The following is a 57,671-nucleotide window of genomic DNA, read 5'->3' on the forward strand; positions in this document are numbered from 1 at the left end:
GGCTGGCTTGCGGTAATCGGGCATCATGGTCAAGCAATTCTGCGGGCACTCACGCACACAGGTGCGGCATTGGATGCAATCGAACGGGTCGATCGTCCATGATTCTGCCGCTTTATCGACCTCGATGCAGCCTGTCGGGCAACGCTTCGCACAAATACCACAAAGCGTGCATTCGATGATATCGTTTTCGATATGGCCCTTCAGATCATCCACGGACGGCCGCGTCTCATAGGGATAACGCAGTGTCTCTGGCTTCTTGAACAGGGACTTGAGGGTCATCTTTCCAAGCTTGAAATATCCCATGATCCTACCTTTCCGTGCAGCTGATGCAGGGATCGATAGTGAGTACGATCATATTCACATCGGCCAAATCGCAGCCCTTGAGCGCCATGGTCATACCCGCGATGTTCTGGGTGGTTGGGGTGCGGATGCGCATGCGTTCAAGATTCTTGGTACCGTTACCAGAGCAATAGTAATAAACTTCACCGCGAGGCTGCTCGAGGATGCTGCATGCTTCGCTGCCTGCAGCAGGAGCACCCTTCACGGGAACATAGAAATCACCATCAGGGATCTTATCGATGAGCTCTTCGATGATGCTGATGGACTGGAGCACCTCTTCAGCGCGGACCTGAACACGTCCGTAGCAGTCGCCATCGGTCGAAAGGATCGGTTGGAAATCAGCCAGGTCACCGTAGGCACCCAAGCCCAAGCAACGAACGTCGTTATTCAGATTGCTCGCGCGCGCAAAGGGACCGACCATGCCATACTGGACAGCATCTTCAGGCGAGATATACCCAACGCCCACCAGGCGATTCTTCACTGAAGTGTCCTTCAAGAATGCATTGCAGATCTCTTGATATTCCTTCTTGATGCTGTTGAGCTTATCTTTGATAGCTTGCAGCATGGGGGCATCGATATCCTTGGTAACGCCACCGATGAGCGTATAAGACAAGATGACGCGCCCGCCAGCGACCGCCTCGAAGATGTCGAGGATGCGCTCGCGTAAGCGCCAGCAGTGCATGAACAGGCTCTCGAAGCCGAATGCATCGGCCGCAAGACCCATCCACAACAAGTGCGAATGGATACGTGAAAGCTCATGCATGATGGAGCGGAGATACTGCGCACGAGGCGGGATCTCAACGTCCATCAAGCGCTCAACGGTCTCTGCATAGCCATAGCTGTGACCGAATGCGCAGATGCCGCAAATACGCTCTGCAACATAGATGTACTGATGGATGTCGCGTGTCTCAACCAACTTCTCAAGACCGCGATGGATGAATCCGATCTGAGGAAGAACATCAACGACCGTTTCATCCTCGACCACAAGGTCAAGATGGAGCGGCTCGGGCAGTACAGGATGCTGCGGGCCGAATGGAAGCACTTGCGCTTTACCCATGTTCTACTCCCCTTCCTCTTTCGTCTTGGTATCTTCCGACGCCTCAGTGCTCACCGCTTCAGCGGCTGACTTCGCTTCGGTATCTTCTTTAGCTGCTTCATTCGTATCTTTGGCAGCTGCCTCCTTGGCGGCTTTCGCTTCCTTAGCAGCCTTTGCTGCTTTAGCCTTAGCGATCTTAGCAGCCTTTTCGCGAGCAGCAAGCTGTTCAGGCGAAACGATAGTCATAGGCGCTTCAACACCTTCAGCGAAACGATAGAAAGCACCCTGAAAATCGATGAGATTACCCACGATGTTCACGCCGAACAGATCGTGCGCTTCGTTTTCGTTCACGAACACCGCGATGAACAGCGGAGTGAGCGAAGGGATCTCGGTCTCGCCCTTGATGACGCCTTCGATACGACGATTGATCACTTCGTTACCCTTGATGAAGGTGTAATAGAGCCAAATGGTGTCATCTTCTTTATGGATGGCCATCATCTGAGAAAGCTGATAGCCCTGCTCTTTGTATTTCTTAGCAGTATCGAAGAGCTCTTCGACCTTGATAGGGACAAAGGATTCATTCAGTTCCATGACTTACGCCCCTTTCTTCTCTGCTTTGAGCTTCTTGGATTTCTCTTCCAAGATGCCGATACCTTCGACCACCGCGTCGATGATGGCCTCAGGACGGATAGCGCAACCTGGCGCATAGACATCGACAGGGATGGCCTTATCCACGCCGCCGATGATGTTGTAACAGTCTTTGAAGATACCCGCTGTACAGGCGCAAACACCGCATGCAACGACCACCTTCGGCTCGACCATCTGGTCGTAGATCTCGCGCACAACATCGATATTGCGCTCGTTGATACCACCAGTGACCAAGAAGATATCGGCATGCTTGGGGTTGCCCGTATTCACGATGCCGAAGCGCTCGACATCATAGAGCGGCGTAAGAGCCGCGAGGACTTCGATATCGCACCCATTACAGCTCGAGCCGTCGTAATGGATGATCCAAGGAGATTTAGAAACAGAAGACATGTTCCCTCCTTACAGGAATGCGAGCACGGTGATGTTGATGCCACCCAAGACCAACGTGATGATCCAAGTTGACTTCAGCACCAACTGCCACTTAACACGAGCAAAGTTGTTATCGATCCAGATCTCAAACAAGTAGATGAGGATGAAAGCAACGATAGCAATCGCAATGGAGATGGGATTGCCCCAAATGAAGAACATGACGACCCAGCCCATGTACAGGATGTTCTCACACCAGTGCATCACTTCGATCTGAGCGAGCGTCTTGCCAGACATTTCGGTAGTTACACCTTTTACCAGTTCTTGATGTGCATGATGTGAATATGAGAGATCAAATGGAGATTTCCTCAATTTAATCGTAAGTATGTAGAGCATTCCTAAAAAGATTCCCCACAAGCTGAACAAGATAGGCTGATCGAGGAACGGCAAGACCGACAGGTCGAAGCTGCCCGTAGCCATGAACAGACCCACCGCCAACAAGAGCACCATCGGTTCATAGGCCATGATCTGCAGCGTTTCACGATGAGCGCCAGCTTCGGAAAAGGGTGAACGTGAAGCATACGCTGCCATGACGAACATGAGCTCAGCGAGCGTGATGACGAACACGCACAGTAAGAAGTTGCCGCCCGAGAAGAAGATGCCGCCTGCAATGAAGGTGAACACAAGAGCGCACACCACGTAGGTGCCGATCGTGCCATTGACCGCCACGTTGTCCTTCGCGATGAGCTTGCGCACATCGTAGAGAGGCTGAAGCAAGGGAGGACCTACCCTGCCCTGCATACGTGCGCTGATGATGCGGTCGAGACCAGAAAGAAGGCAGCCGGCCACGGTACCTACGATCGCAAAGATGACCGAAGCACCAAGCGTGATAAGGATCGAAATGAGCGTTTCCACGAATTGCCTCCTTTCCTAGAGCAAGATGGTCAGGCCCGCAGTGGACACAACAGCCCACACGAACGCGATGAGTATGAGGATATAACAGATGATCGTGCCAATGGGCGTGAGCTTCGCCTCTCCGAACCAGTCATCCATGTACCAGTTGCGCACCGTAGCCTCTTGGGGCTGCGAGAGCGAATTCAAGAACACGCGCGATTCGTTGTCGACCGAAACACCCGAAAGATAGACGCTAGCCTTCTTGGCCTTGGTCTTCTTACGAAGCACGCCGAACATCATCACTACCATGAACAGCACGATGATGGTTGACAGATAGAGATTCTCGTCACGGATAGGCTGGATGCTCATGCCTAATACGGACGCAACATACGGTTCGACCAGATAGTTCGAGATGACTGGGATGAGCGCACAGGCGAGCACCGCGAGCACCACCATGACCGCGTCAGCGAACCATTCGCTCTTGTGCACGGTGATCTCGACGTTGTCTGGCTCCCCAGCGATACCCGCAAGCTTACCGAGCCATTTCGCCCAGAACATGAAGGTTGCCGCAGAACCGAATGCTAACATGAGGATGAGCGCGATCTGGCGCGTACCGATGAGAGTGACGAGCGTTGCCCACTTCGCGATGAGCATACCGAATGGTGCGATGAACATGATCATGATGCCGAGCATCATCAAGCGCGCCAAACGAGGCATGCGTTCGAAGAGCGAGTCCATGTCCTCGATGTTACGCGAACCGATATGGTGCTCTGCCGTACCCACGCACAAGAAGAGCAAGCTCTTCGCAATAGCGTGGAAGATGACCAGGAAGATGGCCGCCCAGATAGCCTCTGCAGTGCCAACACCCGCGCATGCAGTGATAAGACCAAGATTAGCGATGGTCGAATACGCCAGAACACGTTTCGCATTGACCTGCGAAATGGCCAAGAACGAACAGAACAGGAACGTAAGGCCACCGACCAAGATGACGAAGATCGAAGGACCAAACGATACGGCATAGATCGGACCGCACTTGATGAGCATGAACACGCCCGCCTTCACCATGGTGGATGAATGCAAGAGCGCACTGGTTGGTGTTGGCGCGACCATAGCGCCGAGCAACCACGTATGGAAGGGCATCTGCGCAGCTTTGGTCATGCCCGCTAAGCTCAAACAGGTGAGCGGGAACACTACGAGCGCAGGCGCCAGTGTTCCGATAACGATGAAGTCGAGGAAGTCGACCGTGTTGAACTGCAGCGCCATATAGAACAGCGCCGCCAAGAACGCGATGCCGCCGACCATATTCATGATGATCTGCCTGAAAGCATTCGCGATAGCTTCTTCTGTTCGGGTGTAGCCGATGAGCAAGAAGGAACAGACCGTGGTGATCTCCCAACCCGCATAGAGCCAGATCATGTTATTGCAGAAGATGATCGCATACATAGCCGCAAGGAAGATGAACATCAACGCGAAGAAGCGCGGGCGACGGTCAGCCTCATGCTTGTGCTCTGCCTGGAAATCTTCCATATACCCGATGGAATAGATGCAGATACCAGAGCCGACCAAGCCGATGATAAGGGTCATGATGAGCGAGAGAGAATCGACATAAAGACCGCGCAGGCAGACGATATCGTGAGCGAAACCGAACTCGAAGACGAGCGTGCCCACCAACTGGATGGCAGCAAGAGCCAGAACCCACTTACGGCGATATTTGACGCTGTAGAAGATGACGACCGCACCAACGATGACGCTGATGGCGATCGAAGCCCAATCGATCACAGCAGAATCGAACATATAGTACGTTCCTGTTGTGCCGATGTTCATTGCAACCATCGCGATGGATGCGCCCATGATAACAAGGCTCGCGACCCACACGATGACATTTCTGACCTTGTCTTGCCTGAAGATGACGAGCAGCCCGGCAATGACAAGTGGAAACAGGATCAGAAACCCTATCATTTCCATGCCAGTTCCTCCTTTAATAGGAGCCGATACTAAAACGCGACCAATATAGTCGCATTTCACTGTATCGCTTTGTGTTCGATGCACTTTGCACGCATCGCTGTGAAGATATTATGCTCGGTAAGTGGGTTTGAGATTTCGCAGTTGAATGAGCCTGTTTCACGACGTGATGAACACGGGTCGATGTTGATAGGCACAGGTGACCTGAATGGGTGCTCCAGCTCGCTCGACCACCGCACGTAACGTTTCGACGGGGATACGGTAGGTATTATTGTTCTCTGAGATATGAAGTGCTACGACCGTCTCGAGCTTATCGGAGATGAGCGACTCAAGGGCAGCGGCGGCTTGCGCGTTGCTCAAATGCCCATGGTCAGAGCCAACACGCTCTTTGAGCATCAAAGGATAAGGCCCATTGCGCAACATCGCTTCATCATGGTTGCTCTCAAGCCCCAAGATACGAACATCGCGCAGTCCTTCGAGCGCTTCCGGGAGCAAAGTGCCCGTATCAGTGATGAAACCGAGCGCGTCGCCCCCGCTTTCGAAGCGAAAACCGAACGAGACCTCGGTATCATGCGAGGTGGGCAGGATCTTCACGCGAAGCGAACCAAGTTCGATGGTTTGACCAGCATCGATGCGGTTCAGATCGCTGATATCGAACGTCTTTTGCATCTCCCGCGCATGTTCATAGGTAAGCTCATGAGCATAGATGGGCGCTTCGATACCTTGCGAGCGCAATCCACGCATGATCACGCCAAGATTCTTCACGTGATCAGAGTGGCTGTGAGAGATGAGGATCGCTTTCAGATTCTTCAGATCGAATCCACCCTGCTCGCTGAAGTCGAACACATCACGCTTGCAGATCCCCGCATCGATGAGCACGCCATCGCCACTGACACGGTCGAACACCACCGCTGCATTGCCCTTGCTCCCACTGCCCAGTACGAGCAACTGCAAGCGGCGATCAATGTCTCCGCGTATGCGCGCAAGATCATTCGAAACGTTGTCCGTCGAAACTGAATGGTCGAGCGTCAAGCGCTGTTGATGAAGGCGCCGAGCCTCGACCTCTTTACGAGAGAGCGAAGATTCTTCAGGATCGAAAGTGCTCATGATCTATTTGTGATAGTAGCGGTGCAGTTCGTATTTAGGTTCGCATGATAGGTTCATACCAAGCTTCTTATAGAACTGCTCGTCGGTCTCGGAGATGATCACCGAGAAGAACGCATCGCAACCACGCAATTGATCGACGCATTCGAGCACCTGCTTAGCAACCTGGTTAGTAGCAGAACTGATGGCTAATGCGATGATGGTCTCATCGGAGTGCAAACGCGGATTGTTCGAATTCAGCACTGATGTCTTCAGCTCGCAAATAGGCTCGATGGCTTCGTCTGAGATGACATCCGCATCCAAGTCGATGCCTGCAAGCGCCTTGAGCGCATTGATGAGCGTGCAAGCTGCAGCGCCAAGGTTGGTAGAGGTCTTGCCAGTCACCACTTCCCCATTGGGCAACGTGATAGCACCGACAGGAGCGCCTGTGGTCTCCTCTTTGAGCAGCACAGCGCTGCGGGCCTTCAGGTCGTTCACGCTCACATCGGCCTGGTTCATGAGCAGTTCGCACTTGTCAACTTGATCTTGGCCCATACCCGTGCTCTTCACATCGTTAGCAGCCTGGAAGTAGCGGCGCACGATCTCTTTGCGTGCGGCCTCTTTGCAAGCTTCATCGTCTACGATGGCGAATCCAGCCATGTTGACGCCCATGTCGGTCGGCGATTGATAGGGGCAGCTTCCTGAGATGCGCTCCATCATAGCCTTGAGCACCGGAAATATCTCCACGTCGCGGTTATAGTTCACCGTGACCTTGTTATAAGCCTCGAGATGGAAGGGATCGATGACGTTCGCATCGTTCAGATCCAGCGTCGCAGCCTCATACGCGATGTTGACCGGGTGCTTGAGCGGCAAGTTCCACACAGGGAAGGTCTCGTACTTCGCATAACCCGCTTTCACACCGCGCTTGTTCTCATGGTAGAGCTGAGAGAGACACGTGGCCATCTTGCCCGAACCAGGACCAGGCGCGGTCACCACTACGAGCGGACGGGTGGTCTCGACATATTCGTTCTTTCCGTAGCCATCGTCGCTAACGATTCGCTCGATGTCGCTCGGGTAACCAGGAATGGGATAATGCAGGTATGACGTGATACCAAGCGAATTCAAGCGATGACGGAACGCATCGGCTGCTGGCTGACCAGAATATTGGGTGATGACGACCGAGCCAACATAGAAGCCCATGCCTTGCAGCACATCCATCAGGCGCAGCACATCTTCATCGTAGGTGATGCCCAGATCGCCGCGGATCTTGTTCTGCTCGATATCATTCGCATTGATCGCGATGATGATCTCGACCTCATCCATGAGGCTCTTGAGCATAGATATCTTCGCATCTGGCTTGAAGCCAGGGAGAACACGAGAAGCATGCAGGTCGTCAAAGAGCTTGCCACCGAATTCCAAATAGAGCTTGCCGCCGAATTGGTCGATGCGATTACGAATATGTTCAGCTTGCATAGAGATGTACTTGTCGTTATCGAACCCAACACGCATGAACATGACTCGCTTTCTCGCTACGATCGATGAGGCGCTCAACTGAATATCTATTTTGATCGCGGTGTTTTCATAGTACTAAACATTATCGAGATAAAGGGTCTTGAACTCCAAAAAAATCACCTTGATAATACTAAGAACACCGTTTTCGGACGCGTTTCGATCTTCCTGTTCATTCCCCGCTCATAGATACGAGGACCCCTTAGCACGATCGAAGACATACAGCCGCGTGAGCAAGATCCATTATGCCAAACTCGCTTTTCGTGGGTTCTTGTTGGTATGCGCGGTCGCATTGCTTATCCTTGACCCCACTTGGTTCACTGGCGATGAACTCCCCTATCATGCTATCGGGATCGGATTCACCCTCCTTGTATGGGTATCCTTCATCCCCGAGATGATCCGCCGCTTCTTCCCGAACAAAGACGAAAGCGCTGGCTGCCAGAAGCAATTCGTCCAGAACTTCAAACCCCGCCCAGCAACCACGCTCTCCCAAGAGATCGCACGTATACTTGGTCGCACCCAGGAGGAGATCAAGAAGAAGGATTTTCGTGATGTGGTGGTGATCGCGCTATTCTGGATTGCCCTCAATGCCATCATCGGCGTGCTCTATTTCACTGGTGTCCTAACCGCCGAGATGCTCATCTGCATCTCGATGTTCTATGCGGTGTCCGATATCATCTGCATCCTCTATTGGTGCCCTTTCCAAACCCTCGTGATGAAGAACACCTGCTGCGCTCAGTGCCGTATCTATAACTGGGATTACGCCATGATGTTCACGCCACTGGTCTTCATCGGGGGTTTCTGGGCCTTGTCGCTGCTCCTCTGTGGATTTGCCATCCTTTTGAAATGGGAATTCGATTATTACCGTTATCCACATCGTTTCGCTGAAGAGACCAACGAGTACCTTTCATGCGATGGTTGCGATGAACGTCTTTGTACGCACAAAGCATCAGTGAAACGTTTACTCGCAGATAAGACTCGCGCACTTGCTAAAGCGCAGGCGGAAGCACGTGCAGCACTTGCCAAGCTCACCGACTTCAACGATGACCACCACTGACCTCAAAGTACACACAAAGCTTGACGCGAGGTTTTGGTTTGTTTACTATAACCAATGCTGCTTCAAGCAATCGGGACGTGGCGCAGTTTGGTAGCGCACTTGACTGGGGGTCAAGGGGTCGCAGGTTCAAATCCTGTCGTCCCGACCAGCTAAACACAAAAAAGGTCGGAACTTTCCGACCTTTTTCATTTAATGAGCGTCTTCACTGCGCTGAGCAGTGAAATTCCTTACGAAAGCCTAGGGCACCCAGCGACCATACTCGTTGACATAGTACCGGCCGCCATCGACCCAGGAATCAACAGCCATCACACCATCAGTGCCTACCCAGTACTTGCCCGATATCCATGCCTGCTTCGCCATAGCACCCGAGCCGCGGAAGTAGTACCACTGTTCACCTACTTCTCGCCAGCCCTTCTGCATAGCGCCAGAGGCCTTCAAGAAGTACATCGTGCCGCCATCATTGAGCCAACCTGTGTGCATCGCGCCACTGCTCTCGAGGAAATACCATTTTCCGCTCGATTTCACCCAGCCTCTTTGCATAGCGCCTGAACGAGAGAAGTAGTACCATGTTCCGCCAAGATCGAGCCAGCCCTTCTGCATGGCGCCTGATGCCTTAGCGTAATAACGAACGCCACCATCGTCGATCCAGCCAGTATGCATAGCACCGTTACTGCGATCCAAGAAATACCAGGTGCCCTTCAGCTTGATCCAGCCCTTCTGCATGGCGCCAGAATTAGCATAGTGATACCACTTACCACTTTCCCAATTCCAGCCCTTCTTCATAGCGCCAGAGCCCGTGAAGTAATACGTAGCCCCATTGATGCTATGCTTGCCCGTTTGCATGACACCTTCGGAATTGAAGTAATACCACTTACCACCAAGCTTCTGCCAGCCAGTTTGCATCTTGCCAGACGAAGCGAAGTGATACCAACGGTTATCGATCTTCTGCCAACCTGTGCGCATCCAACCATCTTCGCCCATCCAATACGTACCCGTAGAGAGAGTGAGCCAACGGATGGCATATTCACCATCGTAGTCATACCACCAGCCCTTGGAACCGTGGACCCATACCCCCTCGACTGGAACGACAGGATCAGGTTCAGAATCAGGATTACTCGGCTGAACAGGATCTGGCTGCTGTGGCTGCACCTTCTGCGGAGTTACTTGACCCGTGTGGCTCTCCGAGGCGGCCAACCAAGCTTCGAGCGAGCTGGTATTTGCGATCTTGTTGTTGAAGCACTCTAATGAAGTGAGCTGGGTATTCCTTGAAATATCGAGTGAGGTGATATCGTTATCTGAGCAGCTTAATGTCTGAAGCTTCGTAAGAGCTGTAACGTTCAATGCAGCGAGCGAATTGGTCGCGCACTCAAGGCTTGTAAGCTGGGTGCAATGAGAAACATCGAGCGAGGTGAGCTTGTTCGCAGTGCAATCCAATCGAACGAGCTTGGTACAAGCAGTGACGTTGAGCGAAGGAATCTCATTGCCGCTACATTCCAGTGTTACCAGTTGGGGGCATCCTGAAACATTGAGCGAAGCAATCTTGTTGTCAGAGCAGATCAACTCGGTAAGAGCACCGCAATGAGAGACATCCAAAGCTGTCAGGTCATTCGTAGAGCAATTGAGCGAAGCGAGCTTCGTGCAAGAAGCAAGATTCAGCGAGGTAAGCCCGCATTCCACGCAATTGAGCTGCTGAATAGAAGAGCAACCCGAAAGATTCAGGGACGGAACGGTCACATTGGTAAGGTTCAGCTGCGCAAGCTGAGAACAGCCCGAAAGATTGAGCGAAGAGAGCGTAAGGCTCTGGCAAGTGAATTCAGTAAGCGACGAGCAGCTAGAAAAATCAAGCGTAGTAATCGAGCCAAGTCCGCCACCAACTCCTGTGCCAAGCGACACACGATCAACGGGTTGTCCACCTAGAGTAGCTGGGACAACAGCCGTGGTTGCAGTGGAGCTGCTTATCCCGTAGATAACTATTCCGTTATTCTCGCCGTATGTATAGGTCACTCCGTTGTCTTCTGCATCTTCAAGTGCAAAAGCCGACTGAACTGGCACGACCAAGACCAGCGCCAAGAACAAGGCAACCGCCCCGATCGCAGCAATAAGCTTAGCAAGATACGAACTACGAAGGCACTGAACAGCCATGAGCGTCTCCTTATCCATGATGAACAGGGAGCAAAGATGCAATTCCCTATATAAGCAGTGTATCACACACCCCGCACACCCCATCACCTACAGCTCGTCAACAAAACCACATGGACTCCTGCGAAAGCAGCAAGGATATATGGGTAGGGTCGTAGATTCATTCTGAACACTTACTAAAAAAGAACTCAGCTTAGCTGGGTTCCGTAAAATGCATGAGGCAGTGCAGCGCATGAGCCCGAAGGGCGAACAGCGAAACGGATGAATCCGAGACCCTACCCATGTAGCCTTACTGCTTGCGGTATGATCTCGCAACCGCTATTACTTCTTACGATAGCGCGAAAGGAACGCCATGATCTTGTTGCTGAAGATCAGCGCAAGAACAGCGAGCACGATAAGCACTGCGAAGATGATCACGCTCGTCCAGATATTACCCTCGATCAAGCCATCAGCAGCATAAGCGGAAAGGATCACACCGGGTGAACGCGCAATAGTAGTGATCAGCACAAAGGGCTTGAGCTTCATATCCGTAAGCGGAACTAGATACGTGAAGGTATCCTTGGGAAGCCCAGGAATCAGGAAGAGGATGAAAACGATTATCCCAAGTCGACCTGTCTTCTCGAAATCCTGGAATTTCTTCAAATGCTTTTCAGGCACCAGGTCCTTCACGAAAGGTGCACCTAACTTGTGCACAAGGGTGTAGACGAATGCGCTCGATATAGCACATCCGAACAAGATTATGAGAGCACCCCAAAATGGCCCATAGAGCATGCCCGCCGCCATCTGAGTGACCTCTCCAGGAATGAAGGCAACGACCACCTGAATGAATTGGAGCGCCAAAAGGATAAGAACGCCAAACGCCCCTTTGTCGCGTATGCGATCGATGACGATATCCACGCCGCCTGGTTCGAATATATCTTTGAACAGCGGATACATGAAGATGACCGCCACAACGCAGATGACGAAGAATCCGATCAGTCCCAAGAACTTGAACAGATCGGACTTCCTGACCGAACGCCCAAAGATACGGACGGAGTCATCCAGGGCTTCTTGACGCGTGCTCTCCGCGCTCTTTCGCTGTTGTGGATCGATCGCCATCGCAGGCCTAAGCTCCCATCGAAACGATCTTGTCGAGGATCATATCAGCAAGTTCGCGCTTGGAGGTAGAAGGTAGATGCTCTTCGCCCGAGGCAGTCACAAGCCAAACCTCATCGTCGTCCTTACCGAAGACCTTTTCGCTTCCCACTTCATTCGCAACGATCATGTCTGCATTCTTCTTCGTAAGCTTCTTGCGGGCATTATCGAGCACGTCATTGGTCTCGGCGGCAAAGCCGACCACCAACTGACCCTGTTTCGCATTACCGAGCGTTGCGAGCACATCTGGATTCTCGACAAGGGCGATATTCTGCAACTCTGCATCATTGATGCCCTTCTTGAGCTTCTTATCAAGCTGCTGGGCAGGACGCACATCTGCCACCGCTGCCGAGAAGATACCCACATCGCACCCTTCGAAGACAGGCTTAGCGGCTTCGAGCATCTCACGCGCCGATTCAACAGAAATGACCTCAACGCCCTGCGGAGCTGCGAGCGCTACCGGTCCCGAAACGAGCGTTACCTGCGCGCCACGACGAGCTGCTGCTTCGGCGATGGCGTAGCCGAACTTGCCCGAAGAACGATTGGTGATGTAGCGCACTGGATCGATCGCTTCGACCGTAGGACCCGCAGTGACCATGATCCGCTTTCCCGCTAGATCACGTCCAAGGCTATCACTACTGGTCTTCGCACCCTCAAGCTTTTGCAACACCGCCGCAACGATATCTTCTGGTTCAGGCAAGCGCCCTTGCCCCACTTCCCCACATGCCAAATAGCCAGCATCTGGTTCGATGAATTCAAGACCAAAGCTCTTCAAACGTGCGATATTGTCCTGAGTGATGGGGTTCTTATACATATGAACATTCATCGCTGGAGCGATCATCACTGGAGCTGTAGTAGCAAGCGCAGTAGTAGTGAGCAGGTCATCAGCGATGCCATGAGCAACCTTCGCCATGACGTTCGCTGTGCAAGGAGCGATCAGGAACAGGTCAGCCTCCTGAGCCAAAGAAATATGATGGATGGGGTCCTGCGGATCATCGAAGAGCCCCAGACCGACAGGTTCATTGGTGAGCGCGCGGAACGTGAGCGGATCGACGAAATGAGTCGCATGATCGGTCATGACAACCTTCACGCGCACGCCCGCTTTCTGCAGTCCTCGAACTATCTCAGCAGCCTTGTAAGCAGCGATGCATCCGCTGATACCAACGAGGACGGTTTTCTGTTGTTCGGAAGTCATATTCTTCTCCTTGTTCCGTTGCATCTTTGTTATTGTATGACAAAGATGCACCGCGTGTGCGATCGGTCAAAACAATCCATCATCACCAGCCGTTATCGGCTTGACGAAGGGTAAAGGAGGCGACATGGAAGAGCAGCATCCCGTAAAGCAAGTAACTCATGCTGTCTCATCGATGGTGTCGCCGCGCTATCTGAATCTGACCTTCGTGAAGCTCTTCTGGATCTTCGTAGTCGGTTGCTTCTTAGGCCTGATCATCGAAGATGTATTCCATCTGATCGTCTACCATGAATGGGAAAGCCGCGCTGGCCTGGTTTGGGGCCCGTTTTCCTCCATCTATGGCGTAGGTGCGGTAGTGCTGACGCTCTTCCTGAATCGGTTCTATTACACGCACAACATCATCATCTTCCTCATAGCGATGCTGCTCGGTTCCACTATGGAATACCTCGCAAGCCTGATGATGGAGAGTTTCTTCCATGCTATCGCCTGGGATTACTCCAATACATTCGGCTCCATCGATGGACGCACCAATTTCCTGTTCGGTGTGATGTGGGGGACGCTCGGTTTGGTGTGGGTACGCATCATCATGCCGTGGATCAAGGCTATCTTCAAACGCATCAACTTCAAGAACATCATCGTTCGAATCGTATCGGCAGCAATGATCGTGTTCATGACGCTCAATATCGTGATGACCATACTAGCCCTTCATCGTGAAGGACAACGCGCGGAGAACATCCCTCCAGCGACCATCATCGACATCTATCTTGATGAATGGTTCCCCGATGAATGGATGCATGAACGCTTCCATAACATGACCGTGTCAAGCGAAGTTGGGGGCAAATCCTAAGGGCGCACTTAAACGCGCGTGAAGGTCTCGATCTCGTTGGTGATGCCGCAGTTCTCTTGGTAATCGATCAGTACTTCCCTACCGCGCTCGGTCAATCCAATGCGTCTATCATCGAGCTTGGCAAGTGCTTCGACCAGGTCGTCAGGCAGCGGTGCCATGAAGCTGAGTTCGTCATCGATGCGCGGATGCTGGAAATCGATGAAATACGAATGCAAGAATTGACGCGTGAGCCCCAAGTTATCGCTCTTACCTGGAGTTCCATAGGTTTGGTCGCCCACCACCCAGTGTTTGATATATTCCATATGAACGCGGATCTGATGGGTTCGCCCCGAATAGAGCTTGCACTCGATCAGCGTAAAGCCATTGTCCTTCTGACCTGCTGAAAAGCGCTCGAGCACATTGAAAGTGGTCACAGAAGAACGCGCCTGTGGTTTGTCGGAAACCTGCATGCGCAAACGATTCTTGTCACTTCGAAAGATCGGCGCATCGATAAGCCCTGTATCGCTTGCGATATTACCATGCACCAAACACAGGTACTTACGATCCACATTGCGGCAACGGATCTCGTCCTGCAAGATGAGTCCCACTTCGTCATTCTTCGCGCAGAGCATAAGTCCGCTAGTATCACCATCCAGACGATGCACGATACCTGGACGATCGTCACCTTGGATATGAGCTAGATTCTCACGGCCATAATGGTGCACGAGCGCATTGGAGAGCGTCCCTGAATCATGTCCGGGCGAAGGATGACAGATAAGGCCTGGTTGTTTGTTGATAACGAGCAGGTCATCATCTTCATAGAACACCTCGAGCGGAATGGGCTCAGGTGCTACATAGATACGATCGTCTTCGATCAGCTCTTCATAGACGATATGATCACCAGCGCTGACCAGCGACTTCTTCGTTGGCTCCTTACCATTCAGAAAGACCTTACCCGCTTCGATCTGCTTCACCGCTTTGCTACGCGTGGGGTAAAGCCCCGCCTCGAACAGGTACGAGTCCAGACGCATGCCCTCATACAGATCGCTGACCGTATTCGATAAACTCCGCGCCATGAACGCTCCTTCCCTTACGCTTCCTCGTTCGTCTTCGCTTGCTTGCTCGCTGAAAGATAGCGCCTACCAAGCGCTATGATCACGCATACGATACCGCAGGTGATCCCCGTATCTGCGATGTTGAATGTGGGGAAATCAATGAACAGCGGCGAGATGAAATCGATCACATACCCGTTCACCATGCGGTCGATCAGGTTGCCTACGCCACCCGCGAACACGAGCGCTAAACCCACCATTTCCAGCATCGAAGCCGCCTTTGACACCATAAGGGCATACGTTACGATCACGATGCACAAGATGAACGTGACTACGATGAGCCCCATGGTCATGCCCGAGAAGGAGCTCCAAGCAGCGCCGAAGTTATGCGCAAGCTTCAACTCGACGATACCGCCCACATCGATAGCAGACGCACCCGCAGGCCGTCCCTCGAACCAGATCTTCGTTACGCGATCGAAAAAGACCCACAGCACCACGATCACGCAAAATGCGATGCGATTTCGTAGTGCTCGACGGGTCTTCGGTTCGTCTTTGTCGTGTGACAACAGCCTACTCCACCGCATCGAGCGCGATGGCGCAACGCTCGCACACATCGGGATGCTTTGGATCGGTACCCAATACGCGGAAATTCCAGCAACGCGGGCACTTATCAAGATCAGAAAGGCTCACATCGATCTTCAGTTCATCACCGCGCGTCAACTTAACCCCGCTGACGATGAGCAATTCCTCGAAGAACGCTGGATCGAAATCAGTGAGCACATCATACATAGCCTGTGGGACCGTAGCAGAGATGAAGGCTTTCTGACTCTTGGTGATCTCCTTCGCTTCACGCTTTTCCTCGAGCGCTTTGGTCACCTCATCACGGAATTCGAGCACGGTCGCAAAGCGCTCAGCGATACGCTGATCCTCGCCTTCAGGAATGAGCGGCAAGAAGTCTCCACGTTCAGGCCAGCCAGCAAGTTGAACGCTGATGGGGCGCTTGTCGGTCTTCAGCCCTTCAGGATAGTCCTGCCAGACCTCTTCGGTCGTGAAGCTCATGATGGGCGTGAGCAAACGCACGAGCACCTCGAGGATGTTCGAGATGACGGTCTGCGCACTTCGGCGACTACGTGCATCGGGCGCATCAGAATAAAGACGATCCTTGAGCGCATCGAGATAGACCGCAGAAAGATCACCCACCACATAATCGTAGATAAGGCGATAGACGTGGTGGAACTTGTAGTTATCATATGCCTCGTTCACTTCTTCGAGCAAACGAGCAAGGCGCACGAGCGCCCACTGATCGAGCGGTTCGAGTTGATCCCACTCGACCACTGCGTCATCGTTGGAAAAATCATTCAGAACGCCGAGCAAGAAACGGAACGTATTGCGGAAACGACGATACGTATCAGACGTGCGCTTCAAGATCTCTTCAGAGATGCTCACATCCTGCGAATAATCCACGCTCGCGACCCACAGACGCAATACATCAGCGCCGTACTTATCCATGACCTCGGCTGGATCGATACCGTTACCGAGCGACTTGGACATCTTGTGGCCATTCTCGTCCACCGTGAAGCCGCAATGCATGACCGACTTGTACGGAGCCTTATCATAGGCACCAATGGAAGTGAGCAGCGAAGACTGGAACCAGCCTCGATGCTGGTCAGAGCCTTCCAGATACATATCAGCTGGGAAGTGCAGGCCTGGGCGCTTCTTGCATACCGAAGTATGCGACACGCCGCTTTCCCACCACACATCCAAGATGTCAGATTCAGGGATGAGCTCGGTGCAGCCACAGACTTCGCAAGCAGTGCCCGCTGGCAAGTATTCAGCCGGGCTTTCAGTGAACCACGCATCAGAACCCTTCTCTTCGAAGAGCTTGATGACCGCATCGAATGTCTCTGCCGTTGCTACCGTGTTTCCGCACTTCGCACACTTGAACACCGGGATCGGCACACCCCAAGAACGCTGACGCGAGATGCACCAGTCGGGGCGATCAGCCACCATCGAACCGATGCGATTCTTCGCCCATTCAGGCACCCACTGAACGTCTTCATCAATGGCCTTCAAGGCGTCTTTGCGCAGGTCGTTCTTATCCATCGACACGAACCATTGATCGGTGGCGCGGAAGATGACCGGCTGATGACAACGCCAGCAATGAGGATAACTATGCGTGATGTCGACATGCGCGACGAGCACGCCCTGTTCTTTGAGCCACTCGATGATCTTCGGATTCGCTTCATCGACATCGAGACCTGCAAAAGGACCAGCTTCATCGGTGAGCACGCCGTTGTCGTCCACCGGCATGAGGATGGGGATACCGAACTCAAGACCCACCAAGTAGTCTTCCTGGCCATGTCCAGGAGCAGTATGGACCGCGCCCGTACCAGAATCGAGCGTGACATGATCGCCGTAGATGATCATGCCCTTGAGGTCCTGACGGATCGGACAGGTATAGGTGATACCGCAAAGATCCTTGCCCTTTACGGTAACAACTTCACCGCTCGCATCGCGCACGAGCTCGTAGCTTTCCCAGCCAGCAGTCTGGGCAACGTCTTCAAGCAGGTCATAAGCCAAGATGGTGGTGAATTCAGGAGTGCGCACCATCACATAGTCAGCTTCGGGAGCCAAACATACTGCAGCATTAGCTGGCAGTGTCCAAGGTGTGGTGGTCCAAATAAGCACATAAGCCGGATCGCTCACCCCTGCCGCTTCGAAAGCGGGAGGTACGGTATCGAGCTTGAAGTTCACGAAGATCGAAGGTGAGACCTCATCGCTATATTCGATCTCTGCTTCAGCGAGCGCCGTGTGGCAATGCTTGCACCAGTGGATGGGCTTGCGGCCGCGATAGACCGAACCATTCAGATACATATCCTTGAAGATCTCGACATTGCCCGCTTCGTAATCGTGAGTGAAAGTGAGATACGGATGATCCCAGTCAGCGTTCACGCCTAAGCGCTTGAAGCCTTCGCGCTGGATGTTCACGTACTTCTCGGCCCATTCACGGCACAAGCGACGCAACGTAGGCTGGTCGATCTTTGCCATCTTCTCGGGTCCGAGCGTTACCTCGACCATATGCTCGATCGGCTGACCATGGCAGTCCCAACCAGGAACATACGGCGTGAAATAGCCACGCTGAGCATGAGATTTCACCACGAAATCCTTCAAGATCTTATTGAAGGCATGACCAAGATGGATAGGACCATTGGCATAAGGGGGGCCATCGTGCAGGACGAACGGACGCCCATCCTTGTTCTTTTCGAGCACCTTATGGTAAATGTCAATGTCGTTCCAAAACTCAAGACGCTTCGGCTCATTCTTAGGAAGATTGCCGCGCATCGGAAAGTCGGTTTCGGGCAGATTCATGGTGTCTTTGTAACTGTTTGTCACGACATGACCTTTCTACAATTTTTCGTACATGATTCTTCGTGAGATAAACCATCTGATTATAACGCGTATCCCTGCACAAAACTACTATAATGGTTCATGTATTAGGCGAGATAACATGGCGAAACGAAGGGTATTGCCACACGGTGGTCTTGCTGCGCATCGTTTTGCGGAACAGAAGGGGTTTCCTATGGCTTTCAAGGTTGTCACCGATTCATGCTGCAATCTTCCCGAAGTTATCATCAATGAACTGGATCTTACGGTCTTCCCGCTCATCTTCATGGTCGATGACCAACAACACCAAAGCTATTTGAAGGGCCAGGTCACCGACCTGCAGCAGTTTTACACGCAGATGCGTGATGGGAAGGTCTTCACTACTTCACTGCCAAATCTCGATGATGCGAAGAAGGAGCTCGAAGCTATTTTCGCTGCAGGAGAAGACGTGCTCTACCTAGGATTCTCGAGCGCGCTTTCAGGTACGTTCCAAGCCATCGAATTGATGGGCAATGAGCTGGTCAAGGAATATCCAGGACGCAACTTCGTCGCTATCGACACCTTAGCCGCATCGCTCGGTGAAGGCTTACTCGTCTACTACGCTGCCAAGATGCAGCAAGATGGCAAGAGCCTTGACCAGACCGCTCAATGGGTGCGCGACAATCTGCTGCACATGTGCCATTGGTTCACGGTGGACGATCTTATGTTCCTCTATCGCGGTGGCCGCGTCTCGCGCACTGCTGCTTTCGCAGGCAGTCTTCTGAACATCAAACCCGTCTTGCATGTGGACGATGAAGGTCGCTTGATCCCGGTCGAGAAGACCCGTGGACGCAAGAAGAGCATCCAGCACCTCTTCGACCATTTGAAGGAGACACATCTCTCTCCCCTCTCTGACCAGGTGCTCGCTATTTCGCATGGCGATTGCTTCGATGACGCGCTTACGCTCAAAGAGATGATCGAAAAAGAATATGGACCGCAAGAGTTCATCATCAATTACGTTGACCCAGTGATCGGCGCCCATTCAGGCCCTGGTACGCTCGCTCTCTTCTTCCTGGGTTCGCATCGATGACCGGTCGCGGGTGCATCCCGCAACTTGCAACGATAACGCAGGCGAGGTTTCGGACTTGCCCATTTCGCTGCTCGCCTTTCGAGCTCACAAGCTGCACAGCCTCATGCATCCATACACGAAAGGGCTCTCGTGGGGTTTCTTTTGTCTTTTAGTTGGTACTCGGAGTAGCTCTACGACTCCGCCCCTAGATCCCTGCTGCTTGCGCAGAAGTTGTTAATAGGGACGCTCGACGATGATGTTACGCAACGTAGAGATGAGCTTTTCGTTCTCTTCATGAGAGCGGATGCACACGAGGAAATAACGATTCGCCTCGATTCCTGGGATGCCTGTAAGGTCACGCAGGGCAAAACCAGCAGTCTGAAGACGAACGACCAGATCAGACGCATCAGTGATGCCAAAATCGCGCGCTGAACGCTCTTCAAGAGCACACATGACGAAATTCGCCTCAGAGGGAAATACGCGAATTCCCGGGATAAGACTGAGCATGCACTGGACCCAAGGGATCTCTTTGTCGATCAATTCGTTGGTACGGTCCTGATAATCGGAAAGATTCGGAAGCTCGCGCGCTACGATCTCATGGAACATGCCGATAGAGGTTCCGTCACAGAATTGGCGAATGAGCTTGATGGTCTCTGGATGACCGATGGCATAGCTCACTGGAATACCAGGCATACCGAGCTCTTCGGAAAGATTGCGGATCACCAGCACATTCTCATGCTTGTAAGCGAATGACGTGTAAGAGTCTCCACCCATGGTGAGCGTGATGCTGCTCTCGTCGATGATCACCCAATTGCAGTGTTCGACGTAACGCTCGAGCGTACGTTCAGTGAGCAGGCGCGCGCAAGGAAAGCTTGGATTGCCGAGCACAGCAGCTTCGAAGCGCACACCGTTCTGAATCGCAACTTGCGGTTCAACAGCAGAGAGCGAATACGAATTCAGCAGCTTCACGGGATTGTGCCCCACGTTAGCCACTGCCAAATAATATTCGGTCGGCGCAGGAGTTGGGATACCAACGTTACAAGGACGATAGGCTTGCGCGATATCAGCGATGAGCGCCGATGGGCTCGTACCTACCAAAAAGCACTCAGGAGAGATCTCGTAATAGCGTGCGAGGTTATTGCTCAGGTGGACCCCAGCTTGATCGGGAGTGAAGGTCATAGCGCCTTCAGCGATGGCATTCGCGATAGCGTTCTTGATGCGCTCAGGCGTACCGAGAGGATTTGCTGTGCATGAGAAATCGAGCCAGTCGATCTCGGCACGAATGTCATAAGGAAGCGTCGCGTCTTCGTTCGAAGCGCGATCATTGCCCCTTAGAGCATCTGTCAAAACGTTAAAACTTGGCATGCACCAAACTCTCTTATCTTGAATGCGGGACATATACCCTAACACAAATCCTGAATCTTTCGAGCATGCTAGACTGACTTTATGGGAAATTTTTCGTCGACAGATCAAGAAGCATTGCCCGAGTGGAACGGGCCTGCGATCCTGCTCGTTGACCTTGATGCGTTCTTCGCATCGGTCGAGCAGCTCGATCATCCCGACTGGCGAGGCAAGCCTGTTATCGTAGGTGGAGACCCAACCAAACGAGGCGTGGTTTCCACGGCATCATACGAAGCGCGCAAGTTCGGCGTGCATTCAGCCATGCCCTCGAGCACGGCAGCCCGCCTATGCCCCGATGCCATCTGGACGCACGGCCGACATGACCGCTATAAGGAGATGTCGCAGAAGGTCATGGAGATCCTCCTTGGATATTCGCCTCATCTTATACAAGTGAGCATCGATGAAGCATTCCTTGACGTCAGCCCTACACGCGTGAACCGCACGCATCCCGTGATCGTTGCTCAGCAAATACAGTGCGACATCGATGCTCTTGGAGTGACCTGCTCCATCGGGCTTGGGACTTCAAAGCCCGTGAGCAAGATAGCTTCAGATCAAGACAAGCCTCATGGACTTACTGTTGTATACCCTGGTCATGAGCGCGAATTTCTCTTCCCGCTGCCTACCAAGGTAATGAGCGGCATCGGCCCTGTAGCGCAAAAGCAGCTGAAAGAATACGGCATTCGCACCTTGCAAGAGGTCGCCGAAGCAGACCAGGCTGTCCTGAAGAAGGTCTTCGGCAAGAACGCCACCATGATGCGCAATCGAGCGCTCGGCATCGACAGCGCATTGCGCGATGAGCCCGAGCCCGTGAAGTCGGTATCCAACGAGATCAGCGTGGCTGAAAGTGTTGATACGCGTCACGATATCGAAGCCCTTATCGCAACTATGGCTCACAAGGTCGGTCGCCGTCTCCGCAAGAAAGGGCTTGAAGGAACAACGCTCCATCTGAAGATCCGCTACGAGAATCTGAAGATCCGTACCTGCCAGCGCAAGATCGCCAACCTAGGCACCAATGAGCTGGTCTGGCTTCCGCAGCTCTACGACATGCTCGACGAGATCTGGAGCCCAGGCGTGTTAGTGCGTCTTGTGGGTGTGGGTGTGAGCGGATTCGATCCAGAGGCGGTCCAAGAACAGCTCTTCGGTCTGGTCGATGAGCAACAGCCTACCTCTCCCCTTCTCACAGAACCCGAGAAGAAAGCAGCACTGCTCGATGCGCGCGATCTGATCGCAGACAAGTTCGGAGAAAGATCCCTCCAATTCGGCCACGAATTCACCTCGCTCAAGCAAACTACCAATAGTTCATCCAAGAATCCTGGCGACTATCTGGATCGATAAAATTGAACCTGTCCCCATTTTGTCCCGGACAAAATTGAACCCGTCCCCAAGCCTTTTGCTTGCGGAACAACCCCTTAGTTGAACTTGAAGATACGCTGCGCAACGCGATAACCACGTAGTGCAACATGACGGCCGAGCGCAGTAGGCAGATTCGTGGTCATGTTCAAGAAGGTCTTGCGCAGCTGCTTGTAAGAATGAGGATTGGCTTCACGCAGATATTCCCAGATCTCTCTACGCTTACGTTCGTTTTCTGGCGTGTCTTCCATACGCAAGAACACCGTACAGATGCACATCATCATCGAAAGATAGTTGTAGAGATAATGCTGCAGCTTCTTGTTCTCGATCGTATCAAGATCGACCGCATCGATCATCACCTTCGTGATGCGTAACTGCTGATCGATGCGCGACAACATGACCTTTTCATTGACCGACTGGTCTTCACGCCCGATGAAGTAGCGGTATGCATCAACATCGAAATACACCATGCTCTTGACTTGAGCGAGCGGTACATAGACGAAGATATTGTCAACATAGAAGCAGTGATGAGGCAACTTGAGCCCGATATTGCGCAGGAGCTCAGTACGGTAGATGACCGAATGCATGAGCAGATACTGCGACAGGTGGAAGTGGCCGATGTCGTCCCATGTGAACACCTCATTTTCAGGGAACACATTGCGATACCCCATCGAAATGCTCTTGCCTTCGTACACCTTTTCATACACGTAATTCGAGATGACCAGATCGACCGGCTCAGCGACCGATCGTTGCGAACAAATGAATGCCATGATAGTGGCCATGGCTTCGTCATCGAGCCAATCGTCAGAATCGACCACTTTGAAATACAGACCTTCAGCGGCTTCAAGGCCGGCATTCACCGCGCCGCCATGACCTGCATTCTCCTGATGGATCGCGCGAATGACCCCCGGATGCTCAGCGACCAAGCGGTCGCAGATCTCGGCCGTATCATCTTTCGTGGACCCATCATCCACCAGCACGATCTCGATATCGTCACCGAGCGGCAACAGAGAATACACGCACTTTTCCATATAGTCTGCCGAGTTGAAACACGGAACAGCAAAGGTGATTATCTTCATCTAAGAACTTTCTCAGTTCGTCCTTACGGAATCCTACTTTGATACGGTTAATTCTACCGAGTGTCCATTATTATCTCAAATCGCATGGTATCGGTTGCTATCATGATTCAATCAGAAAAACTTACGAAAGGATCATTTATGGCTTCGTTCATTGACTCCCTGATCGAGCGCGCTAAGGCCGACAAGAAGACCATCGTCTTGCCCGAAGGCAACGACGAGCGCATTCTCGAGGCAGCGCAGGAAGTCCTTGCGCAAGACATCGCAAACCTCATCATCATCGGCGATGAAGCAGAGATCGCATCAAAGGGTTACAACCTGGACGGTGCGACCATCATCGATCCTTTGAAGTCCGATAAAGCGGGTGAATTCGCTGAGCTGCTCTACGAACTGCGCAAAGCCAAAGGCATGACCCCCGAAGAGGCTCAGGAGCTTGTGAAGGACCCGATCCATTTCGCTGTGCTGATGATCAAGAGCGGTCTGGCAGATGGCCTGGTCGGTGGCGCTTGCCACGCTACCGTGAAGATCCTTTCGCCTTCACTGAAGATCATCAAGACCGCACCGGGTGAACCCATGGTCAGCTCCTTCTTCATCATGGACACCCCTAATATCGATCTGGGCGAGAATGGTCTGTTCCTCTTCGCTGACTGCGCTCTTGAGATCCAGCCGACCAGCGAAAAGCTCGCACACATCGCGAACCAGACCGACAAGTCCTTCAAGCGTCTCATCGGCGGAGAGCCGCGCATCGCACTGCTCTCCCACTCTTCTCATGGCAGTGCGAAGAACGATGACGCTGACAAGGTCGTGAAAGCAGTAGAGTACATCCGCGAGAATTATCCTGACATCATCGCTGACGGCGAACTTCAGCTCGATGCCGCGATCGTCCCTGAACTGGGCGCTTCCAAGGCTCCGAACTCTCAGGTTGCTGGCAAGGCTAACGTGCTCATATTCCCCGACCTGGATGCTGCGAACATCGGATACAAGCTGGTCCAGCGCTTGGGCAATGCCAAGGCATATGGTCCTGTTCTCCAGGGTCTCGCTGCTCCGGTGAACGATCTGTCTCGTGGTTGTTCTGCCGAAGACGTGGTCGGCGTTATCGCTATCACCTGCGTTCAAGCACAGACAATGTAAATGCGAAGTGCTTGGATCAGTTTCCAAGCACGGTTATGAGCCAATCAAGGTATTCAGCCCGAGGGTCCGTACCGCTCTTCATGGCGCGTTCGGATCCTTGGGCTTTTTTCAGCGCTGCGATCAATTGACCCATCCTCCAACGCTGAGCCTGCTTGTTCAAAGTCTTAAGACGCCATGGAGGCATCTTCATCACACTGGCCACATCCACCCCGCCGCGTGCGTTCAATGCCTTCACGCTGATAAGATCGCGCACACGTGAAACACAAAGCGCGATCAACTGATAAGGAGAGGTCTTCTCCATACGGTTATAAAGATAGATGCAGCGTGAAAGATTCTTCATACCGAACGCATCGAGGAATTCCCAAGGCTTGATCTCTGCCGTATGCGCCACCAACGCGATGACCTCATTCTGATTGACCGGATCATCGCCACGATGAGCGAGTGCGAGCTTCTTGATCTCGTTATCGAGCGAGACGGTATTGGTCCCCACCAGGTCGATGAGCGATGCAGCGGCGCCTTCCGTGAAGGTGACGCCATGGGTGATGGCCATGGAACGTACTGCGGCATTCAGATCCTTCGTCTGAAACGGAGCGCAGTCGATATACGCGGTCTTGCCAAAAGCTCCGACCGCTTTATAGAGTCGCGAATTCTTAGCGAGCTTCTGCGCCACTAGGGCCAAGACGGTGGTCTGCGAAGGCTGCGCCAAATAAGAAACGATCAGCTCCATATCTGCTTTGCGAAGCTTCTCGACATTATCCACCTGCACGAGGCGGACCTCGCTCGCAAATGGCAAGGTGTTGGCGGCAGCTACGATCTCTTCGCCAGTAGCCTTTTCCCCATTGAACACGTCCGAGTTGAACGAAAGTTCACCAAAACTAGCAACGCGCTTGCGCAACCGTTTGATCACGGTCTCGCGCTTGAGCTCATCTTCGCCGCTGATGAGATAGACAGGGAGCAGTTGGTTTTCGTTCTTTGTCGCCATAAGGATATTGTAACGCACTACCCTTCGTGCCGCTCCGTAGAAAGCTCGAGCGTATCAACATCAAAGCAGCAGGTCACATCACCACAAAGATCCGATCGATAATATTGAGAACCTACCGCCATCAACCTATCGAGAGTTTCTTGGGTAGGATGCCCATATGAATTCTTTCCCACCCCAATGAGCGAGACCTTCGGATGCAGGATAGCAGCCACTTCATCATCGAGAGCCTTGCGAGAACCATGATGACCGACCTTATAGATATCGACCGGCTCGAGCAAACCGTCGCTCCCAAGATCCTCAAGCACTTCTGCTTCCGCATCACCGCAAAAGAAAGCAGACCAATCCTCTGCACCATCCTGATCGCAATCGAGCCTGGCATAGAAGCAAATGCTGTCCTCATTGCCGCCATCATGCGTAACGGTCTTGGGGGCAACGATATCGAGCAAGAAATGACCGAACCTGATCTGATCTCCCGTATTCACCTCGATGACCCCATCATCGCCAACGACCTTATGCGCGTCCGCAAGGAAGTTCGCGGTCTTCTTATCTTCAACATCATCGAGCCCTTCAGCTATCACGACCTGCTTCACCGCTACTACGCCGACCAGATCCGTCAGACAACCGCAATGGTCGTCATCGGGATGCGTTATGATCACCGCGTCAAGCTGAGAGATATGATTGCGCGCCAGCGCGGCATAGAGCATCGTTGGGTCGTTGCCCGTGTCGACCAATACCGTCTTCCCTTCGCTCATCAAAGCGAAACTATCGCCCTGCCCTACATTGAGCATGACGATCCGATCCCCTGATGGGGCAGCTCGCACCCCTACGACCACGACAAGCAGCAGCAAGCATCCAGCAATGATCGCGAAGCATCTTCGCATTCTGCGTCCTTTGCCCCTACATCCTTGCTCTTGCCAGGCTTGAGCTGGTCGTTTTGGCTGGGGCCACCACAGCCACAAGATAACTCCTCCTGCCGCAGCGAGAGGTAGCGTGAATTCGAGCGAAGTCGAAACCGGCACCGAAGCCCCTGGGGGTGAAGAAAGTACCGAGATCACTGAGATGAGCCCGCTCGTTGCCCACTGGAGCACCTGCATGACGAAGGGGGCGAAGCAATGAACAGCCAAGCCTATGAAACCCATCATCAACAACACGGTCAAATAAGGGGTTGCGACCAAGTTCGCAATCGGAGAGATAACAGGAATAGTGGAGAATTGCGCTGCACTTATCGGCAATGAGAACATGAGCGCAGAAAGGGTCATGGCAGTAGTTTCTCGTATGAATGTTGGCATCCAAGATGCGATCGTAGCGATCCATTCGTTGATGAGCGGCATGAATAGAACGATACCGAAGGTGGATGACACAGAAAGCTGGAACGAAAGCTGATAGACCACCGAGGGGTCGAACGCCGTCATCAACAATGTTGTTATCCCAAGCGCGGTGAGAGAGGAAGAGCGTCTACGCACCACGAGCGCGAAAAGGGTCACGCCACTCATGATGGCAGCTCGCACGCACGAAACGGGGAAGCCGACCAAGACCAGGTAGAGGAGCAAGAAGAGCGTCTGGATAGCGACCATGGCCTTCGCTGGAAGGCGCAGTCGCCTTAAGATCAAAGCAACGAAACCAGTTACGATGACCAGATGAGCCCCAGACACAGCCACCAGATGAGCAAGACCCACCACTTTGATATCGCGATAGAAACTCGCATCAAAAAGGTCGCGTCTCTCCCCTAGCATGATGGCTCGCAACAATGTCTGTTCTTCTGTTCCCGTACCAACGATATCCAAAAGCTGAGAGCGAAGGCTATAGAGCGGCCCAAGGAGCGAGCTATTGCTGTGCCGTTCGTATTCTTTCAGATTCACCGAAAAGGCAAGACCACGTTGGTCATAATAGCTAAGATATTCATCTTCTGGCACAGAAAGCTGTGCATCCCCTATGAGCACATCGCCCACATAGAGGCGGTCAGATCCTGAAAGGAATAGGAGCACCTGCCTGCCTGAAAAGGAGCCCTCGTCGATGGTCGCACGAACCTGTGAACCGTATGTCGTTGACTTCGAGTCTTCCGTGAGCGTAAAGCTATAGCGTTGGGAAGCGTCATCAGCTTCACTACGAACCTGCTCGAACAGTGCAACCTGAAGTACACCAAGCGCCACGCCAACGATGAGGAACAGCACTATCCAATACACCAAATAGCCGCGCCAAAGCACGATGCCTAACGCAGCGATCAGGGCAACAGACAGACAGGTTAGCGCCAAGACCCCTATCTGATCTCGCTCAACAACCCCCACCAAGATCGAGCTTGCAGCTACGCCCACCAGGCAAGCCAAGGCAATCGCGCATGGTATAGGAATGGATGGACGACTTGCGTGAAAGACCGCCTTCTCCTGATGTCTACGCTCCACGATCTAGACCGTGATCGAGTCTTTTATGGCTTCATATTTCTTATCCCCGATACCAGAAACGCGTATGATGTCCTTCTTGCTCTTGAACGGCCCATTCTTCTCGCGATCAGCGATGATCTTCTGTGCGGTTGATTCCCCGATACCAGAGAGCGTCGTGAGCGTAGCAGCATCAGCAGTATTGATATTCACCAACGTCTGGCCACTCGAAGCGTTCGCGGTGCTGACAGCGCTTGCACTCGAAGCGCTTCCTGATGTCGAAGAGGTCACGTCATTCTTCGAGGCGACCACTATCTGCTCTCCATCCTGGATCACGCGCGCTAGGTTCACGCTTCCCTCAACGGCATCGCTGGTCATACCGCCAGCAGCAGCCACCGCTTCCTGGATGCGGCTCCCTTGAGCAACTTCATACAGACCAGGATTCTTCACTGCCCCCACGATGTGCACTGAAATGGTCACCGGATCAGCATCAGCATCATTCTGGTCATCAACCTGTTCATCATGAGATGAGATGGTCAAGCCATCATCAGGATCATTTTCCCAAGAGCTCTGAGCAGAACCGTCGATGAGGTGCGTGTCGCCAGTACAAAGCTGCCAGAGCCCTTGGAATAGGACGAAAAGGAGTACTGCGCCAAGAAGAGCAAGGCCAACACGGAGCGGGACCGGAATATCCTGCAGGTGCAGTTTAGATTTGAGACTATCGACATCGTCGACAAAAGACATGGCACAACCTCCTTGCATCAAAGCATAGGAGGTTCATCTCAATTAAATTTGAACTTTATCTGAACTCGATCTGATGAAAATCTGACATCCCGGCATGCAGGTAAGCCACGAAGAGGGGCGCTAGTCCACGGTCTTGGGCGGCCGATAGGATGGGCAGCGATAGTCGTGTACCTCAAGGCAATCCATCACCTCGTCGATCCACGCATCGATCGGAAGCCCTTCTTCCGCCTTCATGACCACGGGTAATTTCGCATGGGTCTCAGGATTGCGTGGCATGTAGAGCGTGCAGCAATCAGGAGCGTCTTGAGAGGATATCTCGAAGGTGCCGATCGCTTCAGCCTCTTCAATGATCTCGACCTTGTCAGAACCGATGAGCGGACGAAGAACAGGGAGCGTGACCGCTGCATTGGTGCACAGGATGTTGTCGAGCGTCTGCGATGCGACCTGACCTAAGCTCTCCCCTGTGACGAGCGCTTTTGCCCCCTCGAATTCCGCTACACGCTGAGCGATCCTGTACATGAAACGACGATAGAGCACGATGCGCAGAGATGCTGGAGCCTCTTCAGCGATCCGGCGCTGATATTCACCGATAGGAGCTATGTATAAGCGCGCGAAACACCCCGTGCGCTCGAGCACATGAGCGATATCATCGACCAAGAATTCGCTGGTATCGAGCGTTTCAGGGCGCCCCGAGAAATGCACTCCGATAGGAATAGCACCACGACGCGCGATACGCCAGGTAGCCACTGGCGAATCGATGCCTGAGGACATGAGCGACACTACCTTGCCTGCAGTGCCAACAGGTAAACCTCCCACGCCCACAACGCTATGCGCATAGATATAGCAGTGTCCCTGGATCACCTCGACGCGGACTTCAACATCGGGATTCTTCATCAGCACTTTCTTATCTTGGAATGCGCGACAGAGCGCCGCTCCGACCAGCTGATTGAGCTGCATCGAATCGATCTCGAAATCGGTATGATTGCGACGCGCCTGAACCTTGAACGTCTCGAAATGCGGAACATCCGAAAGCGCCTGGATGGCGGTATCGTACATCACTTCAAGATCCTGCTCGCAGCGATAACCGCACGAAACGCGCGCCACTCCAGGGATACCAGCGACCAGGTCTACGAGCTCGCACGACTGCTCATATGTTGCTTCAACATCTTCGAACAAGCAGATGCGACCCGATATGCGCTGAATACGCGCAATAGGAGCATCGCCTAATACTGCCTTGATATTGGTAACGAGCTGTTTTTCGAAATGGGCGCGATTCTTACCCTTGAGGCCGATCTCGTGATAATGAACAAGGCATACACGCTGAAGTGCCATGGTGCTCCTTAGGATGCGAATGACTGCGGACAAAGAAAAAGCTTGGGCAAAGCACAACGCCCTGACCCAAGCTCAAGATCTAGAAGAGGAAGATCGTTAGTTCTGTGGTTCGATCGAATCTTCAGTATATGAGACATCGCCACTGGCGATCTCGTCGAAAGCGAGAGAAAGAGGACGACGATTCGCTGCACGTGCGATATCCACGGCCGTCTGAAGCTGGATCGCGCGATTGCGCTGGCCACGCATCATCTCGTTGATATCCTGTGCGCGCTTCGATGCGACAGCACACAGCAAGAAACGGTCGTTGTCGGTTTCGTTCAACAGAACATCGATTTTCGGTTCAATGATACTCATAAGAATCCTTTATTGATCGTTGCAGCTTTCAATATATGCCACGAGCTGCTCATAAGCAGCTTCGACATCTTCATTTACCAGCTGAACATCATACTCCTTTTTTGCCGAAAGCTCCAGCAAAGCAGTGTCGAGACGCTTATTTATCTGCTCTTCGGTCTCCGTATTGCGACCGCGAAGCCTTCGCTCCAATTCCTCGAGCGAAGGAGGTTCGATAAAAATAAGATGCGCGTCAGGCATTATCTGCTTAACCTGTCGCGCACCTTGGACATCAATTTCCAGAATGACCTGCTCGCCACGAGCGATAGCTTCATCGACGTAACGCTTGATCGTTCCATAGTATTTTCCGTGTACGAGCGCATGCTCAAGAAAGCCATCCTCTGCAAGGATGTTCTTGAACGATTCTTCGGAAAGAAAATGGTAGTCCACACCATCTTCTTCGCCCGGACGCGGAGTTCGAGTAGTCGCAGAAATGGAAACCTTTATATCAGGGTTTCGCTGAGTGAGGAGAGAGATGAGCGTTCCCTTTCCAGCACCCGAAGGCCCTGATACAACGAAGAGATTTCCTTGGGGCATGACTTAAGCGAAACGCTCGATGAGTGCTTGCCTCTGGCGCTCGCCCAGACCCTTCAGACGACGGGATTCTGCGATCTCGAGTTCTGCCATTGCCTTTTCAGCCTTGGTCTTACCGTAACCAGGAAGGGTCTCGATGAGTGCAGAAACCTTCATACGGCCAACGATAGGATCGTCACGCATGTCAAGAACTTGCTCGAGCGTGAGCTGACCTTGCTTCAGTTTCTCTCGAACTTCTGCGCGCTTCGCGCGAGCGATCTTCGCCTTTTCGAGAGCTGCTTGCCTCTCTTCTGGGGAAAGCTGTGGTACAGGCATCTTGATTCTCCTTTTGTCTTATTCAGACGTACAGTATTCCAGGAATAAGCATGCTTATTCCTGTACAAATAGTATAGCTTTTATGAAGGAAAACTCCATATAAACTTTTATTTAAGATTCTGATCGGTCATTTTTAAAAATCAATTCATGAACAGGTGTTTTTCAAGATATCATCTGAAACGATCAAGAATTTTTTTCAAACAAGGTCATCGATCTTCAATAGTCTATTGAAAGAATCTCTCCTGTTTCCTGCTTCGAAGACCGAACAGAAAAAGGCGCTTACGAAAAGCGCAAAACAGGGTAGAAATGCTCATCAAGCGGAGCTGCATCACCGATCGCAGCAAGTGCGATCGCGCCAGCGTTCTTTCCTTTGTTCTCAGCGATGATGTCGACCATATCCTCCAAAGAGGTGCCTTCATCCACGACCACATCGACCATGAGCACGTTCTCGCCCTTCTTGATGGTGTAGCCATTCGCCAGACCTTCGCCATTCTCAAGGTCCGCGTAAGCAAAGCGTGCCCAAGCAGCTGTAGCGAGCGCATACGCGAAGAGCTTTGATGCCTCGTTGGATGCGAGCACCACATCGAACTTATGGTCACGCGGAAGCTGCTGGAGCGCCTCTACTGCGATGCGATTGGTGACGATCGGGTCTTCGACCAGACGAAAACTATCGATCTGGATAGCGTCAGGTTCAACAGAATCGACATCCGCTGGGAGCGCATTCATGCGCTGCAGCAGATCGATGATCTCAGCACGTTCCATAGATCTAGAGTCCTTTCACGATTGATTCGAAAGCTTCAGCAGGATCAGCGGCAGCAGTGATAGGGCGACCGATGACCAGATGCGAAGCACCGTTATCGAAAGCTTGGCGTGGAGTAGCAACGCGGCTTTGATCGTCCAAGCTTGCACCCACAGGGCGCACACCAGGGGTGACGATGTAAGCCTCACGCCCTAATTCTTTGCGAAGCATCGCAGCTTCTTGCGGAGAAGCGACCACACCCGTAAGGCCTGCAGTCTGAGCTTGCTGAGCGAGCGTTCGTACTTGGTCTGGCAAACTACGCGTAACGCCCGTGAGCTCCAAGTCTTCTTCGCTCATAGAAGTGAGCACGGTGATACCGAGCGTGATGACGTCTGGGCGACCTGCTTCGATAAGACCGTCCACCGCCGAGCGCATCATCTCCAACCCACCGATGGTGTGGAGAGTGAACATATCCGCACCTGCGCGCGCAACGCTCGTGGCCGCACCGTAGACCTGGTAAGGGATGTCATGGAACTTCAGGTCGACGAATACATTGAAGCCCATATCCTTGAGCTTGGCGATGATCTGTGGACCTTCCTGATAATAGAGCGTCATGCCTACTTTCAACCACGCGGCTCTACCTTGGAGCGACCGCGCGATGGCAAGCGCCTCTTCCCCACTGCAGTCAAGCGCTACGATGATACGCTCGCGTTCGGGGATAGCTGTGAAATCTAACAATTCAACTCTCCGATCAATTCGTTGATATCCTTCACTCCTTGGTTGGCGCAGAACGACTCGATCCCTGAGACCACTTCAAGAGCCGATTGGGGGTTCATGAAGTTCGCTGTACCCACCGCCACTGCGCTTGCGCCGGCAAGTATGAATTCTATCGCATCAAGCCCAGTGCAGATACCGCCCATTCCCAAGATGGGTATGTTCACGGCCTGATGAACCTGCCACACCATGCGTAATGCCACCGGCTTGACCGCAGGACCAGACAAGCCACCGACCACACGCGCCAGGATAGGCTTTCGCTTATAAGGATCGATCGCCATACCGAGCAGCGTATTGATGAGCGAAACCGCATCAGCACCTGCGGCTTCGACTGCGCGTGCGATCTCGGTGATATCGGTGACATTAGGGGTGAGCTTCACGATCATAGGACGCTTGGTCTGCGCACGACACGCACTGACCACCTCGGCCGCCACCCGAGGATCCGTACCGAAGGTAAGACCGCCACGATCAACATTAGGGCAGGAGATGTTTATCTCGTAGGCATCGATCCCCTCATGCGCTTCGAGCGCCTCGACAACTGCCTGATACTCATCAACGCTATGGCCTGAAACATTCACGATCACCTTGGTGTCCTGCTCTTTTAGCCACGGAAGATCCTTCTTGACGAAAGCATCGACACCAGGATTTTGAAGACCGATGGAATTGAGCATACCGGAAGGCGTTTCAGCAATGCGCGGAGTATCGTTGCCTTGCCAACCATCGAGCGAAACACCTTTCGTGGTGATGGCTCCAAGCTTGCCTACATCGAAGAACTGAGCATATTCCTTGCCGGATGCGAAAGTGCCCGATGCAGTGGTGACCGGATTCTTCATCATCAGACCGCCGAGGTTCACTTGAGTATTGATATCCATTTACCACACCACCTTCGCTGCATCGAAGATCGGACCATCCACGCATGAGCGCTTATATCCATCTACGGTATTGACCACGCACGACAAACATGCGCCAATACCACAAGCCATGCGCTTCTCGAGCGAAACCCGCGCGGGGATATTCGAATCGAGCGCGATATCGGAAACTATCTTCATCATAGGCTCAGGGCCGCAGCAAGCAACCAGACCATACTGCTTCGACTTGGCCAGTTCACTGACCACGCCCGTACAGAATCCGTGATAACCGTATGAGCCATCGTCGGTGGCACAGTAAGGTTCGACTCCCAGCAGTTCTTCGTAAGCTTCGCGAGCAACGAGCGCATCCTTATTCTGCGCACCGAGCACCACATCGACTTGCTTTCCTGCAGCGACCAACTGTTGCGCATAGACGAACAAAGGTGCCGCACCTACGCCACCTGCAACGAGCAAGAGCCTATCGTTGCCTTCTGGAACTTCCCAGCAGTTGCCTACCGGACCGATGATGTCCACCGAGAAAGGTGCTTCGAGCGCTGCGAGATGCTGCGTGCCTGCACCGACCGTTTGGTAGAGCACGCTCATGGTGCCTGCAGCTTCATCAACTTGATACACCGAGAAAGGGCGGCGCAAGATGCGCGCATCCATACCAGGGATCTGCACATGGATGAACTGCCCAGGACCCATCGCACAAGCTATCTCGCGCGACTGGATATCGAGCAAGAAAAGATTATCAGCGAGCTTACGGTTCGCCACTACCGTGCCGCTACGCTGGAGTATTTCGCACATATGAACTCCTTCAGGAAACTCGATGTTCCCATTATAAGGTGGTCTTTCGGGACCATGCCCGTACGATCGAGCGACCGAACATCAAGCAGTGACCACGCCATCTTCGAGCGTGAGCTTGCCCTTGCAGAACACATCAGTGGGCTTGCCGATAAGCTCGAACCCGATGAAGGGACTATTCTGCGACTTCGAATACATACCGTCGGCTTCCACTGTCCATTTCGCCGCAGGATCGAACACGGTGATATCGGCAGTACTACCAGGCTCGAGCGTTACCTGCTCGATACGCAAGATCTTACGTGGATTGATGCACATCAGTTCGACCATGCGGTTCAGATCGATATGACCCGCTTCCACAAGATAGGTGTTCACGATGCCGAGCGAGGTCTCAAGACCCGTGATGCCGAAAGGCGCCAGCTCGAATTCCCGTTCCTTTTCGAATGCTGCATGCGGCGCATGATCGGTCGCGATCACATCTACCGTGCCGTCCTTCACCGCTTCGATGAGCGCCGCATTGTCGGCTTTGGAGCGTAGCGGCGGGTTCATCTTCAAGTTCGTATCGTAGGTGGTAGTGATGTCTTCATCGCACAAGACGAGATGATGAGGGGTCGCTTCACACGTGACCGCCACGCCACGCGCTTTGCCATCGCGCACCAGATCAAGACCGTGTGCTGTAGTGAGATGCTGGATATGGATCGGGCAGCCCGTAAGCTCAGAGAGCACGATATCACGCTGGATCTGGACCTCTTCACCAGCCGCAGGCCAGCCCGCAAGGCCAAGCTTGGTAGAGACGGGGCCTTCATTCACCTGGCCTTTCCCTACCAGTCCATCATCCTGGCAGTGGCTCATGATGACCTTATCGAACATCTTGGCATAATCCATCACACGTCGCATCATGCCCGCATCCTGGATGCCGCGGCCATCATCAGTGAACGCTGCTGCGCCATGAGCGACCATGTCACCCATCTCTGCCAGAGATTCGCCTGCAAGCCCCTTGGTGCATGCACCGGCCGGATGGACCGTGCAATGGCCTGCCTCATTCGCTTTATCGATCACGTAGTCGATGATAGCTGCTTCATCGGTAACAGGATTCGTATTCGCCATGGAGCAAATATCCGTGAAACCACCATGAGCAGCTGCAGCAGTTCCCGTTTCGATGGCCTCTTTGTATTCGAAGCCAGGGTCGCGCAGATGCACATGAACATCCACCAGACCAGGTATCGCAACACAACCTTCGCGTTCGAGCACGATCATGTCCTCTGTTGGCGCGATGGATGCTTCGACCTGGGCGATAACGCCATCTTCGATCACGATATCGCGCTGAACATCCAAGCCGATAGCAGGATCGACCGCTCGTACTCCTTTAAGCAGATATTTCATCGTTTGCTCCTCCTAGCAACAGGTAGATGAGCGCCATACGTACGCAGACACCCGAGAAGACCTGATCGGTGATGACCGAATGCGATCCATCGGCCATATAGCTGTCCAATTCGACACCACGATTGATCGGACCTGGATGGCAGATGATCGCGTCTTGCTTCATGAGCGGCTCACGCTCCTTGGTAAGCCCATAGAGCAGGTGATATTCTCGCAAGCTCGGGAATGGAGCTTCTTCGAGACGCTCCATCTGGATGCGGAGCATATAGACTACGTCCAGATCTGGAAGCGCTTCATCCAAGTTCGCGGTCACGTGCGCCGCACCCAATACCTCAGGACACGCAGGCAGCATGGTCGCTGGCGCGATGAGCGTGACCTCAGCACCTAATTTTGCCAGCGCAGGCACGAGCGAGCCACATACACGCGAATGAACGATATCGCCCACGATGCCCACCTTCAGGCCATCGAAGGACCCTTTCTTCTTCCAGATGGTATAGAGGTCGAGCAGTGCTTGCGTAGGATGCTGATGCTTGCCATCGCCCGCGTCGATGACCGCTGCATTGGTATGCTGCGAGACGATATAGGGGGTACCTGCGTACTTGTGGCGCACGATGAACATATCGACCTTCATGGAGTCCAGGGTCTTGATAGTGTCGACCAGGCTCTCTCCTTTCACGGTCGAAGAAGCCGATCCGCCAGCGTTCACGGTATCGCAGGAAAGGCGTTTCTCTGCCAACTCGAAGGACCCCCGCGTACGCGTTGAAGGCTCGAGGAACAGATTGCATACGGTCTTGCCGCGCAGGGCTGGAACCTTCTTGATGGTGCGTTCGTTCACTTCCTCGAACATCTTGGCGTAATTCAACACGGTCATGATGTCTTCGGCTGAAAGCTCATCGATCGAGAGCAGGTCCTTATGGTCGAAGACCTTGTTCTTATTCGCTGCTCTATTCATGATCGCCACCGATCGGAGCGGAACCGATACGCTCACCAGGATTGATGCGCGTGATGGTAACGCTCGAGTAGCCGTCCACATCCTTCAGATGAAGGCGGACGTTCTCATTTGCGGCAGAAGGTACGTTCTTGCCGACGAAATCCGCACGGATGGGTAGCTCGCGATGACCGCGATCGACCAAGATAGCCAACTGGATGCGTGCGGGTCTACCGAAATCCATCAGCGCATCGAGCGCAGCGCGGATGGTACGACCCGTGAACAGCACGTCATCGACAAGGACGATGGTCTTATTATCGATATTGAAAAGGATATCGGTGCCTCTGAGCTGCGGGAAATTCATGATGCACGTATCATCGCGATAGAGGCTGATGTCAAGAGAGCCCACAGGAACGTGGATCCCTTCGATCTGATAGATTATCTCAGCTAGTTTGCGGGCAAGGATATCGCCACGCGTGAGGATCCCTACGAGCGCAAGGTTCTCTCCACCTTTGTTCTGCTCGAGGATCTGATGAGCCATGCGCACGAGCGTACGATCGATCTCGTTCTCGTCCATCACGCATGCCTGATCCGATTCGCTTCGTTGCATACACACTCCTAACATGATCGAGTGCGCACAGAAGACCGGCACGAAAATGCCTTACGAAGATAGGTTGTTGCCTTCTCGGTCTCTCTGTACCGCCATTAAAGGACTGCTCTCATTAAAGCACTATGCACCTGCGCGGTCTAGTCTTTTCGGCTGGAGTCGCGCAGGTGGCAGTCGCAGATTCTTGACTATCGGGCCTTACGCCTGAGCAAGGCAGCGAAATGCAGGTCGGGGCCATGAGGCGTGATAGGGGTATTGAAGAATACTGTTCCATCGGCCCCAATAGCAACAGTTTCGAATACCGCTCCCACGGAAGAACCCAAGAAGCGCTCGATCACCTGCTCGTTCTCTTCCTTGAAGATGGTGCACGTAGAATAGAGCAGCGAACCTTCAGGCTTCACCAGTGTGCAAGCTTGCTCGAGCATCGCTTGACCGATCTTGGCAAGCGATGTGGAATCCTCTTCGCCAAGGCGTGCTTTGATCTCAGGGTGGCGGCGTAAGGTACCAACCCCTGTGCAGGGCGCATCGATGAACACAAGATCGAAGGTTCCTGGTTCTTGCGGGAACGGCGTAGTGGCATCATGAACGAGCGCCTGGGTGATGGTCCCGCCTGCACGCTCTATGCGCGCTTCAAGCTGCTCGATCTTCTTCGGTTTCACATCTACGACCTCATAGGCCTCGAAAGACACGCCGCGCAGCGCACAAAGGCTCTGCAGCTGAAGCGTCTTCGTGCCGCGGCCAGCCCCTATCTCGAGCACGCGCGCATTCGTTCGCGGAACAAGGCTTGCGGCAAGCGAGGTGATGCTCTGTGCAGAAAGATCCGAAACAACGATCTTATCTTCTTCGAGCAGGGTAAGAAACGCTGGATCGCCCACGTTGCCACGATCGACAAGCTGAAAGATAGCAGCTTGATCTGGGCTATCCAGCGCAATGAGCGATTCGCAGGTATTGAATTCGATCTTGGCAGCTTCCAGGAAGCGAACAAGTTCGCCACTTGTCATCCTACAAGCGTTCGGTGTGAACCATATGGGTGCCGCCTGAAGCGATCCTCTCATCAAACTAAGCGCATTGTTCGTGCCGATATCTTTCTCGATCGCACGAGAGAGCCACGCAGGAAATCCATAGTAGAGCGTAGCGGCTTCGAGCGAGCATGTCGGGTCGCCGTAAGGGAATCGAGACCTCTCTTCCACGATGCGATGCAAGACGAAGTTCGCAACACCCGTTGCGCGCGGGGCTACCTGACGAACCAGCTCAACACCCTGGTCTACCGCAGCGTGTTCTTCTTTGCCAAGATAAAGGATCTCGTAAGCGGCAATGCGCAATGCATCGCGCACGTCATCTTTGATATCTCGAGGAGAACGAAGCACCTCATCGATGACAGCATCAAGTGTGGTTTGCAACGAAACCACACCTTGAGCGAGCAGATGCGCAAAAGCTCTATCTGACGCTTCAAGCTGAAATCGAGAGAATATCTGCGGTGCAAGCCCTGACAGATAGGCATTTTGTTCGCGCACGGCCCTTGCCAATGCAAGAGCTGCTCTTCGAGCAGGAGTTGCCTTCGATGCATCACGGGCGTGCCTACGCTTAGTTGTCATGAGTGCTCCATGAAACATCGCCGCGCTTCACGCCTTGCAAGCCAGCTGCGAAATCGCGCGCGAGCATCTGCTTCTTTCCTGCAGGGTGCACCTCGAGCACTTCAAGAGCGCCATTACTGAATCCAAGATAGAGCTTCTTGGCAACGAAAAGAACTTGACCAGCTGCGATATCCTGCACCTGATCAGGGGGGTCCACTGGCAGAGCAGCCTTGACCAGCGTTATTTCTTTTCCGCCTATAACGCACTTCGCGGGATGATTCTCGCTCGATGCGCGTACTGCACGAAGCGCTGCATCGCGCTGCATTTCAGGCACCAGGTCAAGTTCGCCCTTCTCGATCTTATGCGCGTAGGTGACCTGAGCTTCGTCCTGAACGGTCCAGGCGATGTTACCCGCCTCAAGACCATCCAAAGCCTCGATGAGCGCTTCGCCACCCAGCTCAGCTAAAGCTTCCGTGAATTCAGGCGCAGTCTGACCATGGTTAGGGACTGCCTTCACCAAGCAAAAATCGCCCGTATCCAAACCAGCTTCCATATGCATGATGCATACACCAAGCTGTGCATCATCAGCCAAAATCGCACGTTCGATAGGAGCGGCACCGCGCCAGCGTGGCAACAAAGAACCATGAACATTCAGGCAGCCATATCTTGGCAGATCGATAACCTCTTCGGGCAGCAAGACTCCGTAAGCAGCCACGCACACCACGTCAGGTTCAAGGCTCTTGAGCTGATTAAGAGCATCATTGTCCTTGAAAGTCGCATATTCGAATACCGGGATGTCGTGATCGAGGGCGCACATCTTCACAGGGCTTGGGTCAAGCTTCTTGCCGCGGGAGCGGACCGCATCAGGCTGAGTGAATACGCCAACCACATCCTTGGACTGAGCCAGACGCTCAAGGATGATGGCCGCAAAACGCGGAGTTCCCATGAATACGATGCGCATGACGTTGTGCCCCTACCCTATCCTCGTGTTCGAAGCAGAACTTAAGAGACTTCGCCTGGGCGAGCGCCACGTGCGATAGCATCTTGATATTCATGCAGAGCTTTCACCTTGTTGATGGGGCTGCAGGCTTCGAAGAGCGTGATGCCGTTCAAGTGGTCGATCTCGTGCTGCAGGCAGCGACCTAGCAGTCCGTCGCTCTCGATCAGGCATTCGTTCCCATCCAGATCGAAATAGCGTACGCGCGCGAACGGCTGGCGCGTAACGGGCACACTTATTCCGGGAACCGAAAGGCAGCCTTCCCCTTCTTCAACTGGATCGCCTTCAAGAGCGACGATCTCAGGGTTCACCAGAAAGATAGGATCGGGCTCTTCTTCAGGGTCGTTGCAATCGATGACCACCAATCGTTTCAAAATGCCAACTTGAGGAGCTGCGATGCCACATCCATTGTTCTTGTACATGGTGGCAGCCATGCGGTTAGCAAGCTTCTTCAAGGATCTATCATTCAGATCGCACTCTTCACAAACGGTCAACAAACCAGGGTCTGGTGCAGTGACGATATTCAAGGTCTTCAACGTCTCATCCAATCTTGGTCGAAAGCGGTTTCATGAACGGAGCAGCGAAAATGCGCTTCCGGGTGGTATTTCGCGCCTAGTATAGCAAGAAGTTATCGCTATTGTGTGATTTCGGGATCGATATGTCTATTTCGCAGCGAATTCAGATCACCCTGGATGGCTACGATGGTCTTGAACAGCTCATCGCGTTCTTCTGAGGTGAGGTGGTCAGAATTCTTGAGCTGGCTGGTCATCTCTTCGACTGTTTCTTCAAGATCGCCGATGGTCAGATCATCTGAGAGATACTTGAGCGAATCATAGGCCGAAGTGGTTCCCTGCACGACCGAAGAGGTGAGCACTTTCGAAGCATACGCATTTCGCTGCTGAGCCTGAAGAAGAACATCGGCCACGGTGATGGTGGGGTTCGCGGACAAGATGTCCACCAAAAGTTCTGCGAGCTGCTGATGGACGCTCTCATGCCAATGGGTCTGCAGAAGAGCACTATAGAAATCAGGGGCCATAGCGGGATTCTGTGCGACCAGGCTCAAGAATTCACGTTCGCTGCGCAAACGATTACGTTCTGCAACACTGAGCACGCGAGGGGCCTGCTGCGGCTGAGCTTGGGCTTGCTGGTCGTCATAGGTTCGCTGCGGACGCAGCGTGGATAGCTGATCGATGACCATCTGCTCTGCAACATGGACCGCACCCGCAATATAGACCGCATATTCATTCGCCAGGATGGAGTCTTTGATGGGCGCCAACACCGAAAGCGCTTCTTGAACAGCACGTGCCTTGTTCTCGGGGCGCGAGATGTCGAAACGTGCGATGCGGCGGTCGATGCCGTATTTGAGGAGAGGAGAAGCGCTATCGAGCAATTCTTGCATCGCTTCAGCGCCTGCTGCTTTCACGTACTCAGCTGGATCCATATTGTCTGGGATGGTTGCGGCATATAAGTCGATGCGCATGATGCCCGCTTCAGGGGTCATGGATGAATCGATGAACTCAAGTGCGCGATCGGCCGCGCGCTGACCTGCTGCATCGCCATCGAACAAATAGATGATCTTGGATTTCGCGTGATGCGAAAGAATGCGGATATGTTGGCGCGTCAGCGAAGTTCCGAGCGTGGCGACACTGTTGGTGAAACCTGCTTCATGCAATGCGATAACATCCGTGTAGCCCTCTACGATCACCGCAACTCCCGTAGAGGCCATGGTCTTCTTCGCCTTATCAAGTCCGTAGAGGACTTCGGATTTGTGGAAGATGGGGGTCTCGCCCGAATTAAGGTATTTCGGCTCACCCTGATCGATCACGCGACCACCAAAGGCGATGCATTCCCCTTTCACATCATTGATAGGAAACATCACGCGGTTGAAGAATCGATCGTTAAGATCGCCCCCATTGCGCCCACGAACAGCCACGTTCGCAGAGACCATCTCTTCTGCGGTGAAACCCTTGGATCGCAAATGATTCACAAGCCTGCGCCTACCGGGAGCAAAGCCCAAGTTCCATGTTTTAGGCACTGATCCACCTAGATCGCGCCCAGATAGATACGTTCGCGCTGCCTGAGCCTCAGGGGAATCTTCGCGCATCAGCAAAAGATGATAGAAAGCAGCGGTCTCGCGACATACATCACGCAAACGCCCACGCTTGCTCGAGGTACGTCGATCTGCCTCGCTTTCATGCAATTCGATGTTCGCACGGCGCGCAAGGAAACGGACCGCATCAACGAAACCTACGTCATCCATCTTCTGGATGTAAGAGATGATGTCACCACCTTCGCCACAGCCAAAGCAATGCCAGGTCTGAGTGGAAGGATCGATCTTGCACGAAGGGGTCTTCTCTTGATGGAACGGACAACAACACCAGAAATCACGCCCCTTGCGCTGCACGCGCGTGCGCTCAGAGAATAGCTCGACCAGATCGTTCGCGTCGCGAACCTGGCGGATATCTTCCTCAGAAAATACGGGCATGAATCTATTTCACTCTCTAAGCTTATACAGTATGATGCACTTAAGTCGTATATATCTCGTATGTATTTTAGTGTATATCACGGCTTGCGCGCTCGGCAGATTCTCGAGCGCACGAAAGGTGCGGTTATGCCACGGAGCTGGGTTTATGAACATCCGATCGGAACGCTCGATCTGAGCGTTCAGCACCTTGGCGCGCATCTGGTCGTCTGCATCTCTGGTAGCGATGTTCCCCACATAGGAAGCGTGGTGCTCGCAACACCGCGTCCTTCTCTTTCAGGCTCAGGGGCGAGCGCAACTTCTTCAGTGTTGAATCGCATTGGTCACAAAGACGAATTCGTTGGACGCATCGTTGCTGAAGTGCTCGCTTCACAACTCGATACGGTAGTTTGCTGCGTGTGCGGGGTCCACAAGGATGATGCGAGCGCAGACCAGATCGCAGCCTGTGCGCCCCTTGGTGACGAACTGGCGGCTTTCTTGCTCGAACGCATCCCTCACAACACCGCATAGATCAACGTCGCCTCTCTGAGCGACCTCGTCCCCCTGCTTTATCCGCGAGATCATTCACGACCCCATCCACGACCTCATCGACCACAAGCCACCCAACCACCACGATCGAAAGGCTCTACCATGAACAAGATCCACGACCTGAGAAGCGCGATCGATTTTCTCAAGACCCAACCAGGCCAGCTTATCGAGACTGATGTTGAAGTGGACCCGAACGCTGAACTATGTGGTGTTTATCGTCATATCGGCGCAGGTGGTACGGTACAACGACCTACGAAGACCGGACCAGCTATGATCTTCAACAACATCAAGGGCCACCCCGATGCTCGCGTATTGATCGGCCTCTTGGCAAGTCGAAAGCGTGCAGCAGAGCTCATCGGAGTCGAACCTGACCGCATCGCTTACGCGCTCAACGATGCCGTGAACCATCCTATCGAGCCGCGCTATCTTGGTGCTGAAGATGCCAAATGCCAGGAGGTCGTTCATTTGGCCACTGAAGAAGGTTTTGACGTGCGCAAGCTTGTTCCTGCGCCCACGAATACGCCCGAAGATGCTGGCCCCTACATCACCTTCGGCATGTGCTATGCAACTGACCCTGAAACTGGTGAACACGATGTCACCATCCATCGCCTGTGCTTACAGAGCGCAGATGAGATATCCATCTACATGGTGCCAGGCGCGCGCCATATCGGCGCATTCTACGAAAAGGCCGAGAAGCTCGGTAAACCACTCCCTATCTCGATCAGCATAGGCGTGGATCCCGCGATCGAATTGGCAACCTGTTTCGAACCGCCCACCACTCCGCTCGGCTACGACGAGCTAACCGTTGCAGGCGCACTGCGCGGTGAAGGCGTGGGGCTCGTTCCTTGCCTTACCATCGATGAGCACTGCATCGGGCATGCTGAATATGTGATCGAAGGCGAACTGCTTCCTGGTGTGCGTGTCGAAGAGGACCAGAATACCCACACAGGCAAAGCGATGCCTGAATTCCCTGGCTACACAGGTCCCGCGAATCCATCGCTTCCCATCATCAAAGTGAAGGCTGTGACCACGCGCAAGGACCCCATCATGCAAACCTGCATCGGGCCGTCCGAAGAGCACGTCTCGCTCGCAGGCATTCCTACTGAAGCCAGCATCATCCAACTGATCGAAGCTGCCATGCCGGGGCGCCTGGCGAATGTCTACTGCGCAAGCCCTGGCGGTGGCAAGTTCATGGCCGTGCTCCAGGTGCGCAAGGACCAGCCGTCTGACGAGGGTCGCCAGCGCCAGATGGCACTGCTCGCGTTCTCAGCGTTCAGCGAGTTGAAGCATGTATTCTTGGTCGATGAAGACGTGGATCCCTTCGACATGAACGACGTGCTCTGGGCGATGAACACCCGATTCCAAGGTGATGCCGATATCATCACGATCCCTGGCGTGCGTACGCATCCGCTCGACCCTTCGAACGATCCGTGCATGTCGCCTTCCATCAGGGATCATGGCATTGCCTGTAAGACCATCTTCGATTGCACGGTCCCCTATGCCGAAAAGGATCGCTTCCAACGCGCCCAGTTCATGGATGTCGACCCCACCCATTGGCTCTAGATCCATCCCGGACACTTCGGGGACAGGTCCCAAAGTGTCCGGGACAGTTTCGGACCTGTCCCCATTTTGTCCAGGACAGTTTGGGGACAGGCCAGATGAATGAGAGGAACTATGAAACGGATCATCGTTGGCATAAGTGGCGCAAGCGGCTCTCCGCTCGCGTTGCGCTTCCTGAAGGCGCTTCACCAGCAGGAAGAAGTGGAGGTGCATCTAGTCGTTACCAGCTCTGCGCTCCTCACCGCTTCATACGAACTCGCTGATATGAACGAAGCCGAGAATCCCTATCTTCCTTACGCAGACCATTTCCACGGTCTCGATTCACTCGATGCCACCATATCGAGCGGTTCTTTCCCGATCGATGCAATGGTGGTTATCCCGTGCAGTATGAAGACCGTCGCTGGCATAGCGAGCGGCTACACCGAAAACCTGCTCCTCCGCGCAGCAGACGTGACCATAAAAGAGAAGCGACCCCTTATCTTGGTCGCCCGCGAAAGCCCCTTGAGCCCGATCCATTTGAAGAACCTAACGTATCTCTCGACACTTCCTACCGTGAGCATCGTGCCGCCCATGCTCACCTACTACAGCGGCCAAGAAACCATAGAGGATATGGAAGACCACACCATCGGCAAGATCTTCAACCTGATGGGTCTAGAACACACACCCTACCGCCGCTGGAATCCGTAAGGAAGCACGTCATTATTTAACCTGTCCCCAAAGTGTCCGGGACAGAATTGAACCCGTCCCCATGTTTTGCGCAAGCAGCGAGGATGTAGGGATGGGGTCATAGATTCACTCTGAACACTAATAAAAAATATAGAACCCGCCAAAGCGGGTTCGTGTAAATAAAGCATGAAGCAGTGCAGCGCATGAGCCCGAAGGGCGAACAGCGAAACGGGTGAATCCGAGACCCCGCCCCTGCAGCCTCGCTGCTTGCGAGACAGACTTACAAGGGCAGTGTGTTGCGGACGTGATCGATGTTCGAAAGGATGGTCTTGATGAGCTCATCAACGGAATCGAACTTGATCATCGGACGAATATATTCAACGAACTCAGCGGTGATCTGATCACCGTAGATATCTTGATTGAAATCGAGGATGTGCACTTCCATGGTGGCTTTCGTCTTGTCCTCGAACACAGGTGAAACACCCACCGCGATAGCCGCACGATACTTGATACCGTTCACGTAGGCATAACCGCCATAAACGCCCTCAGAGAGCGTCTGACGATTCGCGGGCACGATCAGATTCGCCGTACTGAATCCCATATCCATGCCCTCACCACGGCCAGGCTGTACTTCATCGGTGATCGAGTAGGGGCGTCCGAGCAAACGCTCAGCTTCTGCCAATTCATGCTCTGCCAGATAATTGCGAATGCGCGTAGCCGTGATAGGGAGACCTTCTTCGCTCTGAAGGTTATGCGCATCGATATGACACGTATTGGTTGCAGCCCATTCACCAAGGTCAGCAACGCTGCCTGCGGCGCGAGCTCCGAAATGGAAATCCAGACCGACATGCAGATGAGCAGGCACAGAACCTTTGAAGGTCTGCTGCAAGAATTCGAGCGGGCTAAGCGCAGCGAATTCAGGAGTAAAACGCAATACCACCACCGCATCAACGCCGCTGCGCGCGAGCATCTCGATGCGTTGTTCGTTGCTCATGAGCTTCTTCAGTCTCTCAGCATGGAACAATTCATCAGGATCGATATCGAACGTGAGTGCGATGCTACGTCCACCATCTTCTTGCGCGGTACGCATCGCACACTCGAGAAGATAACGATGGCCTCTATGAACACCATCGAAGACACCGAACGCACATGATGCGTTCTCGAAGATCGAATAGTCGAATGAATCGTCAATATTATAGATTCGAGCCACGTTCAACTCCTATCGGGAAGACGCATTGGGCTACGAAGCGCCCCGCAGACCCATCGAACTTGTAAAGAGCCTTGATACGATTATCAACAACAAGCGCCACCACTTCCCCATCAAAACAAGGATCAGACGAAGGAAACACTTGAGTGGTGCAGCAATATTCATCATGGGTAAACGATGGGAGCGCAACATTGAGGGCGAGCGCATCTGCAGGCAACGCATTGCCGTTATCGATTGCCGCCCGAGCATCTTCACCGCGTATGAATGCATAGCGCATGTTCAACAACTGAAGTGGGTCGATCTGGGCACAACGCGGATCTTCTTCGAATTGCTCAAGCGTTGCACACATATCAAGAGAGAGGCTATCGAGCGCTACACGCTCCAGACGAGAAACGAAAGCACCACAACCGAAGCGCTTCCCTAGGTCGCGCGCGATCGAGCGCATATAGGTCCCACCAGAGACTTGCATGGTCACACGCCAGACAAGAACATCCTGATCGACATCAAGAGGGTGTTCGAGCAGGCTGTTGACCTGCGCTTCTTCAAGACCATCAAAAGCGGCCGAGAACACTTCGAAATCGCGCGGCTTCAGATCGATGACACGCCCTTTGCGCGCCGCGTCATAGGACTTTTGACCGCCAACCTTGACCGCCGAATAAACAGGCGGCAGCTGCTTGCCAGGTCCTTTTAAAGACGCGATCACATCTTGGGCATAAGCTTGCGAATAGAGGCATTCTGGGATCTCGCCGCTGGTCGTAACTTCACCTTCAGCATCATCAGTAGTGGTAGAACAGCCAAAGGCGATATCCATAACATAGGTCTTCGCGTGTCCGCTGAGATAAGCGTCAAGACGCGTTGCAGGACCAACAGCTACGCAGAGGACACCTGATGCCAAAGGGTCGAGCGTGCCAGTATGGCCGATGCGCTTTTCACCAAGCACCCTGCGGCAACGATTGACCACATCATGAGAAGTGAGACCTTTGGGCTTCTCGAGCGCGAGCATCAGAGAAAGGCCCGATGCTCCTCGTTTAGCCATCGAGCTCAACTCTCTGTTCTGAAAGAAGCTCGCGTAAGCGCTGAGTAGCCGCAGGAGCCTCTTGGGCAAAGCAGTCTTCGAACACTTTCGATGGTACCGCTGCACATGCTTCGAAGAGCGATCCACGGAACGTGAGACCTGCGGCTGCACGATGACCTCCGCCGCCGAAGAAACGAGCAACTTGAGCCACATCGGTATCATCCTTGGCGCGTAGGCTGCCACGGATCACGCCTTCCCCATTCTCTTTGAGGATAAGTGCCACACGCACGCCAGCAATACCGCGCAAGACATCGATGAGGATCTCGGCATCGTCACGGATCGCACCGATCCGATCAAAATCAGAATCTTTCAAATACGAGAAGACGAACTGGCCATCACAGAAGAACATCATGCGTTCGAGCACGACCTGTTCAAGACGAAGCGATGCGAGCGAGCGGCTCTGGAAGAACTCGCGTGCTACCACGTTCGGTTCTGCGCCCGCTTCGACCGTTTCTGCTGCATGGATCAGGCATGTTGGATCGGTGTTCTGATAGGAGAAGCGCCCCGTGTCGGTCATGATGCCCGTGAGCACGCACAAAGCCTGTTCGGCATCGATGCATCCAAGGATCTTCAGCAGCTCCCAAATAAGGTCGCAAGCTGCAGCCGCATCAGGATCGACATAGTTCAGTTGCGCCATGGAAGTATCGGAAGCATGATGATCGATAGTGATGCATACGGGGGCACGATCATGTACTGCAGCAGCATCTTTCAATCGGTCGAGATTCGGAACATCGACCGCGATGAAAACCTCGATATCTTCCGTGAATTCCGCTGCAGGAACCAGCTCATCTGAGCCAGGCAAGAAGCAAAGCTTCTGCTCGATCGGTTGCGGCGTTGCCAGCAAGCCCGTTGCTTGCTTGCCTAGCGCACGCAGGCCCGCTACTAACGCCAACTGCGAGCCAAGACAATCACCGTCAGGGTTCACGTGACCGCAAACCGCGAAGCGATCATGCTCTTTAATGCATGCAGCGATCTTATCAAGCGTAGTGTTAGAGAGCGACGTGAGCACGCACTAGTCCTCTTCGGTATCTTCGCTACTGCTGCTATTGCGTTCAGCATCGGCGTTCAGAGCCTGCGCGATGCGTTCAGCATTGTCGACGCTCTTATCAAGGTGGAAACGCAGTTCAGGAGCCACGCGCCACGACAGCTTCTTCGCCATAAGCGAACGGATGCGACCCGCAGCTGCATTGAATGCCTGGGCTACTTCCGTGTAGCGAGAAGGCTCGGTCGAATAATACACGTTGGCAACTGAACGGTCATAGCTCACTTCAACACCCGTGATGGTGACCATATCCAAACGCGGATCGGATATCTCGAAGAGCAAGATCTCAGAGATGACCTCACGAGCCTGCTCGTTCACGCGCCTATTGGAAGAACTCTGCTTCATAGCTTATTCAGTCCTCTCCACCTCGACGATGCGGAAGCCTTCGATGTGGTCACCGATCTTGATGTCCTGGTAACCTGCGATGCCGATACCGCATTCATAACCGCGAGCAACGCTCTTGACGTCGTCCTTGAAACGACGGAGGCTTTCGATCTCGCCTTCGTAGATGACCGTACCATCACGTACGATGCGAACCTGGTCATCGCGGCTGATCTCGCCTTCGAGGATATAGCAACCAGCGACCACGCCGATCTTGGGCACCTTGAAGGTCTCACGAACCTCGGCGATACCAGTATCTTCTTCAACGATGTCAGGTGAGAGCAGACCAACACGTGCAGCGTTGATGTCTTCGATAGCCTGATAGATAACACGATAAAGACGGATATCGACCTTTTCACGAGCAGCCACTTCGCGCGTCTTACCCGTTGGGCGCACGTTGAAGCCGATGATGATAGCATCGGATGCCGCCGCCAGCGTAACGTCGGTTTCAGTGATGCCGCCGACTGCAGCATGGATGATATTGATCTTGACCTCGGACTGATCCATCTTGTCGAAGGCATCGCGCAAGGCTTCGATAGAGCCTGCCACGTCAGCCTTCACGACCAAGTTCAGGTCGGTGGTCTTGCCTTCTTCGATGCGTGCGAACAGGTCATCAAGGTTCATATGCGAACGTGCTTCCTGCTTCGCCAAACGCTCGCGCAATGCGCGCTGTTCAGCCAAGCGGCGAGCGTCGCGTTCGTCCTCGAATACGCGGAATTCGTCACCAGCCGTAGGCACTGAATTCAAGCCAAGGATCTCGACTGGATCTGCTGGACGAGCTTCGTCAACATGGACACCGCGCGGATTCACCAATGCGCGAACCTTGCCATAGGAAGTGCCCGCCACAACAACGTCGCCAGTCTTCAAGGTACCACGGTCGACCAGCACGGTTGCCACCGAACCGCGACCCTTGTCCAAGTTCGCTTCGATGACGAAGCCCGATGCCAGCGCATTGGGGTTCGCCTTCAGTTCGAGCACATCAGCCTGGAGCAGGATGGTCTCGAGCAGGTCATCGATATGCAGGTTCTGACGCGCGGACACGTCAACGAACATATTCTTGCCGCCCCACTCTTCAGGGATGATGCCATGCTCGGTAAGCTCAGTGCGAACACGCTCAGGGGTTGCGCCAGGCTTGTCGATCTTGTTCACGGCAACAACGATAGGAACGTTAGCCGCATTCGCATGATTGATAGCCTCAACTGTCTGAGGCATGACGCCGTCGTCCGCCGCAACGACCAGAACAACAACGTCAGTGACCTTAGCACCACGTGCACGCATTGCAGTAAATGCTTCGTGGCCAGGGGTGTCGATGAAGGTGATCTGGCGACCATCGATATTGACCACCGATGCGCCGATATGCTGAGTGATGCCGCCGGCCTCGTTTTCTGCAACACCAGTGGAGCGGATCGCGTCGAGCAACGAGGTCTTACCATGGTCAACATGACCCATAACAGTGACCACAGGAGGACGCGGCAGAAGATCAGCCTCAGAGTCGTTATAGACAACGGCGAATTCTTCTTCAGGTGAAACGACGCGCACCTTACGGCCCAGGTCGTCTGCGATCAGCTCGATAAGGTCATCGCTCATGGTCTGGGTGAGCGTGAGCGCAGATCCCAGCAAGAACAAACGCTTGATAACATCATTCGGAGAGACATCGAGCAGTTCAGCGAATTGAGCAACGGTCGAGCCTTGCGCCACCTCGACGACCGAGTCATCGAGCACGAGCGTAGGATCGAGACCCTTCTCCAGCGCTTCGAGCTCAGCGCGCTCACGTGCCTCCGCTTCACGCTTCTCCTTGCGCTTCTTACGCCTACCCTGACTTTCATGGGTAGCAGCTTCAACAGCTGCGCGTGCCTCTGCAAGAACCTTATCACGCTGGAACTTCTCCGCCTGCACAGCCAGCTGAGCATAGCGATCCTCACCCTGGGTGGCATTGTTCTCAAGTTCTGGAACCGAAGGCTCGAAGCCTTTGCGCCTATCGCCCTTCTTGCCGCGACCGCGGCCACCTTGGTTACCACGATCGGGAGCCTGATTGCTCAAGCGCTCGCGTTCGTTGTTGATCTGATCGAGCAACGATGCGAAGCCGCCTACCGCACTTGCAGGAGCCGCCTTCTTCGCAGCCTGCTTCTTACCCTTGTTATTGCGCGACTGAAGGGCCTCTTCGACCGCCTGCTTCTTGGCAACATCAGCTGCACGGGCTTCTGCATCTGCGCGCATACGCTCTTCGTGCGCTTCACGCTCAACACGCTCTCGCTCGCGTTCGATCTGATCGTTCAAGCTATCGAAGGGTGACGAGGATACCTTCTTCTGCTCAGCCGATTCAGCATCTTCTTTCTTTTGAGCGCCTGCGAAAGCCTCTTTTTGCTGATTTTCACGACGTGCGCGTTCAGCATCACGAGCCTGGCGTTCCTTCTCAACAGCAGCACGACGCGCAGCTGCCTCTTCAGCTTTCTGCGCTTCGATCTTAGCCTGCTCCTCAGCAAGCTTCTTCGCTTCTTCCTCTTCCAGCTTTCCTGCGCGCTGCTTGATCTCGGGTTCGAGATTCTGGCGGATCTTCTCCACATAGGCGTCCTGCAAGATGCTGGCGTGGCTCTTTGCGGGTATCTTCATATCCGCAAGGCGGGCCAAGAGATCTTTACTGGTCATATCGAACTCTTTAGCCAATTCATGTACACGCATACCGGCCATGTAGTCTCCTCGTCTACTACCTAGTCCAAAACGTCGCTCATCACATCTTGAGCGAGCTGTTCATACTTTTCCTTATCCACGCTCACACGCAACGCTCGGTCGAACTTGCGCGTTTGCAGGGCTTTCTCAAGGCAAGCGAGGCTGCACACATAGGCGCCACGCCCGTTCGCCTTACCTGTTGGGTCGTATTCGACCAACCCTTCAGGCGTGCGCACGATACGGATGAACTGCTGTTTCGAGTCGGTCTTGCGACACTCGATGCAGGTCCTTTGTTTCGTACGCTTCTCCATGCACGACCTTACTTGCTCTCCATGTCGGCATGGATGCCGCAGTAGAGGCTGCCAGGACGTGCATGATTGCGGCAACGTACGCCATCTGCGTCAACGTAAGCGCAGAGACCGTCGCTCACTACTTCTTCCTCTTCCTCGACCACATCGATGAGGTCTTCATCGGAAACGAGCGATTCGCCACCGAAGGAAGCAGGTTTGATGTCGATATGCCAGCCAGTCAAACGTGCAGCAAGACGTGCATTCTGGCCTTCCTTGCCGATAGCGAGCGAAAGCTGGTCATCAGGCACGATAACAGTGGCGTAGTTGTTCTCTTCGTCGATGAGCACGCGATTGACCTTGGCGGGCGAAAGCGCATTGGAAACATAGACCGCAGGATCTTCATCCCACTGGATCACGTCAACGCGTTCATTGCGCAAGCCTTCGACCACCATGCGAACACGAGAGCCCTTGGGCCCGACGCATGCGCCTACAGGGTCCAGGTTCGGCTCACGAGAAGCAACTGCGATCTTGGAGCGCTCACCTGGCTCGCGAGCGATGGACTTGATCTCTACCAGGCCGTCATAGATCTCAGGGACCTCGATCTCGAACAGACGACGGATAAGGTCAGGATGCGTACGAGACACCACGATGGAAGGACGGGCATGTTCGCCACGCGTCTTCGGGGTCTCTGCGTTCGGGTCGCGCACGTCAACGATGAGCAACTTCAGGCGCTGGTTGTGACGATAATGCTCATTACGCGGACGCTCGTTACGTTCGTTAGGATTACGCTTCAAGTCGTAATGAGGAAGCTCCGCCTCGACACCCTCGCGGATCTTGATGATGGTGAATTCTGGCGTACCCTGCAGGACCGTACCTGTGACCAGGTCTCCCACGCGGTCGGAGAATTCTTCGTAGATGGACTGGCGGCCAGCCTCACGCACAATAGCACTGATGACGTTCTTGGCGTTCTGAGCAGCGATACGGCTCACATCGTCAGGAGTAACGTCTCGCTCTTCGAATTCAGTGTATTCGCCCGTTTCTTCATCGGGCTCACCCACGGGAACCATCTCGTAGACGTAGATCTTGCCCGTCTGACGGTCGATGGTAACGCGTGCGTCCCATTCCAGATCGAGGATGTTCTGATAGCTCTTTGCCAACGATGCCTCAAGACGCTCGATAAGATAGAATTCATCGATCTTACGTTCGTGAGCGAGCGCTTGCAAAGCGTCTATCAATTCTGAGGTTGCCATTACCTATCCCTTCTTCGCATTGAAATCTATCGTTGCAATGATATGTGCCTTCTTGATGATGTCATACGGGATCGCTTCGGTGACGCCATCGACGTCGAGCAAGACCGTATCACCATCAACCCCGGCAAGCTTGCCGGTATATTTCGTTCGGGAATCAAGCGGCTGGGTAAGAACCAGGTGCGCTTTTTCTCCCGTGAAACGCTGAAAATGCTCCAATGTGCGCAAAGGACGGTCGATACCTGGAGACGAAACTTCCAAGGTGTAAGCGCCTGGGAACGGATCGATAGCATCCATCATTTCGTTAATCCAAGCTTGGGCACTTGATAGCTCATCGAAGCCCACTCCCCCTTCACAGTCGATATAGACCCTAATAGTAGGAGCTTTTTTCGAGCCAATAATATCGACCGTTACGATTTCGATCCCTTCTTCGGTGGCTTTGGGAAAAAGCGCATCGAGCAGTTGTTGTTCTTTTGCAGTGAGCACGTTTCTCTTCAACCCCCTTAGAAACAAAAGAAGCGGGACAAGCCCACTTCCTGAAAAATCGAAAGTATGCGCACCGAAGTGCGAATACTTTTATACCATACTTCAAGCGTACATACAAACACCCGTGCCGCTCACCTGGTCAAAAGTAACGAATTGAGGGTGTCCAGGCGAGATTCGATCAACAGACATGGCCTAGTAATGAAACTGACCGGGTCCAAAACCATCAACATAGGACCGAACCCGATCAGAGATCGAGAGCTCGCCGAAAGCGAGCTCTCATGATCGAATCTAAACACGAATGGGATATTTCAAGCTATTCCTTTTTCCAGAACAAAAGGAACCCACTCCTGTTGATTATTTCTTAGCGCCCTTCACCCAGGCACCGTTTGCTCCTACGTAGTAGCGGTCATTATCGACCCAGGAGTTGGTAGCCATGTAGCCACTAGAGCCAACCCAGTATTTGCCCGAGATCCAAGATTCCATGACCATAGCGCCTGAACGATTGTAATAGCACCAGCCGCCACCTTCGTAGTTCCAGCCAGTGACCATAGCGCCTGAAGACTTCAGGTAATAGATCTTACCGCTGACCAGTACCTTTCCTGAGAGCATCTCACCATCGGAATCAAGGTAATACCACTTTCCGCCAGTCTTCAGCCAGCCGGTCTTCATAGCGCCAGAACCTGCGAAGTAGTGCCATTTGTTAGAGATCTTCTGCCAACCTGTGATCATCTTGCCAGAGCTGTTGGAATAATAGGTGGAATTACCGACCTTATACGAACCAGTCTTCATCACACCAGTTGAGGGGTCAAGATAGTACCACTTGTTCTTGACCTTCGCCCAGCCCTTAGCCATCGCGCCTGAAGAGTTGTAGTAATACCAGCTCGAACCTTCTTGCTTCCAGCCCGTATGCATCGCGCCTGAAGAGTTCAGCAGATAATTCTTGCCCGAGATGGTCTGCTTGCCCGTGAGCATCTTGCCAGAAGAATTCAGGTAGTACCACTTTCCGCCAGTCTTCAGCCAGCCGGTCTTCATAGCGCCAGAGCCAGCAAAATAATACCAATCGCTGTTGCCCGTGGCATGCTGCCAGCCAGTCTTCATCCAGCCCTTGCTATCGAAATAATAAGTTGCCGAACCGATCTTCTTCAAGCCTACTGCATAAGAGCCATTGGTATAGCGATACCACCAGCGGCTACCGCTCTTCACCCACTTACCCGAAGAAGCGGCCGTGGCATTCGAGCCTGAAGAGGAGTTATTGAGAGAACCAGAAGTATTACCGCCACTCGAGACCGTACTGGTAGAGGTTCCCGTCGTTCCGAAATCGATCGCTGACGTAGCCGTGAGCACGACCGATTCAAGCTGACGATTCTTCGCCGTGATGGTCACTCGACCTTCAGCCTTCACGATGACAACACCACTCTGATCGACCGTTGCGATACTAGAATTCGAAGAGGACCATGCGAACGTAGAATTACCTACCGTTGTCTTGTAGTCCCTCCATGTCGAGCTTGCTGCCACGAGTGGAAGATTCGTGTTCACGATGGCGTAGGTGGTCGAAGCACCCTTCTTCACCGTAGAAGCAACGGTCTTGCCGAAGGAAAGATCCAGATTCTTCGCAAGAGCGCTGATAGTATAGGTCTTGTTGCTGTCAAGAGCCGCGGTCGTGCCCGCACTATGGTTGGGATTACCGAACAGTTCGATCCAGTAGGTAACACCGTCCACGCTGAACGATGCCGCAGCCATGCACGAGAATTGGCTGTTCACCATATTCTTATAATGACCGTCTGAGCGCTTCCAGTTCTCATTAGCAGAAGAAGCGGTCATTGAACCTGATGCGGCCAAGATGTTCTCCGCCCAAACCGAATAACCAGTAGGGATGCAGGTTGCAAAGCTAGTACCATCGGGACGATCGTGACTGTAATAGATCGCGATCTCGGCTGCTCGTTGCATAGCAGCTTTCTCGAGCTCATAATCCCAGGTAAGATTATTGACCTTTGCCTCCGCACGAACTGCATTCACCTGATCGAGGATCTTACGCGCTTCAGTCTGGCTGTTCTTGCCCGTAACGAAGAGCGTAGCGGTGTTGGCAACAGCTCGCTCCTTAGAAGACTCGATCGAAGCAGCCGAATCAGCAGGACCAACATAAACTTCATCAGCATGAGCAGCCTTGGCTCCCAAAGCCACGCAGCATGCGAAAGCAAAACCGATCAAGAATGCCACGAAGGCTCGAGCAACGAGCTTTCGCGTTGAAATGGCAACACTATAAGAAGAACGAGACATCTATGGATCTCCTATCCTGTAAATTTGCTATCGCGATTATACGAATCTGATCATACTTCCTCAATAGATTTCGAAAGCGTCTTACAACACCCACACAAAGCACACTAACAGCGCCACACAGGCACAGAAAAGGTCAGGAAAAAGACCCAGACTAACTACGAATAGTCACGAATAGCCCGCACGGAATCGCGAGTTCGATCGCTGCCCTGCTCTTAGAAAGAGAGCTCAGGGAACGGAACTTGCGGGTAGAGCGTATCGAAGTCTCCGATCGACACCGACTTACCCTTATTCAGATCCTTCGCAAGCGGGGCCAGGATCGCTTCTGCTTCAGCCTTAGGATCAGCCGATGCCAAACTAACGTCCCAGCACTCTTTGATGACGCTCAAACGCGTGATGAGCAATTCATAGAGCTCGTTGATGTCGTCATAGGTTTCGAAATAGGGATTCTCTTCAGCAAGACCTAATTCATTCATCTCTTCGATGAGCTGCGCTTTCGAATCTGATATCGATTTGATCAGCGCGCTGCATTCGTCAGCATATTGCTGGCGCTTGGTCTTGTCGCTTGCGATGTAGTAGTTATTGAAATTCGAGACCACCGAACCAACTTGACCACGATAATTGCCCAGTGTTTGATAATTGTCACTGAGCTCTTTGAGGATGTTGGTCATGCGCAGCTGTTCGTCGTTGGTGGCTTCATCAGCGCTTTCTTCAGTAGCCACTTCTTCAGTGGTTTCCGTTTCGAGCACTTCACTGTTATCGAGCAGGCCAGCAGAATTAGCGATAGCTGCCGCAATAGCGATGACAGCGAACAAGACCACCAGCGTAAGGATTGCCTTCGTACGCGCCGAAAGACCCTTCTTCTTTTGGGGAGCCTGCACGAAGGTGCGCGCTTCAGCACTTTGCCCTTTCACCACCTGGCCATCGTCAGTGACCACCTTTGGCATGGGCATGGTGATATAAGGATCTTCTTCCTTGCCCACTACAGGAAGGTCGTCACCCTTAGATTTGTCGACGATATTGGTTTCGATCGCTTCTTCGGGATTGATGATGTTGCCGTCTTTATCGCGGTAGACGCGCTCAGGAACAGGCGGCAGCTTGGTCGTTGAATCAGGGCCTACGGTCTCCGCGTAGGTCACCTTCTCCTGAGCAGCTGCAACACGCTCCTGGATTTCCTCAACGGTCATACCGCAATTAGCGCATGCGGTTTCGCCGTCTTCGATCTTTCTTCCGCATTCGAGACAGAACACCGATACACATGCTCCCTACTGCTTATCAGCGATCAAGCGATTGAGCGCATTCACATACGCCTTCGCAGAGGAGACGATGATATCGCCATCGGAACCGCGGCCCGTGTAGACCGAACCATCTGCCGAGGTAACACGAATGGTGACCTCACCCAGAGCATCGATGCCGCGGGTAACGCTCTGGACCGAGAACTCAGAAAGGTCATTCTCGATGTCAACGATCTGGTTCACTGCACGATAGAGCGCATCGATCGGACCAGTACCGATAGAGCAAGCGCAGAATTCATTGCCATTCTTATCGACCAACGTGACCGTAGCAGTTGGCGTGAGCGGCTGACCACAAGAGATCTGAACACCTTTGAGCGTATAGGATTCTTCCTGGGTGCGGCCCTGTTCGCCTACGAGCGACTCAAGGTCTTCGTCGTACACTTCCTTCTTCTTGTCAGCCAAGTCAAGGAATGCGGTATGCAGGTCTTCGAAAGCCTGTCCTTCGATGTTGTAACCAAGCGCCTCAAGACGATGGCGTAGCGCAGCGCGACCCGAGCGAGCTGAGAGCACGATAGAGCTCTGAC

53 protein-coding genes and 1 tRNA gene (2 of these 54 running past the window's edge) are annotated in these 57,671 nt (G+C 53.3%); 9 read left to right on the forward strand and 45 right to left on the reverse strand.

The features are described 5' to 3' along the window. The 8 genes from NFR25_RS03945 to NFR25_RS03980 all read right to left on the reverse strand — a co-directional run. Positions 1–303, reverse strand: the 5' portion of a protein-coding gene (locus tag NFR25_RS03945) for a 4Fe-4S dicluster domain-containing protein (protein ID WP_251197947.1). 165 nt of this gene lie to the left of the window's left edge; 303 of the gene's 468 nt are visible here — the first part of the coding sequence; its start codon is at positions 301–303; the stop codon falls past the left edge of the window. 4 nt (positions 304–307) lie between these two features. Then, positions 308–1,396 (reverse strand): hydrogenase large subunit, encoded by a 1,089-nt coding sequence (locus tag NFR25_RS03950; protein ID WP_251197948.1) that lies wholly within the window; start codon positions 1,394–1,396, stop codon positions 308–310. Positions 1,397–1,399: 3 nt separating this feature from the next. Beyond that, the gene (locus tag NFR25_RS03955; RefSeq protein ID WP_251197949.1) at positions 1,400–1,966 is read right to left on the reverse strand and encodes an NADH-quinone oxidoreductase subunit C; all 567 of its coding nucleotides are present in this window, start codon (positions 1,964–1,966) and stop codon (positions 1,400–1,402) included. A 3-nt stretch (positions 1,967–1,969) separates the two neighbouring features. Further along, positions 1,970–2,413, reverse strand: a complete 444-nt coding sequence (locus NFR25_RS03960; RefSeq protein ID WP_251197950.1) for an NADH-quinone oxidoreductase subunit B family protein — start codon at positions 2,411–2,413, stop codon at positions 1,970–1,972. 9 nt (positions 2,414–2,422) lie between these two features. Beyond that, positions 2,423–3,304, reverse strand: a complete 882-nt coding sequence (locus NFR25_RS03965; RefSeq protein WP_251197951.1) for an NADH-quinone oxidoreductase subunit H — start codon at positions 3,302–3,304, stop codon at positions 2,423–2,425. Positions 3,305–3,319: 15 nt separating this feature from the next. Beyond that, positions 3,320–5,248 carry an NADH-quinone oxidoreductase subunit 5 family protein gene (locus NFR25_RS03970; RefSeq protein ID WP_251197952.1) on the reverse strand — a complete coding sequence of 643 codons (1,929 nt, stop codon included), beginning with the start codon at positions 5,246–5,248 and terminating at the stop codon, positions 3,320–3,322. A gap of 156 nt (positions 5,249–5,404) precedes the next feature. Next, complete coding sequence (locus tag NFR25_RS03975) at positions 5,405–6,352, reverse strand: MBL fold metallo-hydrolase (RefSeq protein WP_251197953.1); 948 nt, start codon at positions 6,350–6,352, stop codon at positions 5,405–5,407. A 3-nt stretch (positions 6,353–6,355) separates the two neighbouring features. Beyond that, the gene (locus tag NFR25_RS03980) at positions 6,356–7,837 is read right to left on the reverse strand and encodes a DUF1846 domain-containing protein (protein ID WP_251197954.1); all 1,482 of its coding nucleotides are present in this window, start codon (positions 7,835–7,837) and stop codon (positions 6,356–6,358) included. A 229-nt stretch (positions 7,838–8,066) separates the two neighbouring features. Here NFR25_RS03980 and NFR25_RS03985 point away from each other — a divergent pair, with 229 nt between their 5' ends. After that, a complete protein-coding gene (locus NFR25_RS03985; protein WP_251197955.1) occupies positions 8,067–8,894 on the forward strand; it encodes a hypothetical protein in 828 nt (275 codons plus the stop codon). 71 nt (positions 8,895–8,965) lie between these two features. Continuing rightward, positions 8,966–9,042 (forward strand) — tRNA-Pro (locus NFR25_RS03990). Between the two features lie 89 nt (positions 9,043–9,131). On the opposite strand, the gene NFR25_RS03995 is transcribed toward NFR25_RS03990, so the two are convergent. From NFR25_RS03995 to coaBC, 3 genes are all read right to left on the reverse strand, one after another. After that, the gene (locus tag NFR25_RS03995) at positions 9,132–11,036 is read right to left on the reverse strand and encodes a leucine-rich repeat domain-containing protein (protein ID WP_251197956.1); all 1,905 of its coding nucleotides are present in this window, start codon (positions 11,034–11,036) and stop codon (positions 9,132–9,134) included. Between the two features lie 318 nt (positions 11,037–11,354). After that, positions 11,355–12,131, reverse strand: a complete 777-nt coding sequence (locus NFR25_RS04000; protein ID WP_251197957.1) for a TVP38/TMEM64 family protein — start codon at positions 12,129–12,131, stop codon at positions 11,355–11,357. A gap of 7 nt (positions 12,132–12,138) precedes the next feature. Further along, entirely contained in the window at positions 12,139–13,362 is a 1,224-nt protein-coding gene (gene coaBC / locus NFR25_RS04005; protein WP_251197958.1) for a bifunctional phosphopantothenoylcysteine decarboxylase/phosphopantothenate--cysteine ligase CoaBC, read from the reverse strand. A gap of 124 nt (positions 13,363–13,486) precedes the next feature. Between coaBC and NFR25_RS04010 the strand changes: the two genes are divergently transcribed. After that, positions 13,487–14,206 carry a putative ABC transporter permease gene (locus tag NFR25_RS04010; protein WP_251197959.1) on the forward strand — a complete coding sequence of 240 codons (720 nt, stop codon included), beginning with the start codon at positions 13,487–13,489 and terminating at the stop codon, positions 14,204–14,206. Between the two features lie 8 nt (positions 14,207–14,214). Here the strand turns inward: NFR25_RS04010 and NFR25_RS04015 are convergent, their stop codons facing one another. From NFR25_RS04015 to ileS, 3 genes are read right to left on the reverse strand one after another with little or no spacing between them, the layout of a single operon-like run. Then, positions 14,215–15,261, reverse strand: a complete 1,047-nt coding sequence (locus tag NFR25_RS04015) for an RluA family pseudouridine synthase (RefSeq protein ID WP_251197960.1) — start codon at positions 15,259–15,261, stop codon at positions 14,215–14,217. A gap of 14 nt (positions 15,262–15,275) precedes the next feature. Further along, on the reverse strand, positions 15,276–15,803 hold the full coding sequence (gene lspA / locus NFR25_RS04020) for a signal peptidase II (RefSeq protein ID WP_251197961.1): 528 nt from the start codon (positions 15,801–15,803) through the stop codon (positions 15,276–15,278). Positions 15,804–15,807: 4 nt separating this feature from the next. Beyond that, the gene (gene ileS / locus NFR25_RS04025) at positions 15,808–18,630 is read right to left on the reverse strand and encodes an isoleucine--tRNA ligase (protein ID WP_251197962.1); all 2,823 of its coding nucleotides are present in this window, start codon (positions 18,628–18,630) and stop codon (positions 15,808–15,810) included. A 187-nt stretch (positions 18,631–18,817) separates the two neighbouring features. On the opposite strand from ileS, the gene NFR25_RS04030 reads away from it, so the two are divergent. Next, entirely contained in the window at positions 18,818–19,690 is an 873-nt protein-coding gene (locus tag NFR25_RS04030) for a DegV family protein (protein WP_251197963.1), read from the forward strand. A gap of 213 nt (positions 19,691–19,903) precedes the next feature. Here NFR25_RS04030 and NFR25_RS04035 read toward each other — a convergent pair whose 3' ends face one another. Next, positions 19,904–21,034, reverse strand: a complete 1,131-nt coding sequence (locus NFR25_RS04035) for an aminotransferase class I/II-fold pyridoxal phosphate-dependent enzyme (RefSeq protein ID WP_251197964.1) — start codon at positions 21,032–21,034, stop codon at positions 19,904–19,906. Positions 21,035–21,148: 114 nt separating this feature from the next. Between NFR25_RS04035 and dinB the strand changes: the two genes are divergently transcribed. Further along, entirely contained in the window at positions 21,149–22,405 is a 1,257-nt protein-coding gene (gene dinB / locus NFR25_RS04040; RefSeq protein ID WP_338024380.1) for a DNA polymerase IV, read from the forward strand. 74 nt (positions 22,406–22,479) lie between these two features. Here the strand turns inward: dinB and NFR25_RS04045 are convergent, their stop codons facing one another. Then, positions 22,480–23,499 (reverse strand): glycosyltransferase family 2 protein, encoded by a 1,020-nt coding sequence (locus NFR25_RS04045; RefSeq protein WP_251197966.1) that lies wholly within the window; start codon positions 23,497–23,499, stop codon positions 22,480–22,482. Between the two features lie 138 nt (positions 23,500–23,637). Here NFR25_RS04045 and pta point away from each other — a divergent pair, with 138 nt between their 5' ends. After that, positions 23,638–24,627, forward strand: coding sequence for a phosphate acetyltransferase (gene pta, locus NFR25_RS04050; protein WP_251197967.1), 990 nt, complete (start codon positions 23,638–23,640; stop codon positions 24,625–24,627). 16 nt (positions 24,628–24,643) lie between these two features. On the opposite strand, the gene holA is transcribed toward pta, so the two are convergent. The 18 genes from holA to dnaG form a co-directional block, all read right to left on the reverse strand. Further along, the gene (gene holA / locus NFR25_RS04055; RefSeq protein WP_251197968.1) at positions 24,644–25,609 is read right to left on the reverse strand and encodes a DNA polymerase III subunit delta; all 966 of its coding nucleotides are present in this window, start codon (positions 25,607–25,609) and stop codon (positions 24,644–24,646) included. 17 nt (positions 25,610–25,626) lie between these two features. Next, positions 25,627–28,008 (reverse strand): ComEC/Rec2 family competence protein, encoded by a 2,382-nt coding sequence (locus NFR25_RS04060; protein ID WP_251197969.1) that lies wholly within the window; start codon positions 28,006–28,008, stop codon positions 25,627–25,629. A gap of 3 nt (positions 28,009–28,011) precedes the next feature. Next, positions 28,012–28,728 (reverse strand): ComEA family DNA-binding protein, encoded by a 717-nt coding sequence (locus NFR25_RS04065; protein WP_251197970.1) that lies wholly within the window; start codon positions 28,726–28,728, stop codon positions 28,012–28,014. Between the two features lie 120 nt (positions 28,729–28,848). After that, on the reverse strand, positions 28,849–30,060 hold the full coding sequence (gene thiI / locus NFR25_RS04070) for a tRNA uracil 4-sulfurtransferase ThiI (protein WP_251197971.1): 1,212 nt from the start codon (positions 30,058–30,060) through the stop codon (positions 28,849–28,851). Between the two features lie 96 nt (positions 30,061–30,156). Then, the gene (locus tag NFR25_RS04075) at positions 30,157–30,414 is read right to left on the reverse strand and encodes a DNA-directed RNA polymerase subunit omega (protein WP_251197972.1); all 258 of its coding nucleotides are present in this window, start codon (positions 30,412–30,414) and stop codon (positions 30,157–30,159) included. A gap of 9 nt (positions 30,415–30,423) precedes the next feature. After that, positions 30,424–30,987, reverse strand: a complete 564-nt coding sequence (gmk, locus tag NFR25_RS04080) for a guanylate kinase (protein WP_251197973.1) — start codon at positions 30,985–30,987, stop codon at positions 30,424–30,426. A gap of 3 nt (positions 30,988–30,990) precedes the next feature. Continuing rightward, positions 30,991–31,299, reverse strand: a complete 309-nt coding sequence (mihF, locus tag NFR25_RS04085) for an integration host factor, actinobacterial type (protein ID WP_251197974.1) — start codon at positions 31,297–31,299, stop codon at positions 30,991–30,993. Between the two features lie 279 nt (positions 31,300–31,578). Beyond that, the gene (locus NFR25_RS04090) at positions 31,579–32,061 is read right to left on the reverse strand and encodes a hypothetical protein (RefSeq protein ID WP_251197975.1); all 483 of its coding nucleotides are present in this window, start codon (positions 32,059–32,061) and stop codon (positions 31,579–31,581) included. Positions 32,062–32,065: 4 nt separating this feature from the next. Further along, positions 32,066–32,776 (reverse strand): orotidine-5'-phosphate decarboxylase, encoded by a 711-nt coding sequence (gene pyrF / locus NFR25_RS04095; RefSeq protein ID WP_251197976.1) that lies wholly within the window; start codon positions 32,774–32,776, stop codon positions 32,066–32,068. Next, a complete protein-coding gene (locus NFR25_RS04100; protein WP_251197977.1) occupies positions 32,770–33,684 on the reverse strand; it encodes a dihydroorotate dehydrogenase in 915 nt (304 codons plus the stop codon). The genes pyrF and NFR25_RS04100 overlap by 7 nt, the downstream gene beginning before the upstream one ends. Then, positions 33,685–34,467, reverse strand: a complete 783-nt coding sequence (locus NFR25_RS04105) for a dihydroorotate dehydrogenase electron transfer subunit (RefSeq protein ID WP_251197978.1) — start codon at positions 34,465–34,467, stop codon at positions 33,685–33,687. It abuts the gene before it with no gap. An 81-nt stretch (positions 34,468–34,548) separates the two neighbouring features. Continuing rightward, positions 34,549–35,844: a dihydroorotase gene (locus tag NFR25_RS04110; protein WP_251197979.1), complete on the reverse strand. Its 1,296-nt coding sequence runs from the start codon at positions 35,842–35,844 to the stop codon at positions 34,549–34,551. Next, positions 35,828–36,793, reverse strand: coding sequence for an aspartate carbamoyltransferase catalytic subunit (locus NFR25_RS04115; RefSeq protein ID WP_251197980.1), 966 nt, complete (start codon positions 36,791–36,793; stop codon positions 35,828–35,830). Before NFR25_RS04115 ends, NFR25_RS04110 begins: the two co-directional genes overlap by 17 nt. After that, a complete protein-coding gene (pyrR, locus tag NFR25_RS04120) occupies positions 36,786–37,379 on the reverse strand; it encodes a bifunctional pyr operon transcriptional regulator/uracil phosphoribosyltransferase PyrR (protein ID WP_251197981.1) in 594 nt (197 codons plus the stop codon). The genes NFR25_RS04115 and pyrR overlap by 8 nt, the downstream gene beginning before the upstream one ends. Positions 37,380–37,564: 185 nt before the next feature. Continuing rightward, on the reverse strand, positions 37,565–38,971 hold the full coding sequence (locus tag NFR25_RS04125; RefSeq protein WP_251197982.1) for an RsmB/NOP family class I SAM-dependent RNA methyltransferase: 1,407 nt from the start codon (positions 38,969–38,971) through the stop codon (positions 37,565–37,567). Beyond that, complete coding sequence (fmt, locus tag NFR25_RS04130) at positions 38,961–39,911, reverse strand: methionyl-tRNA formyltransferase (protein ID WP_251197983.1); 951 nt, start codon at positions 39,909–39,911, stop codon at positions 38,961–38,963. Before fmt ends, NFR25_RS04125 begins: the two co-directional genes overlap by 11 nt. Positions 39,912–39,952: 41 nt before the next feature. Beyond that, complete coding sequence (gene def, locus NFR25_RS04135) at positions 39,953–40,483, reverse strand: peptide deformylase (protein ID WP_420840604.1); 531 nt, start codon at positions 40,481–40,483, stop codon at positions 39,953–39,955. Positions 40,484–40,581: 98 nt separating this feature from the next. Continuing rightward, on the reverse strand, positions 40,582–42,432 hold the full coding sequence (gene dnaG, locus NFR25_RS04140; RefSeq protein WP_251197984.1) for a DNA primase: 1,851 nt from the start codon (positions 42,430–42,432) through the stop codon (positions 40,582–40,584). Between the two features lie 126 nt (positions 42,433–42,558). On the opposite strand from dnaG, the gene lpdD reads away from it, so the two are divergent. The 3 genes from lpdD (at position 42,559) to NFR25_RS04155 (ending at position 45,204) form a co-directional block, all read left to right on the forward strand. Next, positions 42,559–42,939, forward strand: a complete 381-nt coding sequence (gene lpdD, locus NFR25_RS04145; protein ID WP_251197985.1) for a prenylated flavin chaperone LpdD — start codon at positions 42,559–42,561, stop codon at positions 42,937–42,939. A gap of 120 nt (positions 42,940–43,059) precedes the next feature. Then, positions 43,060–44,520, forward strand: coding sequence for a UbiD family decarboxylase (locus NFR25_RS04150; RefSeq protein ID WP_251197986.1), 1,461 nt, complete (start codon positions 43,060–43,062; stop codon positions 44,518–44,520). 111 nt (positions 44,521–44,631) lie between these two features. Beyond that, complete coding sequence (locus tag NFR25_RS04155; protein ID WP_251197987.1) at positions 44,632–45,204, forward strand: UbiX family flavin prenyltransferase; 573 nt, start codon at positions 44,632–44,634, stop codon at positions 45,202–45,204. A 259-nt stretch (positions 45,205–45,463) separates the two neighbouring features. Here the strand turns inward: NFR25_RS04155 and ribF are convergent, their stop codons facing one another. The 11 genes from ribF to NFR25_RS04210 all read right to left on the reverse strand — a co-directional run. Then, on the reverse strand, positions 45,464–46,393 hold the full coding sequence (gene ribF, locus NFR25_RS04160; protein ID WP_251197988.1) for a riboflavin biosynthesis protein RibF: 930 nt from the start codon (positions 46,391–46,393) through the stop codon (positions 45,464–45,466). Continuing rightward, a complete protein-coding gene (truB, locus tag NFR25_RS04165) occupies positions 46,377–47,426 on the reverse strand; it encodes a tRNA pseudouridine(55) synthase TruB (RefSeq protein ID WP_251197989.1) in 1,050 nt (349 codons plus the stop codon). The genes ribF and truB overlap by 17 nt, the downstream gene beginning before the upstream one ends. Further along, positions 47,419–48,474 carry a DHH family phosphoesterase gene (locus NFR25_RS04170; RefSeq protein WP_251197990.1) on the reverse strand — a complete coding sequence of 352 codons (1,056 nt, stop codon included), beginning with the start codon at positions 48,472–48,474 and terminating at the stop codon, positions 47,419–47,421. The genes truB and NFR25_RS04170 overlap by 8 nt, the downstream gene beginning before the upstream one ends. Before the next feature lie 3 nt (positions 48,475–48,477). After that, entirely contained in the window at positions 48,478–48,852 is a 375-nt protein-coding gene (gene rbfA, locus NFR25_RS04175; protein WP_251197991.1) for a 30S ribosome-binding factor RbfA, read from the reverse strand. A 3-nt stretch (positions 48,853–48,855) separates the two neighbouring features. After that, the gene (gene infB / locus NFR25_RS04180) at positions 48,856–51,576 is read right to left on the reverse strand and encodes a translation initiation factor IF-2 (RefSeq protein WP_251197992.1); all 2,721 of its coding nucleotides are present in this window, start codon (positions 51,574–51,576) and stop codon (positions 48,856–48,858) included. Positions 51,577–51,596: 20 nt separating this feature from the next. Further along, positions 51,597–51,866, reverse strand: a complete 270-nt coding sequence (gene rnpM, locus NFR25_RS04185; RefSeq protein WP_251197993.1) for an RNase P modulator RnpM — start codon at positions 51,864–51,866, stop codon at positions 51,597–51,599. A gap of 8 nt (positions 51,867–51,874) precedes the next feature. Further along, positions 51,875–53,095, reverse strand: coding sequence for a transcription termination factor NusA (gene nusA / locus NFR25_RS04190; protein WP_251197994.1), 1,221 nt, complete (start codon positions 53,093–53,095; stop codon positions 51,875–51,877). 3 nt (positions 53,096–53,098) lie between these two features. Further along, complete coding sequence (locus tag NFR25_RS04195) at positions 53,099–53,578, reverse strand: ribosome maturation factor RimP (protein WP_251197995.1); 480 nt, start codon at positions 53,576–53,578, stop codon at positions 53,099–53,101. A gap of 354 nt (positions 53,579–53,932) precedes the next feature. Continuing rightward, the gene (locus NFR25_RS04200; RefSeq protein ID WP_251197996.1) at positions 53,933–55,855 is read right to left on the reverse strand and encodes a CAP domain-containing protein; all 1,923 of its coding nucleotides are present in this window, start codon (positions 55,853–55,855) and stop codon (positions 53,933–53,935) included. Between the two features lie 212 nt (positions 55,856–56,067). After that, positions 56,068–57,102 (reverse strand): zinc ribbon domain-containing protein, encoded by a 1,035-nt coding sequence (locus NFR25_RS04205; RefSeq protein WP_251197997.1) that lies wholly within the window; start codon positions 57,100–57,102, stop codon positions 56,068–56,070. Positions 57,103–57,117: 15 nt separating this feature from the next. After that, positions 57,118–57,671, reverse strand: the final stretch of a protein-coding gene (locus NFR25_RS04210; RefSeq protein WP_251197998.1) for a 2-isopropylmalate synthase. The gene runs 967 nt beyond the window's last position; only the last 554 of its 1,521 coding nucleotides appear in the window; its start codon lies beyond the right edge, outside the window — the gene reads right to left on this strand; the stop codon is at positions 57,118–57,120.

This window comes from Anaerotardibacter muris, from assembly GCF_943192915.1.
GTDB lineage: Bacteria > Actinomycetota > Coriobacteriia > Coriobacteriales > Eggerthellaceae > Anaerotardibacter > Anaerotardibacter muris.

Coding starts and splice junctions, on each gene's coding strand:
- NFR25_RS03955 (WP_251197949.1), bottom strand. CDS start 1,966: ATGGAACTGAATGAATCCTTTGTCCCTATCAAGGTCGAAGAGCTCTTC.
- gmk (WP_251197973.1), bottom strand. CDS start 30,987: ATGCCCCAAGGAAATCTCTTCGTTGTATCAGGGCCTTCGGGTGCTGGA.
- pta (WP_251197967.1), top strand. CDS start 23,638: ATGGCTTCGTTCATTGACTCCCTGATCGAGCGCGCTAAGGCCGACAAG.
- NFR25_RS04045 (WP_251197966.1), bottom strand. CDS start 23,499: ATGAAGATAATCACCTTTGCTGTTCCGTGTTTCAACTCGGCAGACTAT.
- NFR25_RS04100 (WP_251197977.1), bottom strand. CDS start 33,684: ATGGATATCAATACTCAAGTGAACCTCGGCGGTCTGATGATGAAGAAT.
- holA (WP_251197968.1), bottom strand. CDS start 25,609: ATGGCGACAAAGAACGAAAACCAACTGCTCCCTGTCTATCTCATCAGC.
- NFR25_RS04010 (WP_251197959.1), top strand. CDS start 13,487: ATGGAAGAGCAGCATCCCGTAAAGCAAGTAACTCATGCTGTCTCATCG.
- NFR25_RS03975 (WP_251197953.1), bottom strand. CDS start 6,352: ATGAGCACTTTCGATCCTGAAGAATCTTCGCTCTCTCGTAAAGAGGTC.
- pyrR (WP_251197981.1), bottom strand. CDS start 37,379: ATGCAACGAAGCGAATCGGATCAGGCATGCGTGATGGACGAGAACGAG.
- rnpM (WP_251197993.1), bottom strand. CDS start 51,866: ATGGAGAAGCGTACGAAACAAAGGACCTGCATCGAGTGTCGCAAGACC.
- NFR25_RS04150 (WP_251197986.1), top strand. CDS start 43,060: ATGAACAAGATCCACGACCTGAGAAGCGCGATCGATTTTCTCAAGACC.
- lpdD (WP_251197985.1), top strand. CDS start 42,559: ATGCCACGGAGCTGGGTTTATGAACATCCGATCGGAACGCTCGATCTG.
- NFR25_RS04155 (WP_251197987.1), top strand. CDS start 44,632: ATGAAACGGATCATCGTTGGCATAAGTGGCGCAAGCGGCTCTCCGCTC.
- NFR25_RS04000 (WP_251197957.1), bottom strand. CDS start 12,131: ATGGCGATCGATCCACAACAGCGAAAGAGCGCGGAGAGCACGCGTCAA.
- rbfA (WP_251197991.1), bottom strand. CDS start 48,852: ATGAAGCAGAGTTCTTCCAATAGGCGCGTGAACGAGCAGGCTCGTGAG.
- NFR25_RS03970 (WP_251197952.1), bottom strand. CDS start 5,248: ATGGAAATGATAGGGTTTCTGATCCTGTTTCCACTTGTCATTGCCGGG.
- NFR25_RS03960 (WP_251197950.1), bottom strand. CDS start 2,413: ATGTCTTCTGTTTCTAAATCTCCTTGGATCATCCATTACGACGGCTCG.
- mihF (WP_251197974.1), bottom strand. CDS start 31,299: ATGCCTGTACCACAGCTTTCCCCAGAAGAGAGGCAAGCAGCTCTCGAA.
- NFR25_RS04090 (WP_251197975.1), bottom strand. CDS start 32,061: ATGGAACGTGCTGAGATCATCGATCTGCTGCAGCGCATGAATGCGCTC.
- NFR25_RS04075 (WP_251197972.1), bottom strand. CDS start 30,414: ATGAGTATCATTGAACCGAAAATCGATGTTCTGTTGAACGAAACCGAC.
- nusA (WP_251197994.1), bottom strand. CDS start 53,095: ATGGCAACCTCAGAATTGATAGACGCTTTGCAAGCGCTCGCTCACGAA.
- NFR25_RS04035 (WP_251197964.1), bottom strand. CDS start 21,034: ATGCCAAGTTTTAACGTTTTGACAGATGCTCTAAGGGGCAATGATCGC.
- NFR25_RS03980 (WP_251197954.1), bottom strand. CDS start 7,837: ATGCGTGTTGGGTTCGATAACGACAAGTACATCTCTATGCAAGCTGAA.
- truB (WP_251197989.1), bottom strand. CDS start 47,426: ATGGCTAAACGAGGAGCATCGGGCCTTTCTCTGATGCTCGCGCTCGAG.
- NFR25_RS04200 (WP_251197996.1), bottom strand. CDS start 55,855: ATGTCTCGTTCTTCTTATAGTGTTGCCATTTCAACGCGAAAGCTCGTT.
- fmt (WP_251197983.1), bottom strand. CDS start 39,911: ATGCGCATCGTATTCATGGGAACTCCGCGTTTTGCGGCCATCATCCTT.
- NFR25_RS04065 (WP_251197970.1), bottom strand. CDS start 28,728: ATGTCTTTTGTCGACGATGTCGATAGTCTCAAATCTAAACTGCACCTG.
- thiI (WP_251197971.1), bottom strand. CDS start 30,060: ATGGCACTTCAGCGTGTATGCCTTGTTCATTATCACGAGATCGGCCTC.
- NFR25_RS04030 (WP_251197963.1), top strand. CDS start 18,818: ATGGCTTTCAAGGTTGTCACCGATTCATGCTGCAATCTTCCCGAAGTT.
- NFR25_RS04105 (WP_251197978.1), bottom strand. CDS start 34,467: ATGTGCGAAATACTCCAGCGTAGCGGCACGGTAGTGGCGAACCGTAAG.
- infB (WP_251197992.1), bottom strand. CDS start 51,576: ATGGCCGGTATGCGTGTACATGAATTGGCTAAAGAGTTCGATATGACC.
- NFR25_RS04015 (WP_251197960.1), bottom strand. CDS start 15,261: ATGGCGCGGAGTTTATCGAATACGGTCAGCGATCTGTATGAGGGCATG.
- NFR25_RS04110 (WP_251197979.1), bottom strand. CDS start 35,844: ATGAAATATCTGCTTAAAGGAGTACGAGCGGTCGATCCTGCTATCGGC.
- NFR25_RS03995 (WP_251197956.1), bottom strand. CDS start 11,036: ATGGCTGTTCAGTGCCTTCGTAGTTCGTATCTTGCTAAGCTTATTGCT.
- coaBC (WP_251197958.1), bottom strand. CDS start 13,362: ATGACTTCCGAACAACAGAAAACCGTCCTCGTTGGTATCAGCGGATGC.
- NFR25_RS03950 (WP_251197948.1), bottom strand. CDS start 1,396: ATGGGTAAAGCGCAAGTGCTTCCATTCGGCCCGCAGCATCCTGTACTG.
- NFR25_RS04125 (WP_251197982.1), bottom strand. CDS start 38,971: ATGACAACTAAGCGTAGGCACGCCCGTGATGCATCGAAGGCAACTCCT.
- dnaG (WP_251197984.1), bottom strand. CDS start 42,432: ATGCCCGTATTTTCTGAGGAAGATATCCGCCAGGTTCGCGACGCGAAC.
- NFR25_RS04115 (WP_251197980.1), bottom strand. CDS start 36,793: ATGAATAGAGCAGCGAATAAGAACAAGGTCTTCGACCATAAGGACCTG.